This is a genomic window from Phreatobacter sp. (assembly GCF_052440005.1).
GTDB lineage: Bacteria > Pseudomonadota > Alphaproteobacteria > Rhizobiales > Phreatobacteraceae > Phreatobacter.
Map to the genome: position 1 here is coordinate 1 of NZ_JBQVQL010000014.1, position 55,143 is coordinate 55,143.

General features: G+C 69.6%; 53 protein-coding genes and 1 tRNA gene (1 of these 54 only partly in view). 17 read left to right on the plus strand and 37 right to left on the minus strand.

The genetic code is table 11. The features are described from left to right. The 6 genes from ACT6XY_RS05485 to ACT6XY_RS05510 all read right to left on the minus strand — a co-directional run. Positions 1-318 (minus strand): ATP-binding cassette domain-containing protein (locus tag ACT6XY_RS05485; protein WP_444747324.1); only part of this gene is annotated, 318 nt, incomplete at its 3' end. Positions 319-322: 4 nt separating this feature from the next. Then, positions 323-1,273: a branched-chain amino acid ABC transporter permease gene (locus tag ACT6XY_RS05490; protein WP_444747325.1), complete on the minus strand. Its 951-nt coding sequence runs from the start codon at positions 1,271-1,273 to the stop codon at positions 323-325. Then, positions 1,270-2,145: a branched-chain amino acid ABC transporter permease gene (locus ACT6XY_RS05495; RefSeq protein WP_444747326.1), complete on the minus strand. Its 876-nt coding sequence runs from the start codon at positions 2,143-2,145 to the stop codon at positions 1,270-1,272. Before ACT6XY_RS05495 ends, ACT6XY_RS05490 begins: the two co-directional genes overlap by 4 nt. A 203-nt stretch (positions 2,146-2,348) precedes the next feature. After that, positions 2,349-3,563, minus strand: a complete 1,215-nt coding sequence (locus ACT6XY_RS05500) for an amino acid ABC transporter substrate-binding protein (RefSeq protein WP_444747327.1) — start codon at positions 3,561-3,563, stop codon at positions 2,349-2,351. A 99-nt stretch (positions 3,564-3,662) separates the two neighbouring features. After that, positions 3,663-4,661, minus strand: coding sequence for a Bug family tripartite tricarboxylate transporter substrate binding protein (locus ACT6XY_RS05505; protein WP_444747328.1), 999 nt, complete (start codon positions 4,659-4,661; stop codon positions 3,663-3,665). Positions 4,662-4,728: 67 nt separating this feature from the next. Beyond that, a complete protein-coding gene (locus tag ACT6XY_RS05510) occupies positions 4,729-6,462 on the minus strand; it encodes a thiamine pyrophosphate-requiring protein (RefSeq protein WP_444747329.1) in 1,734 nt (577 codons plus the stop codon). 130 nt (positions 6,463-6,592) lie between these two features. Here ACT6XY_RS05510 and ACT6XY_RS05515 point away from each other — a divergent pair, with 130 nt between their 5' ends. From ACT6XY_RS05515 to ACT6XY_RS05525, 3 genes are all read left to right on the plus strand, one after another. Further along, positions 6,593-7,087 carry a MarR family winged helix-turn-helix transcriptional regulator gene (locus tag ACT6XY_RS05515; protein ID WP_444747330.1) on the plus strand — a complete coding sequence of 165 codons (495 nt, stop codon included), beginning with the start codon at positions 6,593-6,595 and terminating at the stop codon, positions 7,085-7,087. A 150-nt stretch (positions 7,088-7,237) separates the two neighbouring features. After that, on the plus strand, positions 7,238-9,004 hold the full coding sequence (locus tag ACT6XY_RS05520; RefSeq protein ID WP_444747331.1) for a DEAD/DEAH box helicase: 1,767 nt from the start codon (positions 7,238-7,240) through the stop codon (positions 9,002-9,004). A 3-nt stretch (positions 9,005-9,007) separates the two neighbouring features. Then, complete coding sequence (locus ACT6XY_RS05525; protein WP_444747332.1) at positions 9,008-9,481, plus strand: YaiI/YqxD family protein; 474 nt, start codon at positions 9,008-9,010, stop codon at positions 9,479-9,481. A gap of 197 nt (positions 9,482-9,678) precedes the next feature. Here the strand turns inward: ACT6XY_RS05525 and ACT6XY_RS05530 are convergent, their stop codons facing one another. After that, positions 9,679-10,443, minus strand: coding sequence for a DUF3750 domain-containing protein (locus tag ACT6XY_RS05530; RefSeq protein WP_444747333.1), 765 nt, complete (start codon positions 10,441-10,443; stop codon positions 9,679-9,681). Beyond that, positions 10,430-11,086 carry a glutathione S-transferase family protein gene (locus tag ACT6XY_RS05535; protein ID WP_444747334.1) on the minus strand — a complete coding sequence of 219 codons (657 nt, stop codon included), beginning with the start codon at positions 11,084-11,086 and terminating at the stop codon, positions 10,430-10,432. Before ACT6XY_RS05535 ends, ACT6XY_RS05530 begins: the two co-directional genes overlap by 14 nt. Positions 11,087-11,218: 132 nt before the next feature. On the opposite strand from ACT6XY_RS05535, the gene ACT6XY_RS05540 reads away from it, so the two are divergent. The 3 genes from ACT6XY_RS05540 (at position 11,219) to ACT6XY_RS05550 (ending at position 13,840) form a co-directional block, all read left to right on the plus strand. Continuing rightward, positions 11,219-12,433 carry a polyhydroxyalkanoate depolymerase gene (locus ACT6XY_RS05540; protein ID WP_444747335.1) on the plus strand — a complete coding sequence of 405 codons (1,215 nt, stop codon included), beginning with the start codon at positions 11,219-11,221 and terminating at the stop codon, positions 12,431-12,433. Positions 12,434-12,563: 130 nt separating this feature from the next. Beyond that, complete coding sequence (locus ACT6XY_RS05545) at positions 12,564-13,139, plus strand: hypothetical protein (RefSeq protein ID WP_444747336.1); 576 nt, start codon at positions 12,564-12,566, stop codon at positions 13,137-13,139. 11 nt (positions 13,140-13,150) lie between these two features. Next, a complete protein-coding gene (locus ACT6XY_RS05550) occupies positions 13,151-13,840 on the plus strand; it encodes an RraA family protein (protein ID WP_444747337.1) in 690 nt (229 codons plus the stop codon). Here the strand turns inward: ACT6XY_RS05550 and ACT6XY_RS05555 are convergent. The 4 genes from ACT6XY_RS05555 to ACT6XY_RS05570 are packed head-to-tail and all read right to left on the minus strand — an operon-like array spanning position 13,834 to position 17,759. Then, entirely contained in the window at positions 13,834-15,120 is a 1,287-nt protein-coding gene (locus tag ACT6XY_RS05555; protein ID WP_444747338.1) for a type III PLP-dependent enzyme, read from the minus strand. The two genes, ACT6XY_RS05550 and ACT6XY_RS05555, sit on opposite strands and share 7 nt — an antisense overlap. After that, positions 15,110-16,636 (minus strand): AMP-binding protein, encoded by a 1,527-nt coding sequence (locus tag ACT6XY_RS05560; RefSeq protein ID WP_444747339.1) that lies wholly within the window; start codon positions 16,634-16,636, stop codon positions 15,110-15,112. Before ACT6XY_RS05560 ends, ACT6XY_RS05555 begins: the two co-directional genes overlap by 11 nt. Continuing rightward, a complete protein-coding gene (locus tag ACT6XY_RS05565; RefSeq protein WP_444747340.1) occupies positions 16,633-16,890 on the minus strand; it encodes an acyl carrier protein in 258 nt (85 codons plus the stop codon). Before ACT6XY_RS05565 ends, ACT6XY_RS05560 begins: the two co-directional genes overlap by 4 nt. A 29-nt stretch (positions 16,891-16,919) precedes the next feature. Further along, positions 16,920-17,759 carry a hypothetical protein gene (locus ACT6XY_RS05570; RefSeq protein ID WP_444747341.1) on the minus strand — a complete coding sequence of 280 codons (840 nt, stop codon included), beginning with the start codon at positions 17,757-17,759 and terminating at the stop codon, positions 16,920-16,922. A 450-nt stretch (positions 17,760-18,209) separates the two neighbouring features. Between ACT6XY_RS05570 and ACT6XY_RS05575 the strand changes: the two genes are divergently transcribed. The 4 genes from ACT6XY_RS05575 (at position 18,210) to ACT6XY_RS05590 (ending at position 22,037) form a co-directional block, all read left to right on the plus strand. Beyond that, entirely contained in the window at positions 18,210-19,238 is a 1,029-nt protein-coding gene (locus ACT6XY_RS05575; RefSeq protein WP_444747342.1) for a TRAP transporter substrate-binding protein, read from the plus strand. 102 nt (positions 19,239-19,340) lie between these two features. Then, positions 19,341-19,916, plus strand: a complete 576-nt coding sequence (locus ACT6XY_RS05580) for a TRAP transporter small permease (protein ID WP_444747343.1) — start codon at positions 19,341-19,343, stop codon at positions 19,914-19,916. Beyond that, complete coding sequence (locus ACT6XY_RS05585) at positions 19,913-21,232, plus strand: TRAP transporter large permease (protein WP_444747344.1); 1,320 nt, start codon at positions 19,913-19,915, stop codon at positions 21,230-21,232. The genes ACT6XY_RS05580 and ACT6XY_RS05585 overlap by 4 nt, the downstream gene beginning before the upstream one ends. Positions 21,233-21,281: 49 nt before the next feature. Next, a complete protein-coding gene (locus ACT6XY_RS05590; protein ID WP_444747345.1) occupies positions 21,282-22,037 on the plus strand; it encodes an SDR family NAD(P)-dependent oxidoreductase in 756 nt (251 codons plus the stop codon). A 325-nt stretch (positions 22,038-22,362) separates the two neighbouring features. Here the strand turns inward: ACT6XY_RS05590 and ACT6XY_RS05595 are convergent, their stop codons facing one another. The 5 genes from ACT6XY_RS05595 to ACT6XY_RS05615 all read right to left on the minus strand — a co-directional run bounded on the left by ACT6XY_RS05595 (position 22,363) and on the right by ACT6XY_RS05615 (position 26,548). Further along, positions 22,363-23,127, minus strand: coding sequence for an SDR family NAD(P)-dependent oxidoreductase (locus ACT6XY_RS05595; RefSeq protein ID WP_444747346.1), 765 nt, complete (start codon positions 23,125-23,127; stop codon positions 22,363-22,365). Positions 23,128-23,366: 239 nt separating this feature from the next. Beyond that, on the minus strand, positions 23,367-24,602 hold the full coding sequence (locus tag ACT6XY_RS05600) for an acyl-CoA dehydrogenase family protein (RefSeq protein WP_444747347.1): 1,236 nt from the start codon (positions 24,600-24,602) through the stop codon (positions 23,367-23,369). Positions 24,603-24,631: 29 nt separating this feature from the next. Beyond that, on the minus strand, positions 24,632-25,303 hold the full coding sequence (locus tag ACT6XY_RS05605) for a TetR/AcrR family transcriptional regulator (RefSeq protein WP_444747348.1): 672 nt from the start codon (positions 25,301-25,303) through the stop codon (positions 24,632-24,634). Positions 25,304-25,409: 106 nt separating this feature from the next. After that, the gene (locus ACT6XY_RS05610) at positions 25,410-26,138 is read right to left on the minus strand and encodes an aspartate/glutamate racemase family protein (RefSeq protein WP_444747349.1); all 729 of its coding nucleotides are present in this window, start codon (positions 26,136-26,138) and stop codon (positions 25,410-25,412) included. Then, entirely contained in the window at positions 26,135-26,548 is a 414-nt protein-coding gene (locus ACT6XY_RS05615) for a DUF3830 family protein (RefSeq protein ID WP_444747350.1), read from the minus strand. The genes ACT6XY_RS05610 and ACT6XY_RS05615 overlap by 4 nt, the downstream gene beginning before the upstream one ends. Positions 26,549-26,699: 151 nt before the next feature. On the opposite strand from ACT6XY_RS05615, the gene ACT6XY_RS05620 reads away from it, so the two are divergent. After that, positions 26,700-27,716, plus strand: coding sequence for a Gfo/Idh/MocA family protein (locus ACT6XY_RS05620; RefSeq protein WP_444747351.1), 1,017 nt, complete (start codon positions 26,700-26,702; stop codon positions 27,714-27,716). Positions 27,717-27,980: 264 nt separating this feature from the next. On the opposite strand, the gene ACT6XY_RS05625 is transcribed toward ACT6XY_RS05620, so the two are convergent. The 8 genes from ACT6XY_RS05625 to ACT6XY_RS05660 form a co-directional block, all read right to left on the minus strand. Continuing rightward, a complete protein-coding gene (locus ACT6XY_RS05625) occupies positions 27,981-30,044 on the minus strand; it encodes a 3-hydroxyacyl-CoA dehydrogenase NAD-binding domain-containing protein (protein WP_444747380.1) in 2,064 nt (687 codons plus the stop codon). Positions 30,045-30,089: 45 nt separating this feature from the next. Continuing rightward, on the minus strand, positions 30,090-30,881 hold the full coding sequence (locus tag ACT6XY_RS05630) for an SDR family NAD(P)-dependent oxidoreductase (protein ID WP_444747352.1): 792 nt from the start codon (positions 30,879-30,881) through the stop codon (positions 30,090-30,092). Between the two features lie 28 nt (positions 30,882-30,909). Continuing rightward, complete coding sequence (locus tag ACT6XY_RS05635) at positions 30,910-31,872, minus strand: alpha/beta fold hydrolase (RefSeq protein ID WP_444747353.1); 963 nt, start codon at positions 31,870-31,872, stop codon at positions 30,910-30,912. A gap of 105 nt (positions 31,873-31,977) precedes the next feature. After that, a complete protein-coding gene (locus ACT6XY_RS05640; RefSeq protein WP_444747354.1) occupies positions 31,978-32,664 on the minus strand; it encodes a glutathione S-transferase family protein in 687 nt (228 codons plus the stop codon). A 30-nt stretch (positions 32,665-32,694) separates the two neighbouring features. Further along, positions 32,695-34,113: a M20 family metallopeptidase gene (locus tag ACT6XY_RS05645; protein ID WP_444747355.1), complete on the minus strand. Its 1,419-nt coding sequence runs from the start codon at positions 34,111-34,113 to the stop codon at positions 32,695-32,697. A gap of 347 nt (positions 34,114-34,460) precedes the next feature. Further along, on the minus strand, positions 34,461-35,258 hold the full coding sequence (locus ACT6XY_RS05650; protein ID WP_444747381.1) for a crotonase/enoyl-CoA hydratase family protein: 798 nt from the start codon (positions 35,256-35,258) through the stop codon (positions 34,461-34,463). Between the two features lie 83 nt (positions 35,259-35,341). Further along, positions 35,342-36,994 (minus strand): peroxidase family protein, encoded by a 1,653-nt coding sequence (locus ACT6XY_RS05655; protein ID WP_444747356.1) that lies wholly within the window; start codon positions 36,992-36,994, stop codon positions 35,342-35,344. Positions 36,995-37,078: 84 nt separating this feature from the next. Next, positions 37,079-38,326 (minus strand): winged helix-turn-helix domain-containing protein, encoded by a 1,248-nt coding sequence (locus tag ACT6XY_RS05660; protein WP_444747357.1) that lies wholly within the window; start codon positions 38,324-38,326, stop codon positions 37,079-37,081. Positions 38,327-38,541: 215 nt separating this feature from the next. On the opposite strand from ACT6XY_RS05660, the gene ACT6XY_RS05665 reads away from it, so the two are divergent. From ACT6XY_RS05665 to ACT6XY_RS05680, 4 genes are all read left to right on the plus strand, one after another. Continuing rightward, the gene (locus ACT6XY_RS05665) at positions 38,542-39,513 is read left to right on the plus strand and encodes an aldo/keto reductase (protein WP_444747358.1); all 972 of its coding nucleotides are present in this window, start codon (positions 38,542-38,544) and stop codon (positions 39,511-39,513) included. A gap of 247 nt (positions 39,514-39,760) precedes the next feature. Next, on the plus strand, positions 39,761-40,222 hold the full coding sequence (locus tag ACT6XY_RS05670) for a hypothetical protein (RefSeq protein WP_444747359.1): 462 nt from the start codon (positions 39,761-39,763) through the stop codon (positions 40,220-40,222). 130 nt (positions 40,223-40,352) lie between these two features. Beyond that, entirely contained in the window at positions 40,353-41,825 is a 1,473-nt protein-coding gene (locus ACT6XY_RS05675; RefSeq protein ID WP_444747360.1) for a VWA domain-containing protein, read from the plus strand. Between the two features lie 83 nt (positions 41,826-41,908). Beyond that, on the plus strand, positions 41,909-42,967 hold the full coding sequence (locus ACT6XY_RS05680; protein WP_444747361.1) for a sensor histidine kinase: 1,059 nt from the start codon (positions 41,909-41,911) through the stop codon (positions 42,965-42,967). A gap of 16 nt (positions 42,968-42,983) precedes the next feature. Here the strand turns inward: ACT6XY_RS05680 and ACT6XY_RS05685 are convergent, their stop codons facing one another. From ACT6XY_RS05685 to ACT6XY_RS05730, 10 genes are all read right to left on the minus strand, one after another. After that, on the minus strand, positions 42,984-44,582 hold the full coding sequence (locus tag ACT6XY_RS05685; RefSeq protein WP_444747362.1) for a glycosyltransferase family 39 protein: 1,599 nt from the start codon (positions 44,580-44,582) through the stop codon (positions 42,984-42,986). A 177-nt stretch (positions 44,583-44,759) separates the two neighbouring features. Further along, on the minus strand, positions 44,760-44,960 hold the full coding sequence (locus ACT6XY_RS05690) for a hypothetical protein (protein ID WP_444747363.1): 201 nt from the start codon (positions 44,958-44,960) through the stop codon (positions 44,760-44,762). 288 nt (positions 44,961-45,248) lie between these two features. Then, complete coding sequence (locus ACT6XY_RS05695) at positions 45,249-45,443, minus strand: hypothetical protein (RefSeq protein WP_444747364.1); 195 nt, start codon at positions 45,441-45,443, stop codon at positions 45,249-45,251. Between the two features lie 131 nt (positions 45,444-45,574). Further along, positions 45,575-45,650, minus strand: a tRNA-Phe gene (locus tag ACT6XY_RS05700). A 223-nt stretch (positions 45,651-45,873) separates the two neighbouring features. Continuing rightward, complete coding sequence (locus ACT6XY_RS05705) at positions 45,874-46,464, minus strand: L,D-transpeptidase (protein ID WP_444747365.1); 591 nt, start codon at positions 46,462-46,464, stop codon at positions 45,874-45,876. A gap of 26 nt (positions 46,465-46,490) precedes the next feature. Continuing rightward, a complete protein-coding gene (locus ACT6XY_RS05710) occupies positions 46,491-46,844 on the minus strand; it encodes a hypothetical protein (RefSeq protein ID WP_444747366.1) in 354 nt (117 codons plus the stop codon). Positions 46,845-47,330: 486 nt separating this feature from the next. Continuing rightward, positions 47,331-47,999 carry a winged helix-turn-helix domain-containing protein gene (locus ACT6XY_RS05715; protein WP_444747382.1) on the minus strand — a complete coding sequence of 223 codons (669 nt, stop codon included), beginning with the start codon at positions 47,997-47,999 and terminating at the stop codon, positions 47,331-47,333. A gap of 50 nt (positions 48,000-48,049) precedes the next feature. After that, positions 48,050-49,822, minus strand: coding sequence for an ATP-binding response regulator (locus ACT6XY_RS05720; protein WP_444747367.1), 1,773 nt, complete (start codon positions 49,820-49,822; stop codon positions 48,050-48,052). Then, positions 49,819-51,858, minus strand: coding sequence for a sensor histidine kinase (locus ACT6XY_RS05725; protein ID WP_444747368.1), 2,040 nt, complete (start codon positions 51,856-51,858; stop codon positions 49,819-49,821). The genes ACT6XY_RS05720 and ACT6XY_RS05725 overlap by 4 nt, the downstream gene beginning before the upstream one ends. Continuing rightward, positions 51,858-52,859: a TRAP transporter substrate-binding protein gene (locus tag ACT6XY_RS05730; protein ID WP_444747369.1), complete on the minus strand. Its 1,002-nt coding sequence runs from the start codon at positions 52,857-52,859 to the stop codon at positions 51,858-51,860. Before ACT6XY_RS05730 ends, ACT6XY_RS05725 begins: the two co-directional genes overlap by 1 nt. A gap of 288 nt (positions 52,860-53,147) precedes the next feature. Here ACT6XY_RS05730 and ACT6XY_RS05735 point away from each other — a divergent pair, with 288 nt between their 5' ends. Next, positions 53,148-53,462, plus strand: coding sequence for a hypothetical protein (locus tag ACT6XY_RS05735; protein ID WP_444747370.1), 315 nt, complete (start codon positions 53,148-53,150; stop codon positions 53,460-53,462). Positions 53,463-53,469: 7 nt separating this feature from the next. On the opposite strand, the gene ACT6XY_RS05740 is transcribed toward ACT6XY_RS05735, so the two are convergent. Further along, complete coding sequence (locus ACT6XY_RS05740; protein ID WP_444747371.1) at positions 53,470-54,075, minus strand: hypothetical protein; 606 nt, start codon at positions 54,073-54,075, stop codon at positions 53,470-53,472. A gap of 168 nt (positions 54,076-54,243) precedes the next feature. On the opposite strand from ACT6XY_RS05740, the gene ACT6XY_RS05745 reads away from it, so the two are divergent. Next, the gene (locus ACT6XY_RS05745) at positions 54,244-54,501 is read left to right on the plus strand and encodes a GNAT family N-acetyltransferase (protein WP_444747372.1); all 258 of its coding nucleotides are present in this window, start codon (positions 54,244-54,246) and stop codon (positions 54,499-54,501) included. 20 nt (positions 54,502-54,521) lie between these two features. Here the strand turns inward: ACT6XY_RS05745 and ACT6XY_RS05750 are convergent, their stop codons facing one another. Further along, a protein-coding gene (locus tag ACT6XY_RS05750; protein ID WP_444747373.1) for an FAD-binding oxidoreductase crosses the window boundary here: on the minus strand, positions 54,522-55,143 show its end. It continues 779 nt past the right edge of the window; the window shows 622 of its 1,401 coding nt (coding positions 780-1,401); the start codon falls outside the window, past its right edge; its stop codon occupies positions 54,522-54,524.

The following is a 55,143-nucleotide window of genomic DNA, read 5'->3' on the forward strand; positions in this document are numbered from 1 at the left end:
GAACATGGCGCCGACCGCGACGTTCTCGGCCAGCGTCATGGTCGGCATGACCCGCACCAGCTGGAAGGTGCGGGCGATGCCGGCGCGGGTGATGCGGTGGGCGCCGTCGCGCTCGATGCAGCGGCCCTCGAAGACGATGGCCCCGGAATCGGCTGTGAGATTGCCGGTGATGAGGTTGAGGGCGGTGGTCTTGCCGGAGCCGTTGGGGCCGACGAGGCCGACCACCTCGCCGCGGCGGATGGTGGCGGTGAGGCCGTCGACGGCGCGCAGGCCGCCGAAGCTCTTGGAGACGCCGTGGAGTTCGATCAGCGGACGCATGGGCTCACTCCGCCGGATGGGGGCGACGGCGGGTCGCCCGGTTGAAGGCGCCGCGGCCCTGGTCGATGAGGCCGACGATGCCGTTCGGGACGAAGTAGACGATCACCAGGAAAGCGAGGCCGAGCAGGATGGAGAAGGAATTGGGGAAGTTCGCCTGCAGGATTTCGAAGAGGATGGCGAGCGGCACGACGCCGAGGATCGGCCCGTAGAGCCGCGAGGCGCCGCCGAGCAGCGCCATGATCAGCACCTGGAAGGAGATGATCGGGTTGAAGGCGATGGATGGGTCGATATAGGTCCAGCGCGGCGCCATGATCGCCCCCACCACGGTCATGAAGGTGGCGGAGACGACGAAGACCGCGACCTTCGACACGGTGGTGTCGATGCCGGCGTGGCGGGCCACCGTCTCGTCCTCGCCGATGGCGCGCAGCGCCCAGCCGAGGCGCGAGCGCTGGATGGCGAACCCCGCGAGGAGGATCAGCACGAGCAGCCCGAGCAGCATCCAGTAGATGCCCTGCTGGGTGACGTCGATGAAGACGAAGCGGCCGACCGTGCCGCCGTACTTCGCCTCGCCCCAGGTGACGAGCTGGCGCACGAGTTCGGCGAGGCCGAAGGTGAAGATGACGAAGTAGACGCCGGAGAGCCGCAGGGTCGAGAGGCCGACGACGGTGGCGACGACGGCGCCGATCAGCGCGGCGACGCCATAGACCAGTGGCAGGGGCAGCTTCTCGCCGAGGAAGGCCATGGTGTAGGCGCCGAGCCCGAAGAAGGCGGCGGTGGCCAGCGAGACGTAGTGCGTCGGGCCGGAGAACAGAGCCCAGGCGGTGGCGAGCGTCGCATACATCAGGATGTTGACGAGGAGCGCCATCCAGTAGGAGCCGGCGACGACGGGGAGCGGCGCCAGCACCGCGGCAGCGGCCAGCACGATCAGGGGAAGCGTCCAGTCCTTCAGCGTCATCTGGCGGCCTTTCCGAACAGGCCGGTGGGCTTGACCAGCAGGATGGCGAGGAAGAGGGCGAAGTTGACGGCGAGCGTCAGGCCGCCGTCGAGGAAGGCGGCGGTGAGCGATTCCGCGAGGCCCAGGATGAGGCCGGCGACGAGGGCGCCGAAGATGTTGCCCACGCCCCCCATGATGACGACGATCAGCGCCTTCATGGTGAAGACGACGCCCATGGAGGCGTTGAAGGTGAAGAACATCGAGACCAGCACGCCGGAGGCGGCGACGAGGGCACCGCCGAGGCCGAAGGCGAAGGCGGCATAGGCGGTCGTGTCGATGCCGACGAGGGGGGCCGCGGCGGGGTTCACGGCCACGGCGCGGATGGCGGTGCCGATGCGGGTGCGCATGAGGAAGGCGGTGAGAGCCAGGGCGATGGCGACCGCGAGGCCGGCGGCGAGGAGGCGGTTGAGCGCCACCGTCGAGCCGATGATCTGCACGGGGACGGCGAGGTAGGAATAGCTGACATAGGAGCCGCCGAAGGCGACCAGCATGATGCCCTGGACGACGAAGAGCAGGCCGAAGGTGGCGAGGATGGAATCGACTTCCAGCGCGCCGGGCGATTTCGCCCGCCGCACCAGCGGCGTCATCAGCACGCGGTAGATGCCCCAGTTGAGGACGAAGGACAGCGGCATGGCCACCGCCAGAGCCAGGATCGGGCTGATGCCCGCGGCGGTGAACAAAAGGTAGGCCATGAAGGAGGCGGCGATGGTGAACTCGCCATAGGCGAGATTCATGATCCGCGCCACGCCGTACTGGAGCGACAGCCCCATGGCGATCAGCGCGTACATGCCGCCGAGGATCAGGCCCGACAGGATGACGTCGACGAGGAACATTCAGCGTCTCCGGACATGCAACACCGCATGCGTCACTCCCCTCCCCCCGCTTGCGGCGGTGAGGGGTCGGGGGTGGGGGGACAGTGTCGCCCCCCACCCGGTCCTCCGCTGCGCCCGGACCACCCTTTCCGCCGCAAGCGGGGGGAGGGGAATTCGTCGCGCAGCCTTCCTGCGAAGCACATGAGCGTGCTCCGCCCTGTCCGTCACGCCGTCGGCCAGGCGGGCTTGGGGAACACCGGCGCCTTGGTGCCGCCGACCTTGGTCGGGGCGAGGGCCACGAACTCGCCCTGCTGCCACTGGCCGACCCACCACTGGTCGACGCGCTGGTTGTCGACGAACTTGATGGTGCCGAGGATGGTCTCGAAGGACTGGGAGCCCACGTCCTTGACGATGGCCGCCTTGTCGATGCCGACGCGCTCGATCGCCTGGGTGAGCACCTGCAGGGTCGAGTAGGTCGTGGTCGAGGCCCAGCGGTCCGGCTCGCGGCCGACGATGCGGTTGTGGCGCTCGATGTAGTCCTTGATCTTCGCGTTGGTCACGTCGACGCCGCCGATGCCCATGACGCCCTCGGCATTGGCGCCGAAGCGCTGCTTGTAGAGCGGGAAGGCGGTGCCGACGGCGGTGTAGAAGACCTTCGGGTTGAGACCGCCGATGCGCGCCTGCTCGGTCAGCGCCAGGGTGTCCGGCGGATAGGAGAAGGCGAGGAACATGTCGGGCTTCAGGCGCGCCGCCTCGGAAACGATCGGCGCCAGGTCCTGGGTGCCCGGGGGATACTGGCGGTCCATGACGATCTGGAAGCCCGCCCTGGCGATGCCGGCGCGGGCGGCACTGACCAGCTCGAGGCCGAACTGATCCTGCACGGAGGCGAGCGCCACCGTATTGCCGAGACCCTTGTCCTTCAGCGTCGCCAGGAGGTCGGTCAGCGCCGTGATCGCCGTCGAGGGACGGTCGAGGAAGAGGAACATGTTGGTCCAGCGCTTCACCAGCTCGGGCTGGCGCTCGACGAAGAAGGTGGAGGCGAGGTGCGGGAAGCTGCCGCGGTTGAAGGAGGGCGCCACCGCGAGGTTCATCGCCGTGCCCCATGGCGGCAGCAGCAGGTCGACCTTGTCCTGGTTGACCAGGCGCTCGATGTTGCGCACCGCCTCCTCGGACTGGGAGCGGTCGTCATACTCGACGAACTCGATCATCCGGCGCTGGCCGCCGGGCAGCTTCAGGCCGCCCGCGTCGTTCGTCTCCTTGAGCCAGAGCTGGTAGTTCGGCAGCGTGGTGACGTTGGCGCCGCCGGCATTGGGCCCGGTCTTCGAAATGGAGAAGCCGATCTTGACCGGGCCGGCCTGGGCGCGGACCTGCGGCGCGGCCAGCGACGCGGCGGCGATGCCGCCGACGACGGCGCGGCGTGTGGGCTTGAATGTGCTCATCGTGGACCTCCTCTGGTGTCCCCGTCCGGGGGTTGGCATTCCCATCGTCCCTTCACCCGGCGGGCTCTTGGCGGCCCGCCCGGATGTCGTCTCCCGCCGTCAGCCGCTGATGCGGATGTTGGCGGCCTTGATCACCGGCTCCCAGAGCCTGACCTCCGCCTCCATGGCGGCGGCGAGCTGCTCGGGCGTCGAGCCGACCGGCGTCGTGCCGATCTCGGCGAGGCGCTTGACCACGCCGGGGTCGTGCAGCGCCTTGTTCAGACCGGTCGACAGACGCGCCACGATCTCCGGCGGCGTGCGGGCGGCGGTGAAGAAGGCGAACCAGGACTGCATCTCGTAGCCCGGCACGACGGAGGAGATGACCGGCACGCCCGGCAGTTCCGGCAGCGGCTCCTTCGTCGACACGCCGAGGGGGCGGATGAGGCCGCCCTTGATCTGCGCGGCGGAGACGGTGAGCGTGTCGAACATCACGTCGAGGCGGCCGCCGATCAGGTCGTTCATGGCTGGGCCGGCACCGCGGTAGGGCGCGTGGACCATGTCGACCTTGGCGAGATACTTGAACAGCTCGCCGGCCATGTGGATGGACGAGCCGATGCCGGCGGAGCCGTAGGTGAGCTTGCCGGGATTGGCGCGGGCGCGCTCCAGGAGCTCGGCCGCGGTCTTGTCGGCGGAGGCCGCCGGCACGACCATGACGTTCGGAACCGTGATGCCCATGCCGACGGGGGCGAGGTCCTTGAACGTGTCGAGCGGCATGCGCGCATAGAGCAGGTGGTTGATGGCCACGGCGCTCGAGGTGATGAGCAGCGAATGGCCGTCCGGGTCGGAGCGCGCCACCTCGGCCGAGGCGACGTTGCCGCCGGCGCCGCCGCGGTTCTCGACGATGACCGCCTGCCCCCATTCCTGCGTCAGGCGCTCGACGAGGTGCCGCGTCACGATGTCGGCGGCGCCTCCCGGCGGGAAGGCGACGACGATGCGGATGTTGCGGCTCGGCCAGGCCTGCGCCCTGAGAAGGCCGGGCGCCGCCACCAGCGCGCCAAGGCCCATGCCGGCGGCCACGACCTGCCGGCGGTCGGGGCGCGTCGAAATCCCTGTGGTCATCCTCTGTTCCTCCCTGTCGTTCCGTCCGCGGTCGTTCAGCGCCGCCGGATCGGTCCGGATCGTTTCCTCAGCCTTCCATGAGATGGGGCAGCCACACGTCGAGGACAGCCGCCCGCTTCTCCGTCTTCACGATATGCATCGCCTCCGCGATCGCGCTCTCGACCTCGTCGGGGTGCCTGACCTTGCGGGCATGGGCACCGCCGGCGGCGGCCGCGATCTCAGAGTAGTCCGGCGGCGGATCGAAGGCGACGCCGATATCCTCCGCGCGGCTGGCATGGCCGGCGGGATGGACCGCCAGGGTCGAATAGCGGGGCGCGCGCCATCCCCGGTTGTTGAATACCACCTGCAGGAAGGGCGTTCCATACTGGCGCGCCATCCAGTGGACGGTGGAGGGCTGGGAGAACATGTAGGACCCGTCGCCGGTCAGGGCGATCACCGTCTTGCCCGGCGCGGCGAGCTTGGCGCCGATGGCGGCACCGCCGGTCCAGCCGAGATTGCCGCCACCGGAATTGAGCATCTGCCCGGCCCTTGTCGGCGCGATGTGGTTCACCACGACGGGATAGTTGGTGATGCCCTCGTTGAGCACGATCGTGTCGGCGTCAACATGGGCGCGCACGCACGCGGTGACGTATTCGGCCGTGATCCGGTCGCCGGAGGGCTTGGCCTCGGCGCGGGCGAGAGCCACCTTCCGCTCCTCGTGCAGGCTGGCGTAGTGGGCGCGCCGCTCGCCGATGCGGGCGACGTCGAGGGTGATGCGGTCGAGGCCGGCGTTGAGCTGGGCGAGCGCCGTCTCGGCATGGACGCGGAAGACGCGGCGGGCCGGGATCGACCAGAGCGGCATGTCCTGCTTCAGCGGATCGACGTCGAGGTGCCAGATCCTGGCATCGCCCCGCGGCTTCGACACGGTCGGGATCCACGGCACGTCCGAATCGACGACGACCACGACATCCGCCTCGGCGAGGAGGGGATTCTGCCGCGGCTCGTTCCACTGGCAGCCCTGATACATCGGGTCGTCGTGGGACAGGTTCACCGCGTTCGGCACGCTCTCCAGCACGGCGATGCCGAGCGGCCCGACGAGGCGCTGCAGCTCCGCCACGGCGCGGGGATTGCGGCCGAGATAGGACGTCACGACCAGCGGACGGCGGGCGGCCGCGAGATCGGTGAGGAGGGCGTGGACCGCCTCCTGCGGCAGGGCGGCCGGGGCGATGGGGGCGAAGTCCTCGACGGCGAGGCCGGCCTGCGCCGCGGGGTCGAGCGCTTCCTCCATCACCTCGCGGGCGCCCATCAGATAGACCGGCCCCTTGGGGTCGGAATGGGCAAACTGCATGGCCCGCCAGGTCATCTGCTTGATGTTGCGGCCGGTGCGCAGTTCGGCGTCGTAGCGCATGTAGCCGCGCACGATGCCGCGCTGGTCGTGGACGTCCTGGATCCACTGGATGAACTCGTTGCGGCTGCCCTTCATCTCGCCGAACTGGGTGAAGGGCGAGGCCCCCGCGAAGATCAGCACGGGCACGCGGCCCTTGGAGACATTGTGGACGGCGCCGGCCAGCGACTGGGTGCCGCATTCGACGTGGACGATGACGGCCTGGGCGCGGCCGGAGACCTGGGCGTGCCCCTGCGCGGCAGTGAGCGCCACCATCTCGTTCGGGCAGGTGACGACCTTCGGCATGGCGATGCCGGCGGCGCGGGCTTCCGCCAGCGCCTCGATGAGTGCGGGGTGGTCGCTGCCGAAATTGGAGAACAGGTACTCCACGCCGGCTTCGGCGAGCGCTTCCAGAAAGGCGGTGGACGCGGTGTACATCGGCAGCCCTGCTTGCGGGAGGGAATTAGTTGGACATCCAACTGTTCGAGTCAACACCGTCTTGTGAGGTCCGGACCGGCCGTGCGATGGTCATGGTGAACACGGGCGCCGCGAGGCCCGGCAGGGACCGATGGCCCGCACTGAGACCGACCCGACCGAACCACATGCGACGACCGGCAGCCGCCGGGAGGAACCGGCGCGCCTCGGCCCGCTCGGCGACTTCATCGGCTTCCACCTGCGCATCGCCCAGGAGGCCTCGTTCCGCGCCTTCGCGCAGCGCGTTGGCGATGCCGATCTCAAGCCGCGGCGCTTCGCCGTGCTGACGCTCATCGCGGAAAATCCGGGCATGACCCAGACGGCGCTTGGCAAGGCGGCGGGGCGCGACAAGTCGACCCTCACCTCGACGCTGGACGACCTCGTGAAGCGCGGCCTGGTGCTGCGCGAGCGTACGCCGCACGACCGGCGCAGCTACACGCTGACCCTGACGCCGGCCGGTTGCGCCCTGCGCGAGCGGCTGATGCGCGCGGCGCTGGAACACGACCGCGAGCTCGACCGCATCGTCGGCCGCGAGAAGAAGGCGGAGTTCCTCGCCCTCCTGCGCAAGATCGCCGCCGAGCTCGGCTGAGCCCCCAAGTTTACCGCAGCTGCGAAATACGTGGCTTTTTTCCGCGGATGGGCCTAGGGAGACGGCCAACATCCGACGCCGCCATGTCCGCCGATCCCTGACCGGCTCTTCCTCCAGCCGGCGCGGACCCATTCCAGGACATTCCGCACCGTGACCGAAGCCCTCATTCCGCCCCAACTGGCCGCGGCCCTCGCCGCCAGGGACTATGTCGATCTCACCCCCGTGCAGAGCGCCGTGCTGGCGCCGGCGGCGGCAGAGCGCGACCTCCTCGTTTCCGCCCAGACCGGCTCCGGCAAGACGGTGGCCTACGGTCTCGCGCTCGTCGACACGCTGATGGGCGATGCCGAGCGCCTGCACCGCACCGCCGCGCCGCTGGCGCTGATCGTGGCGCCGACCCGCGAACTCGCCCTGCAGGTCCAGCGGGAGCTGACCTGGCTCTATGCCGACACCGGCGCGCGCATCATCGCCTGCGTCGGCGGCATGGATGCCCGCCGCGAGCGGCGCCTGCTCGAGGACGGCGCCCATATCGTCGTCGGCACGCCGGGCCGCCTGCGCGACCATATCGAGCGCGGCGCGCTCGAACCCTTCGAGGCCAAGGCCGTGGTGCTGGACGAGGCCGACGAGATGCTCGACCTCGGCTTCCGCGAGGACCTCGAGTTCATCCTCAACGCGACGCCCGAGGACCGGCGCACCCTGCTGTTCTCGGCGACGATCCCGGCCGCCATCGCCACGCTGGCCAAGCGCTACCAGCGCAACGCCCTGCGCATCGAGTCCGGCGCCGGCGAGCGCGGACACCAGGACATCGACTACCGCGTCATCCGCGTCTTCCCGAACGAGGTGGAGCACGCCGTCGTCAACGTGCTGCGCCAGCTCGAGCCGAAGACAGCGATCATCTTCGCCAACACCCGCAACGCGGTGCGCCACCTGCAGGCGACTCTGGTGGAGCGCGGCTTCTCCGCCGTGTTCCTGTCTGGCGAGCTCGGCCAGCACGAGCGCAACCTCGCGCTCCAGTCGCTGCGTGACGGACGGGCGCGCATCTGCGTGGCCACCGACGTGGCGGCGCGCGGCATCGACCTGCCGAACCTCGCCCTCGTCATCCATGCCGAACTGCCGCACGACGCCGAGGTGATGCAGCATCGCTCCGGCCGCACGGGGCGCGCCGGCAACAAGGGCGTCAGCGTCCTCCTGGTGCCGACCACCCGGCGCCGCCGCGCCGAGAGCCTGCTGGCGGAAGCCGGTATCCGCGCCGAATGGGCGGGCCCGCCGACGGCGGACGACATCCGCGCCCTCGACCGCGAGCGCATCTTCGCCGATCCGCTGCTGACGGAAGAGCCGAGCGAGGAGGACAGCCAGGTCGCCGCCGTGCTGATGGAGCGCAAGTCGCCAGAGGACATCGCCGTCGCGCTCGCCCGCGTGCTGCGCTCGCGCCTGCCCGAGCCGGAGGAGGTCTCCGATCCGGGCTTTGCCCGCAGCGCCACGGCCGGCCCGCGCGGCCGTCCCGAGCGCGACCTGAAGATGACCGGCGACATGGCCTGGTTCCGCGCCGATGTCGGCCGGCAGAACCGTGCCGATCCGAAATGGCTGCTGCCGATGATCTGCCGGCGCGGCAAGGTGACCCGCGACGACATCGGCGCCATCCGCATCCACGACACGACGACCGAGTTCCAGGTGTCGGCGGCGCTCGCCGAAACCTTCATCGTCAATGCCCGCAAGGCCAATGCGGACGACGTGTTCATCACGCCGATCCAGGAGGGCGAGGGCGGCGCGCCGCCGCCGCGCTTCCGCCAGCGGCCCGACGAGGCCCGCGAGCCCCGCGACGCCAAGCCCTATGCGAAGAAGCGACCGCCGCCGGGCGCCTCCAAGGGCAAGGCCGAGCGCGGCGGCTTCAAGCACCGCAAGAACCGCGAGCGCCGCTGAGCCATGGCGGCGGGCGGCCCGATCGTCGTCTATGTCGACGCCGACGCCTGTCCGGTGAAGGACGAGGTCTATCGCGTCGCGCAGCGCTACGGCCTTGACGTGAAGGTGGTGGCGAACAGCCCCATCGCCGTGCCCCGCGAGCCGTGGATCGAGCGCGTGGTGGTGAGCGAGGGACCGGACGTCGCCGACGACTGGATCGCCGAGCGCGCCGGGGCTGGCGCCATCGTCATCACCGCCGACATTCCGCTCGCGGCCCGCACCGTCAAGGCGGGCGCGGCGACCCTGGCGCCGAACGGGCGCATCTTCGACGCCGGCTCCATCGGCATGGCGCTCGCCACCCGCAACCTGATGGACGACATCCGCTCGGCGGGCGGGCAGACGCGCGGCCCGCCGGCCTTCTCGCCCCGCGACCGCTCCGCCTTCCTCTCGGCGATGGACCTGACGGTCAACCGGCTGAAGCGGGCGGGATACGGGTAGAGGTCGAGCGGTTCCGCTGAATAGCCCCGCCCGCACCCTCCCCTCGCTGACGCGAGGAGAGGGGGACTGTGACCTCACGCCCTCCTCGCATCCGTCGTGCCTGGCTCGACCAGGCCGAGAAGCGTAGCCGTCGAAGACCCCTCCCCGCGGTAGCGAGGAGGAGAACGGGTGGGGCCTTCTTCAGAAAGCAGACGCGACTAAACGAAGCTCTCGCCCATGCCGATCCGCCCGATCGCCGGCAGCTTGATGGCCGGGCGGCGGATGTCGAGGCCGAGCACCGCACCGAAGACGCTGACCTCGATGCCCTCGTACCAGCCGAGCGTCAGACCGAGATAGCCGCCGAGGGTGGCGCGGAAGCCGAGGCCGGCGGTCGCCGGGCCGATCCAGCGCCCGTCGTGGGGAAAGTCCTTGCCGATGGCGGTGGGCGGCAGGCTGGCGCCGAGGTCGGCTGCGGCCATGACGGCAGCGACGAAAGTGTTGGAGTTGGGCCCCGGCCAGGCGCGGTAGTCGCCGCGGTTGGCGTGGACATAGCCGGCGATGGCGGCGCGGATCTTCGGGATGGCGGCGGCCGCCGTCTCGCCGTCGGCGGCAAAGACGAGTTCGGGATCGCGCCCGAACCATCGGCCGTCGGCGACGAAGCCGTTGGTGCGGATCGGTTCTCCCCATGCCGTGTAGTCGAAGCGGTCGTAGCGGGCGGCGCCCGCCTCCTTGACGACGATCCAGGTATGGGTGGCGAAGATGCCACGCCAGCGCACGGTGCGGGCGGCATAGACGCGGATAAGCGCCTGCGGCGTCTCGGCGGCCGGCTTCAGCAGGCCGGCGCTGGCGCGTCCCTCCGTCGACCAGTCCGGGCCCGGATAACCGACGGCATAGTGGCCGGCGGACCAGCCGATGGGCAGGGCGAAGAGCAGCAGCAGGAGGACAGACAGGCGGCGGCCGCGACCGGTCCTAGAATTCGACATCCAGTTCCTCGATCTCCTCGGGCTCGGCCTTGGCGGATGCGATCCATTGCTTCAGCGGCGCCCAATCCATGATGGTCCGGCAGTAGGCTGCGGCTGTGGCATCAATGGGGACGTCGTAGGTGTAGAAGCGCATGCAGACCGGTGCGTACATGGCGTCGGCGACGGTCGGGGTCGACCCGAAGAGATAGGGGCCGCCATAGGTCGTCAGGCACTCGCCCCAGATGGCGAGGATGCGGTCGATGTCGGGCTGGGCGCCGGCCCAGACCTTGAAGCCGGGATGGTGGGCCTTGAGGTTCATCGGCAGGGCCGAGCGGAGGTTCTGGAAGCCGCCGTGCATCTCTCCGGAGATCGACCGGCAATGGGCGCGGGCCACCCGGTCGGCCGGGAACAGGCCGGCCTTGGGGAAGGCCTCGTGCAGATATTCTGCGATGGACCAGGTGCCCCAGATCTTGGCGCCGTCGTCGGTCAGGGCCGGCACGAGGAACGAGGGCGAGAGCAGGAGAAGCTCGGCGCGCTGGCCGGGATCGTCGAGGGAGACCGGCACCTCGTCGAAGGGGATGCCGGCCATCTTGCACAAGAGCCAGCCGCGCAGCGACCAGGACGAGTAGTTCTTGCTCGAGATCGTGAGCTTGGCCTTGGCCATCCGAACCTCCCCTGGGCGGGCGCTACGACGCGGAAACCGCACTGAAAGAATACTCTCGCAGTGCAGCAGAAAGTGCACTAGCTTTTTTTGGATCGATGCCAAGGTGGCATCTCGACCCACCCGGGGCGGCCCATGCTCTATCACGCGTTCGAATTCCAGAGCCGGATGTTCGAGCCCGTGCGCGACGCTGCCCGGATGGCCGGCGCCGCCTTCGGGTCGGCGCTCACGGCCCAGGGCGGTCGCGTCGGCCGGGAGATGATGGCGACCTGGGAGATGATCGGCCGCACGGGGTTCACCCATACACGCCCGGACTACGGCATCACCAGCGTCCGCGTCGGCAACCGCGAGGTGGCGGTGACGGAGGTCGCCACGCACGTCACGCCCTTCGGCACGCTCCTCAACTTCCGCAAGGACACCGAGGTCACCCAGCCGAAGGTGCTGCTGGTTGCGCCCCTGTCCGGCCATTTCGCCACGCTGCTCCGCAACACGGCGAAGACCCTGCTTCAGGACCACGACGTCTTCATCACCGACTGGCACAGCGCCCGCGACGTGCCCTGGACGGCGGGGCGCTTCGGCTTCGACGAATATGTCGAGCACCTCATCGACTTCCTGCATGTGCTGGGGCCGGGCAGCCACGTGGTGGCTGTCTGCCAGCCCTGCGTTCAGGCGCTGGCTGCCGCCTCGGTCATGGCCCAGGCCGGCGATCCCGACCAGCCGAGCAGCCTGACGCTGATGGCCGGCCCCGTGGACGTGCGGATCAACCCGACCAAGGTCAACGAGCTCGCCTTCAACCACCCCTACGAATGGTTCGAGAAGAACCTGATCTCCACGGTGCCGCTGCCCTGCGCCGGCGCCGGGCGGCGGGTCTATCCGGGCTTCCTCCAGCTCATTGCTTTCCTGTCGATGAACCGGGAGCGGCACATCAAGGCGCATCTCGACCTGCACGGCCACCTTGTGCGCGGCGAGACCGAGAAGGCCGAGGCGATCAAGACCTTCTACGACGAGTATTTCGCGGTGCTGGACCTCACCGCCGAATTCTACCTCGAGACCATCGACAAGGTGTTCCAGCGGGCGCTGCTGCCGAAGGGCGAGCTGACCTACAAGGGCCGGCCGGTCGACCCGTCGGCCATCCGCCGCACCGCGCTGCTGACGGTGGAGGGCGAGCGCGACGACATCTGCTCGCTCGGCCAGACGGTGGCGGCGCACGACCTCGCCTCGAAGCTGAAGCCCTTCCGCAAGCGCCATCACATGCAGGCCGGCGTCGGCCATTACGGCGTGTTCAGCGGCCGGAAATGGGAGGGGCAGGTCTATCCAATCGTGCGCAACATGATCCTCGCGAGCGAATAGGCCGCAGGTCCGGCGGAGCCGCCACCCGTCCGGGGGGCGTGCCATCGCTCCGGTGAACCGCTATAGGCGGAGCCGGGACGACAGACGATTCCGGTCGGAGCGCCGGATCATGCCGATGAGGATAACCGCCATGACGCTGACCCGCCTGCTGCGCGCAGCCGCCATCGCCGCGACGATCGCCGTCGCCTCCCCCGCCCTCGCCGACGACATCCGGGACGCGATCGAGGAGGCCCGCCGCGCCTACCAGGCGAACGACCTCGTGGCCGCCAAGGCTGCGCTCGACGTCGCTTCCCAACTCCTCGCCCAGCGCAGCGCCACCGGCCTGTCGCGCTTCCTGCCCGCCCCGCCGCGCGGCTGGACGGCGGACGAGGCCGAGACCGACGCCAGCGCCGCGGCCATGTTCGGTGGCGGCCTCATCGCCAAGCGCCGCTACAGCATCGGCGAGCGCCACGTGACCGTGCAGGTGCTGGCCAACTCCCCCCTCATCGCGCAGATGGCGCCGCTCTTCTCCAACGCCCAGCTCCTCGGCGCCGTCGGCCGCGTCTTCCGCTTCAAGGGCAAGACGGCGGTGCATTCGCGCGACGGCAACATCCAGGTGCTGCTCGGCCGGACGCTCATCATCCTCGAAGGCTCGGGAACCGAGGCCGAGAAGCGTGCCCTCCTCGACCTGCTCGACATCCCCGCCATCGAATCCTTCAACGGCTGACAGGTCCCGCCATGTCCCTCGGTTTCCAGATTCTGCCGAAGCCCCACGCCAATGATCCCGCGCTCGCGGCGCTGCTCGCCGGCATCCCGACGCCGCTCCTCAGCGACAACATGGCCCGCCTCTTCGCCGCCGGGCCGGCGCTCAGGCCGATGCACGACGGCACGCCGCTGCTCGGCTTCGCGCTGACGGTGAGGACCCGTCCGGGCGACAATCTCCTCGTCCACAAGGCCATCGACATGGCCGGCCCGGGCGACGTGGTGGTGGTGGAGGCGGGCGGCGACCTGACCAACGCCATCATCGGCGAGATCATGGCGACACTCGCGCTGAAGAACGGCGTGGCGGGCTTCGTCATCGACGGCGCGATCCGCGATTCCGACGCCCTCGCGACCATGAGCCTGCCGGTCTACGCCGCCGGCGTCACCCATCGCGGCCCGTACAAAGACGGGCCCGGCGAGATCAACACCGGGGCGATCATCGGCGGCCAGCACGTGGCGCCGGGCGACCTGATCGTGGGCGATGCCGACGGGGTGCTCGCCGTTCCGCGGGCGGAGGTGGCGACCATCGCCGCCCTCGCCCGCAAGCAGCTCGCCGCCGAGGACGCGACGATGAAGGCCATCGCCGAGGGCACGCTCGATCGCAGCTGGGTCGACGCCACCCTCGCAGCCAAGGGCGCGGCGCTGGCCAAGGCCTCGGTCTACTGAGCCTGCGAGATCAGCCGCGCCTCGCCGCCGTCCACCAGGACCTCGGCAGCAGCGGGGTGGCTGAGGAAGCCGGCGGGGCTCGCGGTCGGGCCGTATGCGCCCGACTGCAGCACGGCGACGAGATCGCCCTCGGTCATCACGGGCATGTCGACCTTGCGCGCCAGCGTGTCGAGCGGCGTGCAGAGCGGCCCGACGACGCTGGCGGGGCCGGCGACGGGCTCGCCCATGCGCGAGGCCGGCACGACCGGATAGTCCCGCTTGATGACCTGGCCGAGATTGCCGGAGGCCGCGAGGTGGTGGTGCATGCCGCCGTCGACGACGAGGAAGCGCTGGCCGCGCGAGACCTTGGCGGCGAGAACGGATGCGAGATAGACGCCGCTGCTGCCGACGAGATAGCGGCCGGGCTCGACCAGCACATGGGCGTCGCGGATGAGGGGATCGGCGGCCTTCTGCGCGACGAGGTCGGGCACGCCCGCCTTCACCGCCGCGAGGTCGAGGGTGCCGTCACCGGTGAAATAGGGGATGCCGAGGCCGCCGCCGAGATCGATGGTGCGGAGCGGACGTCCGAGACGGGCGGCGGCGCGGGAGGCCACAGCAAGGCCGTGGCGCCATTGACCCAGCAGCACAGCTGCATCGAGGATCTGCGTTCCGGCGAAGAGATGGACCCCGGTCAGGTCGAGGTGGGGCGAGGCCGCGACCCGGTCGACGACCGCCTCGAGATCCTCCTCGTCGAAGCCGAAGGGCGCCGCCTTGCCCCCCATGCGCATGGCACCGCCCTGGGCCTCGGCCACGGGATTGACGCGGATGGCGACGGCGACGCGGCGCCCGAGCGCAGCGCCGATGGCCTCGGCATGGGCCATCTCCTCGGTGCTCTCCAGATGGATCTCGCCGATGCCGGCTGATATCACCGCCTCAAGCTCCGAGCGGCGCTTGCCGGGGCCGGCGAAGAGGATGTGCCCGGGGTCGACGCCGGCCGCGAGCGCGGCGCGAAACTCGCCGAGGGAGGCGATCTCGATGCCGGCCCCCTCCGCGTGAAGCACGCGCACCACGGCGGGATTCGGGTTGGCCTTGATCGAATAATGGATGCCGGCGAATCCCTCGAGCGCGGCCGCCAGCGCGCGGTAGGAGGCACGAATGAGCGCCGCGTCATAGGCGAAGAGCGGCGTGCCGAAGCGCTCGGCGAGAGCGCGGGCCGGGATGCCGCCGATCAGGAGGTCGGGGCCGTCCGCGCCGAACTGGCCGGCGACGAGACGGTCGGTGAGGCTCGCCTCAGGCGCCATGGCTGCGCTCGCGCACCAGGCCGACATAGTCGACCTTGCCGTTGGGGGTGACGGGCAGGCGTTCCACGAGTTCCAGCTCGCGCGGCACCATGTAGGGCGGGAGCTCGGCCGCTGCCGCCTGCAGAACCGCCGCGCCGTCCACCGCGCCGAGGGCCACAGCCACGGCATGGACCTTCTGGCCCGCGAAGGGGTCGGGCAGGCCGATCACCGCCACCTGCTGGAAATGGCCCATGGCCATCAGGCATTCCTCGACCTCGGTCGGACTGATGCGGTGGCCGGAGGATTTGATCATCGCGTCATTGCGGGCGACGAAATAGAGGAAGCCCTCGGCGTCCTCCGTCACGAGATCACCGGAGAAGCAGACGGTCTCGCCGCCCTCGGTCGCCGGGCGGAACGGATGGGGGCGCAGCACCTCGGCGGTGGCGTCCGGCCGGTTCCAGTAGCCGAGCGACACGGTGGGGCCGCGATGGACGAGGATTCCGGGTTCGCCGGGCGCGGCGCGGCGGCCGTCGGCGGTGACCACCAGCATCTCGCATTCGGGGATCGCCTTGCCGATGGAGGTCGGGCGGCGCTCAACCTCCTCAGGGGGCAGATAGGTGGAGCGGAAGGCCTCGGTCAGGCCATACATCAGGAAGATGCGCGTGCCGGGCAGCTTTTCGCGCAGGCGCGCCACCGTCTCGGAGGGCACCGCGCCGCCGGAATTGGTGATGTAGCGGAGCGTCGGGAGCGGCGTCTTCGCCAGCATCGGCGTGGCGCGGGTGAGGATCGCCCAGATGGTCGGCACGCCGGCGAGGCCGGTGATGCCGTGCTCGACGATGGCCTTCACGATGTCGGCGCCGAACTGGAAGGTCAGCAGCACGATGCGGGCGCGCTGCTCCACCGCGGTGAGCAGCTGGTTGAGCCCATAGTCGAAGCTGAAGGGCAGCACGGAGAGGATGCGCTCGTCCTCGGTGATGCCGAGATAGGTGCGCACGATGCGCGTGCCGGCGAGCAGGTTGCGGTGGCTGAGCATGACGCCCTTGGGCCGCCCGGTGGAGCCGGAGGTGTAGAGGATGGCCGCGAGGTCCTCGCCGATGCCACCCGCCGGCGGCAGGTCGGCCGGTGCTTCAGGCGGCAACGCGTCGACGGCGATGACCTCGACGTCGAGACCCGCGAAGGCCTCCTCCAGCGACGGGACGGTTTCGCCGAGGGTCAGCACGATGCGGGCGCCGCAATCGGCGACGATGTGGCGGACCTGGGCCGGCTTCAGGAGGGCGTTGACCGGCACGAAGACGCCGCCGGCCATGGCGATGCCGAAGATCGCCCAGCATTCCTCGAAGCTCTTCGGCAGGACGATGGCGACGCGGTCACCGCGCGCGATACCGCGGTCGCGGCAGAGCCGGGCACAGCGGCGCGCCGCGGCGAGAAGCCCGGCATAGGTCGCCCGCCGCTCGCCATCGACGACGGCGATGCGGTCCGCCCCGGAGGCGGCGGCCTGTTCGAGGAGGTGATGGAGGAGATACGGGGGTGTCGTCACGCGCGCTGGCGCTCCACGAAGGCGACGAGCTGACCGAGCGTCTCGAAGTTGGCCGGGTCGAAGTCGTCGTCCATCATCTGGACGCCGAAGCGCTCGTCGAGAAAGGTGACGAGTTCGAGGATGCCGAGGGAGTCGATGGCGCCGCTGGCGAGGAGCGGGGTGCCGGCGTCGAGCCGGCGTCCGGCAAGCGCCGGGAAGCGGCCCTGCAGGAAGGATGCGATCTCCTCGGAAACGTCCATCGTCTCGGTCGTCACGGCTTTCTCCCTGGGGTTCGAGGGCAGTGTCAGATGCGCAGGAAAACAAATTCCGAATAGGCGTGGTCGACCGCCGCCGTGGCGTCGAGGCCGCGGACGAAGGTCGGGCGGGACCGACCGGAAAACCATGTGCCGGGGGTGACATCGCTGCGGTTCGTCGGCATTTCGAGGCAGATGACACCCCTGGCGAGCAGAAAACGGGCGATTTCGCCGAGGTTGCGACGAACTGAGGCGAGGTCGTCGGCATAGACCAGACGGGCGGCCGGCAGGCCCTTGCGGCGTCCCGCAGCAAAGACGACCGGCCTCGCCGTATCCCCCTCGACCAGCGCACAGGCGAGACAGCCGAGGCCGAGGTGATCCTCCACCATGCGTCCGGTTCCGGCGTCGACAGAGGCGGTCTCGACGGGCGCGACGTGGCCCGGGCCCATCCGCAGCGCCAGCATCGGCAAGGCGAGGATGGCGCCGCCGTCGAAGCGGCGTTCGAAACCGAAACGGCCGATCATGTCGGTGACCGGCGGGCTGGGGGTGAGATCGGTGAAGGTGTCCACGGGTTCGGCGAGGACCTGCTGCAGCATGCGCGGCGCAAGAAGGCGGAAGCGCTCGTCCACGTACCAGCTCGACAGGTTGACGACCGAACGAGACGCTGCCCCCTCCTGGCCGTCGCGGCGGCTGCGCATGGTCAGGATGACGCCGACCGCCTCCCCCTTCATGCGCATGATCTGGCCGACGGGACCGAGGGACGCGGCCTCGTGGAAGGCAGCGAGGCGTTCGAGCCCCGATGCCCAGAACGCCGGGGCACGCATGGGAAAGCCGCGCGCCAGCAGGGCACGCGCCTCCTCCATCGAGTGTTTTTCGATCGGCTCGAGCATTACCCTGACACTAGCAGCGATCGTGTGCGCCGAACGGACATTGTGAATGCGTCCTTAATCATCATGGTGAACACGCTTCACCCCTGTGGAACTCGCGCGCGGCGTGGCAAAGACGGACCTGATCTGTGGATCGCGGCCCTTCCTTGCGCGAAATACTTAGGAAACGAACAGCTACAGAAAGGTTAGCTGCGCGGGCCGGTGCCTGCGACGGATTGCCTCCCGCAGCGTGGCGTCAAGCTGTCGCATAACCCGTGACCTGAGCCATCGGCGACGTTGCTGCAATGCAGCGGCACCAGATCCCGCACTGCACTATAAATCCATTTAAATTCGCGCCGCAGCATGGGCTTTTGCAATTGTCCGCCGCCGGATCGTTCTGACATACTCCCCGCCTGACCCAGAACAACATGGGCGCACCGCAAGAGTGCACGACAACCCTCGGGAGGAGTTGCAATGAACATGCGCAAGGACATCCACATGCGCGGCGGGCTGGATCGCCGGCAGGTCATCCTCGGCCTCGGCGCGACCGCGGCCGTGATCGCGAGCCCCGGCATCCTCAGGGCGCAGGCCCCCGTGACGCTGAACGGCGCCGTCCAGTTCAACGACGACCATGCCTTCACCAAGGCGCTGGTCCGCTTCGAGGAGCGGGTGAAGGCGCTCTACGGCAAGCCGGTCAACTTCAACCTGCACAAGAACTCCTCGCTCGGCCTGGAGAAGCAGTATTTCGAGTACATGGCCCAGGGCCGCGCGGTCGACTACGCCATCGTCTCGCCGGCGCACATGTCGACCTTCGCCCGGGCCGCGCCCTTCATCGACGCGCCCTTCGTCTTCCGCGACGTCGACCACATGGGCAAGGTGGTGAAGGCGAACGTGCTGAAGCCCATCGAGGACGAGGTGGAGAAGCGCGCCGGCGTGCGGCTGATCGGCCATGCCGGCGGCGGCACCCGCAACATCTTCGCCAACAAGCCGTTCAAGAACATGGCCGAGATGCGCGGCCTGAAGATCCGCGTGCAGGGCGCGCCGATCTGGTCGCGCACCTTCGCCGCGGCCGGCATGTCGCCCACCGTCATCGCCTACAACGAGGTCTACAACGCCATCCAGAACGGCGTCATCCAGGCCGGCGAGAACGAGGCGGCCGGCGTCGAGGCGATGAAGTTCTACGAGGTGGCGCCGAACCTGGTGCTGACCCAGCACGCCGTGTCGATCCGGCCGATCTGCTTCTCGATGAAGATGCTGGCGACGCTGCCGAAGGACCTGCAGGACGCCATCATCGCCGCCGGCTCCGAGGCGGGCGAATACGGCCGTCAGGTGGAATCGGGCGAGGACAGCGCCAAGCTGGAGACGCTGGAGAAGGCCGGCCGCCTGAAGCGCGTCACCTTCGAGGAGCGCGACGCGATGAAGAAGGCGACGGATCCGGTCATGGCCGCCTATGCCAAGGAGATCGGCGCCGAGGCGATCTTCAGCAGCGTCAGCGGCGTCTGACGCCACCGTGCCGGCCGGCCCCCGCACCGCGGCGGGCCGGCCCCGCGCGGTGCCAGGCACCGGCCCTTCGCCTTCTCTGCTCTCGCCTTCTGAAAGCGCATCATGACCCCGTCCGACAGTCCAGCCGTGGGGGAGGCACCGAGCCTCTGGCGGCGGTTTACGGCGGCCTATGCCAGCCTCCTGTCCCACCTCGTGGTGGCATCGGTCGCCATCCTGATCATTCCGGTCAGCCTGCAGATCTTCTCGCGGCACACCGCGCTGATCCCCAGCTACATCTGGACCGAGGAGATGGCGCGGTTCCTCTTCATCTGGACCATTTCCATCGGGGCCATGATCGGCGTTCGCGAGTCGACCCATTTCGAGGTCGACGTGATGCCTGAACTGCCGCCGCGGGCCGAGGCGGTCGCCCGACTCGTCGGGCGCTGCGGCACCCTTCTCCTCGCCTGTGTCTTCGTCTTCGCCGGCACGAAGTTCGTCGAGTTCGCCTGGTTTCGAACCTCCGAACTCGCCGACCTGCCGCTCTGGCTCATCCACCTGCCCTGGCCGCTGATGGGTGTGACCTGGATCGTCTTCCTCGGCGAGCAGATGTGGGACGACGTGCTCATCGCCGCCGGTCGCAAGGCGCCGCCGGTCAAGCCGGCCGTGCACGACATCGAAGCAGGGACGCTGAACCTATGAGCGGCGCCGTCCTCACAGCCGGCCAGGCGGCCTTCGTGCTGTTCGGGGCCTTCTTCGGGCTCCTCGCGCTGCGCGTCCCCGTGGCCTTCGCCCTCGGCCTCGCATGCCTGCCGATCCTGATGATCGAGCCCAGGCTCGACACCGTCACGCTGATGTCGGAGAGCTTCAACGCCTTCAATTCCTTCATCCTGCTGGCGGTGCCCTTCTTCCTGCTCACCGCCAACCTGATGAACATCGGCGGCATCACCGACCGCCTCCTGAAGCTGTCGCGCAGCATGGTCGGCCACTGGCCTGGCGGGCTCGCGCAGATCAACGTGCTCCTGTCGCTGTTCTTCGCCGGCATTTCCGGCTCGTCCACGGCAGATGCCGCCAGCCAGTCGAAGATCTTCATCGAGGCCCAGCGCCGCGCCGGCTACGACGACTCCTTCTCCGTCGCCATCACCGCCGTTTCCGCGGTGCTCGCCGTCATCGTTCCCCCGTCGATCCTGATGATCGTCTGGGGCGGAATTCTCACGACGTCGATCGGCGCCCTTTTCCTCGCCGGCATCATCCCCGGCATCCTCATCGCCGGGGCGCAGATGGCGACCGTCCACGTCTATGCGGTCAAACGCGGCTACCCGACCTATCCGCGCGAGACCTGGCGGGCCTTCATCTGCGCCTGCGCCCATTCGTTCCTGGCGCTTCTGACGCCCGGCATCATCATCGGCGGCAAGATCTTCGGCTGGTTCACGGCGACGGAATCGGCGGCCATCGCCGTGCTCTATGCCGGCGTGCTTTCCTTCGTCGTCTATCGCGAGATGAACCTGAAGGGGCTCTATGGCGCGCTGCTCGACACCGGCCGGCTCACCGGCGTAATCCTGTTCTGCGTCGGCACGGCGAGCTGCTTCGGCTGGCTGCTGGCCTATTACAAGATCCCCGAGGCTATCCTCACCGGCGTCTCCGCCTGGAACATGGGCTTCATCGCCACCGGCTTCTTCGTCGCCGCCGTCTTCCTCATCGTCGGCTGTTTCCTCGACGCGATCCCCGCCATCATCATCTGCGGGCCGATCCTGCAGCCACTGGCCAAGGCGGTGGACATGGACCCGGTCCATTTCGCCATGATCGGCATCGTCTCGCTGGCCTTCGGCCTCGTCACGCCACCCTACGGGCTCTGTCTCATGATCGCCTGCGCGGTCGCGGGCATGCGCATGCGCGATGCGATCAAGGACACGGCGATCATGCTGATCCCATTGTTCATGGTGCTGGCGCTGGTCATCGTCTGGCCGAAGGTGACGCTCTTCCTGCCGAGCCTGGTCTCGCCGGAATTCCTGAACTGACAGCGGCCGCGCACTGCGCGGCCCCATCGCCACCGCGAGGGAGTGCATCATGGATTTCACAGGCAAGGTCGCGCTGGTCACCGGCGGCGCATCAGGTATCGGCGAGGCGGCGACCCGCGCCTTCGCGAAGGCCGGCGCGAAGGTCGCCTTCACCTACATCTCCAGCGGCACGGAAGCGAACGCGCTGGAGAAGGAGATCGCCGGCGCCGGCGGACAGGCCCTCGCCATCAAGGCGGACCTGACCAAGCAGGACGAGACGGACGCCGCCTTCGCCGCGGTGGTGCGCGCCTTCGGAACGGTGGACGTGGTCTTCACCAATGCCGGCGGCATCCTGCAGCGGATCGGCACGATCGACTCCTCGCTCGACCTCTGGCAGCGGGCCTTCGACCTCAACGTCATGTCGACCTACCTCACCTGCCAGGCGGCGGTGAAGATCATGGCGGAGAAGAAGTCGGGCGCCATCGTCACCATGTCGTCGCTGGCGGCGATGGACGGCGGCGGGCCGGGCGCCCTGCACTACGCCTCGTCGAAGGGCGCCATCGTCACCTATACGCGGGCGCTGGCGAAGGAGCTCGGGCCGCTCGGCATCCGGGTGAACGGCGTCGCGCCGGGGCTGATCGACACGCGGTTCCACGTGCAGTTCAACACGCCGGAGGGCCGGAAGTCGGCGGTCGAGGGAACCCCGCTCCGGCGCGAGGGGACGGCGGAGGACGTCGCCAACCTCGTGCTCTTCCTCGCCTCCGACAAGGCGGCCTTCATCACCGGCGAGACGGTGCAGATCAACGGCGGGCGCGGGCTGTATTGAGGCGGTCGGACCCTCGGCCCCTCACTCTTGTGTTTGCCGATGCCCCTCACCCTACCCTCAGGAAGTGCGTCCTTCGAGGCTCGCTTCCGGACGATGCTGGCGCATCGCCGGGGGCTCGCACCTCAGGATGAGGAAGGTTGAGCCTCGCCCCCGGGAAAAAGATGCTTAAACGTTCGGCTTGGTCAGGCGCCGTGCAAGGCACCACCCACCCTCATCCTGAGGTGCGAGCCGCCGGCAAAACGCGAAGCGTCTTGCCGGGCGAGCCTCGAAGGACGCACTTCTGCCGAGCAGGGCGACCGGTCTCACCTCCCGAAGGCAATGAACCTTAGATCGTGACGCCGCCGTCCACCACCAGGCACTGGCCGGTCATGTAGGTCGAGGCCTTCGAGCCGAGATAGACGGCGGCGCCGGCGATCTCGTCGGGGTCGCCGATGCGGCGCAGCGGCGTCTCGCGCTCGCGCGCCTCGCGGGCTTCCTTGTCCTCCCACAGCGCCTTGGCAAAATCCGTCTTGATGAGGCCGGGGGCGATGCAGTTGACGCGGATGTTGTGGCGGCCGTGCTCGTGGGCGAGGTTGCGGGCGAGCTGCATGTCGGCGGCCTTGGAGATGCAGTAGGCGCCGATCACCTCCGAGCCGCGCAGGCCGCCGATGGAGGAGACGATGATGATGGAGCCCTCCTTCCGCGCGATCATCTCCGGCACCACCATGGAGATCAGCCAGTTGTTGGCGACGATGTTGTTGGTGAGGATCTTGCCGAAGGCATCGTCGGTGATCCCTGCCATCGGCCCGTAATAGGGGTTCGAGGCGGCGTTGCAGACCAGCACGTCGATGCGGCCGAGTTGGGCCCGCGTCTCGTCGACGAGGCGCTGGAGATCCTCCTTGGACGAGATGTTGGCGGGCACGACGATGGCGGTTCCCGCGCCGTGCTTCGCGTTGATGGCGCCCGCCACCTCCTCGCAGGGACCGGCCTTGCGGGACGAGATGACGACCTTGGCGCCGTGCTCGGCCATGCGCTCGGCAATGGCGCGGCCGATGCCGCGCGAGGACCCGGTGATGACGGCGACCTTGCCGCTCATGTCGAAGAGATTCATGGCGTTTCCTCCTTGGCGTTCCCTGCGGATGAAAAGGCCCCACCCTTATCCTCCCCCTGTTCGCTCCGCTTCAGGGAGAGGCGGACTACCGCGTTGCGACTGAAGAGCGCGCGTCGGGCCAGGCCCAACCCATCGGGGCCGCTGCGACGTCGAAGTCCCCCTCTCCTCGCGTCAGCGAGGGGAGGGTGCGGGTGGGGCATGGATCGAACGGGCCGCCGGTGGACCGGCGGCCCCTCACCTCAATGGTTGGCGTATTTGCCCATCTCCATCCGCGCGATGGAGCGGTTGTGCACCTCGTCCGGGCCGTCGGCCAGGCGCAGGGTGCGGATGTGGGCATAGGCCTTGGCGAGACCGAAGTCGGTGGTCACGCCGCCGCCGCCGTGGGCCTGGATGGCGTCGTCGATGACCTTCAGGGCGATGCGCGGCGCCGCCACCTTGATCATGGCGATCTCGAGCTTGGCGACCTTGTTGCCGACCTTGTCCATCATGTCCGCCGCCTTGAGGCAGAGGAGGCGCGTCATCTCGATGTCGATGCGGGCCTCGGCGATGCGCTGCTCCCACACGGACTGCTCGGAGACGCGCTTGCCGAAGGCGACGCGCGACTGGATGCGCTTGATCATCTTCTCCAGCGCCATCTCGGCGACGCCGATCGTGCGCATGCAGTGATGGATGCGGCCAGGCCCGAGACGGCCCTGGGCGATCTCGAAGCCGCGGCCCTCGCCGAGCAGCAGGTTGCCGGCGGGAACGCGCACGTTCTCCAGCAGCACCTCGGAATGGCCATGCGGCGCGTCGTCGAAGCCGAAGACCGGCAGGTGGCGCAGGATCTTCACGCCGGGCGTATCGAGCGGCACGAGGATCTGCGACTGCTGCATGTGCTTGGCCGCGCCGGTGTCGGTCTTGCCCATGACGATGGCGATCTTGCAGCGGGGGTCGCCGACGCCCGAGGACCACCACTTGCGGCCGTTGACGACGTAATGGTCGCCGTCGCGGCGGATGGAGGTCTCGATGTTGGTGGCGTCAGAGGAGGCCACCGCCGGCTCGGTCATCAGGAAGGCGGAGCGGATCTGGCCGGCCATCAGGGGACGCAGCCACTGTTCCTTCTGATCCTGCGTGCCGTAGCGATGGAGCACCTCCATGTTGCCGGTGTCGGGGGCCGAGCAGTTGAACACTTCCGAGCCGAAGCCGACGCGGCCCATCTGCTCGGAGCACATGGCGTATTCGAGGTTGGTCAGGCCGGCGCCGTGGAACTCGTCGTCGTCATGCTCGGCGGAGGGCGGGAGGAAGAGGTTCCAGAGCCCTTCGGCCTTCGCCTTGGCCTTGAGCTCCTCGAGCACCGGCACGACCTGCCAGCGATTGGAGCCGAAGCCCTCCATCTGGGCGTCGTAGGTGGGGATCGCCGGATAGACGTGGGCGTTCATGAAGGCGATCACGCGGTCGCGCCAGTAGCGCTGGCGTTCGGACATCGAGAAATCCATGGACTTCCTCCTTTGTGGATCGTTAGCGGTCAGGATCGGGGTTGGGCGAGGCTGCGCGAGACGAGCCCCATGAATTCGGCGCGGATGCGGGCAAGGTCGACGCCCTCGGGGTCGAGGACCCACTGGGCCATGATGCCGCGCAGGGCGGCCGAGAGGATGAGCGCCTGGGTGCGCGCGTCGATGTCGGGGCGGATCTCACCCGCCTCGATGGCGCTGGCGATGAGGCGGCCGAACTCGGTGGCCGAGTCGCGGTTGAAGGTCGCCACCGCCTCGGCGAGCGCCGGCTTGTGGGCCGCGCCCATCAGCACGGCGATGTAGGCGCGCATCTTCACCATGCCGACGGAGGTCCGTTCGAAGGAGGCGTCGATCGTCGCCATCAGGCGGGCAAGGCCCGCCGTGCCGCGCAGGCGCTCGCGGCGCTGCAGGTTGAATTCGTCGTGGATGGCCTCGGCCATGGCGGCGAGGAGTTCGTCCTTCGAGCGGAAGTAGTGGCCGGCGAGGCCGCGGCTGTAACCGGCGCGCTCGCCCGCCTCGGCGAGGGTGACGCCGTCGATGCCCTTCCCGGCCACCAGTTCGGCGGTGGCGGCGAGGACGCGGGATTCCGCCTCCGCCCGGCGCTCGGCCTGCGTGCGGCGACGCCGGATGGCGACGTCGGGCTCCGCCTCCGCCACCGGTCGCTTCTGCGCTCCCGCCGCACCCATACCGTGCTTCCGCCCCACATTTTATTTGCTTGCTTACAAACAAATAACATGTGGGACGGGCGGTCAAGGCGGAACGTGCCGCCTGGCCGGATGGGGGATGGCGGTGTCAGCCGAAGCGGCGCGGCCTCAGGCCCTGATGGAACCAGGCGATCATGGAATAGACGTCGTAGACGGGCAGCCCCACGGCCTCCGACAGGGCCGCGGCATAGGGCGGCATGTTGGTGCATTCCAGCACGATGGCGCCGACCTGGGGATGGCGGGCGACGAGGTCGCGGCCGGCGGCGACGATGTCGGCCTCGGCCAGGGCGACGTCGAGGTCCGGCCGCGCGCCCCGGACGATGACGGGATAGAATTCGCGACCGTTCTCCGTCCCGGCGAGCGGGGTGTCAGCTGGCGCACCGGCCGCTTCCAGATGGGCCTCCGTCAGCGCCGTCCGGCTGACCGTGACGACGCCGACACGCCGGCCCGGCGGCAGCGTCGCCTGCACGAAGGGCACCTGCATCAGCGAGGACGTGGCGACCGGCACATTCACCGCCTCGGCCAGTTCGCGCTGGAACAGCGAGAGGAAGCCGCAGGTGGTGGTGATGGCCTCGGCGCCGAGGTCGACGAGGTCGCGCGCCGCGGCGATGAAGTCGGGCAGAAGGCCGCGGGCCCCCTGCAGCACGACGCGCTCGGGATCGGCGCCGCGCACCACCCGGTACAATACCGGGAAGGGCCAGGTCGCGGCATTGCCCATGTCGCCGGGAATGCGGGGGAAGCGCGTGTCGAGCATCAGGATGCCGAGTGGCGCGCCGTGAATGGTGCGCCCGCCCGTCGCGATGCCCCTTGCGCTCACAGCGCGTCGAAGCGGATGGGGTGGGCGCCCTTCAGGAGGACGAGCCGGCCCAGCGGGTGGACGTTCTCCAGCCCCTCGACGATGGTCAGGAAGTGGTTGCCGGCGAGCTGGCCCGCCTTGGAGGCGAAGCATACCGGGCCGTAGGCCATGAGGATCTCGGTCTCCGAGACGCCGCCGGGATAGAGGATGATCTGGCCGGGCGCCGGATAGGAGGTGGCGTTCTCGTAGTCGACGCCGAAGTTCAGGTCGCCGAGAGGCATCCAGACGCCCTCGCCGCTCCAGCGCACGTGGATGATCTCCGAGATGAAGGGCAGTGCCTTCTCGAAAGCGGCGCAGGTCTTCGGCGCGGCCTCGGTCTCGAGCTTGGCGACGAAGGTGTAGGGGCCGGCGGTGATCTTGATCTTCTTCATGGGGAGGCTCCGAAAGGCGGGGCGATAAGTGCATGGCCGCCGCGGCATAGGCAAGCGGCAAAGCGGGCGGTTGTGCCGCGGGGCGGGATTGCCGCAGACTTCGCACCCAGCCGCGCGGCAGACGCGGCGCGGAAGCTTCAAGGGGGAAGGCATGGCGCGGATCCGCGTGGGGATCATCGGGCTCGGCAACGCGGTGGAGCCGCATGCGAAGAGCCTCATCGACCTGTCGAACAGGGTGGAGGTCGTGGTCGCGGCCTCACGCAGCGAGGAGCGGCTGAAGGCCTTCGCGCAGCGCTTCGCCTTTCCGATGACGACCGACGTCGAGGGGGTGCTCGCCAGCCGCGACATCGACGCGGTGTGGATCCTGACGCCGCCGAACTCGCATCTCGAGCTGGTCAAGCAGGCGGCGAAGGGGCGCAAGCACGTCCTGCTGGAAAAGCCGCTCGACATCACCCTCGACCGGGCCGAGGCCATCGTCGCGGGCATGAAGGGCTCGGGCCTCACCCTCGGCGTTACGCTGCAGCACCGGTTCCGGCCGGCATCGCTCAGGCTCAAGTCTCTGCTCGACGAGGGCGCGCTCGGCACGATCGGGGCGGCGAGCTGCACGGTCCCATGGTGGCGGCCGCAGGCCTATTACGACCAGCCGGGCCGCTGCACGATGGCCCGCGACGGCGGCGGCGTGCTCATCACCCAGGCGATCCACACGCTCGACCTGTTCCGCTCGCTTGTGGGCGACATGACCGTCAGCGCGGCGGTCGCCGCGACGACGCCCGTCCACCGCATGGAGACCGAGGATTTCGCCGCGGCGCTGGTGCGGCTCGAGGGTGGCGCGCCTGGCGTCATCCAGGCGACCACCGCCGCCTATCCGGGCGGCGAGGAGCGCATCGAGATCATGGGCACGCTCGGCACGGCCTGGCTCGCGGGGGGAACCCTGAAGGTCTCCTTCATCGACGGGCGCGAGGACGTGGTGGTGCGCCAGGAGGGCCCGACCGGCGGCGGCGCCAACGTGATGGACTTCCCCCACGACTGGCACCGGATGCTGATCACCGACTTCCTCGACGCGATCAAGGAGGGCCGGGACCCCGTCGTGTCGGGGGCCGAGGCGCTGAAGAGCCAGGAGCTGATCGCGGCGATTCTGGAGAAGGCCGGCTGGCGGGCGGCGGGGTGAGCGGGCGCGGCACGCCCTTGAGTGGGTCACGGCCCTTCGGATTTCGTGGATGCCCGGGCCAAGCCCGGGCATGACGGAGGTTCCCCCGCCAAGTCGGCAAGGACGCCGCCCTCATCGCGTCATGGCCGGGCTCGTCCCGGCCATCCACGACTTGAACACGACAATCGCCGGCTCAGGCGCGGCGTCCCCTCTCCCCACCGAGGAGAGGTGAAAGCGGCGCCCCTTCAGGAGCGGCGGTCGAGGCCGGAGCGTCAGCCCCTCCCCTCACTTCAGGTCCTTGAACCCCTTGCCCTCCGCCACGAGCTTTTCCAGCAGCGCCGAGGGCTTGAAGTCGGCGCCGTGGCGGCCCTCGAACTCCTTCATCACCTTGAGCACCTCGGCGAGGCCCACCGTGTCGCCGTAGAACATCGGGCCGCCGCGATAGACCGGCCAGCCGTAGCCGTTGATCCAGACGATATCGATGTCGGAGGCGCGGATTGCCTTACCCTCCTCGAGGATCTTCGCGCCCTCGTTGATCATCGGATAGATGCAGCGCTGCAGGATCTCCTCGTCGGAGATCTGCCGCCGGTTGATGCCCTTCTTCGCGGCGAGGTCGAGGATGATCTTCTCGGTCACGGGCGAGGCCTGGGCGACGCGGTTCTCGTCGTAGTCGTAGAAGCCGGCGCCGGTCTTCTGGCCGCGTCGATCCATCTCGCAGAGGATTTCGCGCGGCGTCTCGCCCTTCGAGGTCTCGCGCGACCAGCCGATGTCGAGGCCGGCGAGGTCGCTCATGGCGAAGGGGCCCATGGGCAGGCCGAAGGCGTAGAGCACGCGGTCGACGTCCCATGGCATGGCGCCTTCCAGGATCAGCTTGTTCGCCTCGCGCTGGCGCTGGGCCAGCATGCGGTTGCCGACGAAGCCGTGGCAGACGCCGACGAGCACGCCGACCTTGCCGATGGTCTTGGCGAGGCCCATGGCGGTGGCGATGACGCCCTTCGCCGTCTTCTCGCCGCGCACCACCTCCAGGAGGCGCATGACGTTGGCGGGGGAGAAGAAGTGCATGCCGATGACGTCCTCGGGCCGCTTGGTCATGGCGGCGATCTGGTCGACGTCGAGGTATGACGTGTTGGTGGCGAGGATGGCGCCCGGCTTGGCGATCGCGTCGAGCTTGCCGAAGACCTCCTTCTTGATCTCCATGTTCTCGAAGACCGCCTCGATGATGAGGTCGCAATCGGCCAGCGCCGAGAGGTCGAGGGTCGGCGTGAAGCGGCCCATGCGGGTCTCGACATCGGCCATGGACAGGCGGCCGCGCTTGGCGGTGTTCTCGTAGTTCTTGCGGATGACGGAGAGGCCGCGATCGAGGGCCTCCTGCTTCGTCTCGACGATGGTGACGGGGATGCCGACATTGACGAAGTTCATGGCGATGCCGCCACCCATGGTGCCGGCGCCGATGATGCCGACCTTGGTGATCTTGCGGGTGGGCGTGCCCTCCGGGACGTCGGGGATCTTGGCGGCCTGGCGCTCGGCGAAGAACACGTAGCGCTGGGCCAGCGACTGGGTGCCGACCATCAGGCGCATGATGGTGTCGCGCTCGAATTTCAGGCCCTCGTCGAAGGGCATGGAAACGGCGGCCTCGACGCACTGGATGCAGGCCTCGGGAGCCTCGAAGCCGCGGAAGCGGCGGGCGTTGGCCTTGCGGAAGGCGGCGAAGACGGCGGGGTCGGCGCCGAGCTTGTCGGCGCGGTCACGCACCTTCTTCAGCGGGGCCGCATCGGCAGTGAGTTTCCCGGCGAAGGCGATGGCGTCGGCCCTGAGCGAGCCCTCGCCCACCACGGCGTCGACGAGGCCGTGGCTCGCGGCCTCCTCCGCCTTCATCGGCTCGCCGAAGGCGATGACCTCGAGCGCCCGCTCGACGCCGACGAGGCGCGGCAGGCGCTGGGTGCCGCCGGCGCCGGGCACGAGACCGAGCTTCACCTCGGGCAGGCCGAGCTTCGCGGAGGGCACGGCGACGCGGTAGTGGCAGGAGAGCGCCAGCTCCAGCCCGCCGCCGAGCGCGGTGCCGTGGATGGCCGCGACCACCGGCTTCGGGCAGGCCTCCAGAATGGCGTTGACCTCGTTCAGCGGCACGCCCTTCGGCGGCTTGCCGAATTCGGTGATGTCGGCACCGGCGATGAAAGTGCGCCCCGCGCAGTGGATGACCACCGCCTTCACGGCCGGGTCGGCGCCCGCCTTCTGCACGGCCTCGGCAATGCCGGTGCGCACATTGGCCGAGAGCGCGTTGACGGGGAGCGAATTGACGGTGACGACGGCGACATGGCCCTCGGTGGCAAGGTCGACGACTTCGTTGATGGCGGTCACGGGCGAACTCCTGGCAAGGCGATGATTGGGGGGCGGTCAGCGCGGGCGCTGGCCGGCGAAAGGAAGCGTAGAGGACAGGCCGCCATCGACGGGGAAGGCCTGGCCGTTGACGTAGCTCGCCTCGTCGCTGGCGAGGAAACAGGCCATGGCGGCGATCTCCTCGGGCTGTCCCGGGCGGTTCATGGGGTTGAGCTGGCCGAGCTTGCCCTCGCTGCCACGCTTGCGGGCATGGTCGAAGATCGGGACGGTCATGCCGGTCTCGATGAGGCCGGGGCAGACCGCGTTGACGCGGACACCGGTGCCGTAGAAGGCGTTGGCCGCCGTCTGGACGAGGCTGACGACGCCGGCCTTGGACGCCGAATAGGGCGCGCCGCCGGCATTGGCCTTGAGGCCCGCCACCGAGGCGGTGCAGACGATGGCGCCGTGTCCCTGCGCGATCATCAGCGGGGCGACCTCCCGGATGGCGAGGAAGGGACCGATGAGGTTGACGCGCAGGATCTCCTGCCAGGTCTCGACGGTGAGGTCGAAGAAGGGCGTCAGCCCGCCGGAAATGCCGGCATTGGCATAGATGGCGTCGATGCCGCCGAACTCCGCCACGGCGCGGGCGACATAGGCCTTCACGTCGGCCTCGGATCCCGCGTCGGCGGCCATGGCGATGGCGCGCGCGCCGGTGGCGCGGATCTCCGCGGCCACGCCCTCCACCGCCTCCGCCGAGCGGTCAACGAGGAGCACCGAGGCTCCCTCCCTGGCGAAGAGGCGGGCGCTCGCCCGCCCGATGCCGCTCGCCGCACCCGTGACGATGGTGCGCTTGCCCTGCAGCCTGCCCATTGGGTCCTCCCGAGACCGTCTTCGCCCGTTAGCGGGCCTTGTCCTCAGCCTCCCAGGCCGACAGCACCGCGCGCATGGCGGTGACGAGGGCGAGCGGCTGGTCGATCAGCACGTGATGCTGGGCTTCCGGAATCTCGATGAAGAGCGAGCCCGCAGGCGCCTGCTGCCGGACGTAGGCCTTCACCTCGCCGGGGAAGAGCACGGACTGCGAACCCCAGGTGATGGCGAGGCGGCACTTCGCGGCGGCGAGGTCCTCCGAGGGGTCGCGGCGCGTCATGCGCGACCACATGAAGGGGTCGAAGCGCCACGTCCAGCCGCTCGACCCGTCGGCCTTCTTCACCTCGCGCAGCGAACGGCGGGCGATGGCGTCGACGATGTAGAGGTTGTCGGCGGTCTGTGCCGGCATCAGCCGGAAGCGCGCCAGCGCCTGTTCGAAGGTGTCGTAGACAAGGGTGTCGCGCGGCTCGCGCGAAGGCGGTCGGCCGAAGTCGCGCTTCGCCCGCATCTCCTTCGACAGGAAGGGCGAATCGATGGTCATCAGCCCGCCGATGCGCTCGCCGTGGGTGGCGGCGAAGGCCATGCCGGGAAAGCTGCCGAAGGAATGCGACACGACGACCGGCTTCACCGGCCCCTCGGCGAGGCCCGTCGCGTCAATGGTGGCGAGCATCTCGCCCATCAGGTCGTCCATCGTATAGGCGGGCCGCCAGTCCGACCCGCCCATGCCCGACCAGGACGGGGCGACGACGCGATGGGTTTCGGCGAAGAAGGGCGCGAGGTGGCTCCACCAGTCGGCATGGGCCGAGCCGCCGTGCAGCAGCATGAGGCCCGGTTTGCCGCGCTCGCCCCAGGCGAGCGTCTCGATGGTAACGCCAGCGCCCTGGTGGGTGAAGCGCTCCGGCTCCATCGCCACCGCCCGGTCGAACCAGGCGGGCGCCGGCGGCTTTGCCCCGGCGAAGGCGGCCAGTGGGGCGGGGATCGGCTCACTGGCCATGCGGAAGTCCCGATGAATGAAGGTCGCGGCCAGCATTCACCCCGCACCCGGCCCTCGCAATAGGCCGAACGGCAGGAGCGGGATGCGGCCGCGACCGAATGTTTGTCAGCCGGCCTTCTTGAGGTGACCGAACATGATGGCGCGGGCCTCCTCGTCCATCTGCGCCTTGAAGGTGAAGCGGTCCTTCAGGGCAACGGCACGGGCGGCGGCGGGACGCGCGGAGACGGCGTCGTGCAGCTTCTTGACGTTCGGATAGCGCGCCCAGGCATCGTCGCCGAGGACGAAGGGCACCATGCGGATCCAGCCCCACAGCGCCATGTCGACGATGGAATAGGCGCCGCCCACCATCCACTCGCGGCCGGCGAGATGGGCCTCGACCACCTTCAGGTGGCGGTCGGCCTCGTACTGGTAGCGCTCGTGGGCATAGGGAACCGGCTCGGGGGCGAAGTGCCGGAAATGCACCGCCTGGCCGAAATAGGGGCCGATGCCGGTGGCCACGAACATCAGCCAGGACAGGAGCTCGCCGCGGGCCTTGGCGTCGGAAGCGGCGGGCACGAACTGGCCGCTCTTCTCGGCGAGATAGAGCAGGATGGCGTTGGAATCGAAGACGACGGCGTCGCCGTCGACGATGGCCGGCACCTTGCCGTTGGGATTGATGGCGAGATAGTCCGGCGCGAACTGGGCGCCCGTGCGGGTGTCGACGGCGACGGGCTCATAGGGGAGCCCGCTCTCCTCGAGGAAGAGCGCGACCTTGGTCGGGTTGGGAGAGCCGTTGAAGTAGAAGCGGATCATCGGAAGACCTTTCGGGGGCGTGGTTGCGGCTCAGCCGGCGGACATGGTGAGGGGCGGCCCGATTTCGTCCGGGATCGGGCAGACATAGGGCGTCGCCTTGGTCCGCCGCGCAAGGTCGGCCTTGGCCGCGGCCATCAGATCGGGATTGGTAAGCACGGCCGCACCAGTGGCGGCCATGGCCTTCGCCACCTGCACCATGGCCTTGTGGGCAGCGGGCATCTTGCCCTGGGCTACCACCTGCCAGGTGTGGAAGGGCGTGCCGACGGCGACGGTGGGCGCATGGGCCTGGACAGTGGGGACCACCCAGCTGACGTCGCCGACGTCGGTGGAGCCGATGAGCGGGTTGCGCTTGGCGTCCAGAGGCACGGTGAAGTCGGCGAGCGGCCTGTCCTCCGGCTCGAGGCCGATGGTGCGGTAGACGCTGGCGATGTCCTGGGGCGTGAGGGTCGCCTGGATGCGCTGGGCGAAGGCCTTGTCGTCCTCGTCGAAATGCGGCGGGCCGAGGTCCTCCATGACGCCCTGGAGCGCCTGCTCCAGCGGCGTGTTGCCGACGATGTTGGAGACGGCGGAGATGATCTTCACCTCCATCTTCGTCTCGGTCATCAGGGCGGCGCCCTGGGCGATCTTCTTCACCCGCTCGACGAGTTCGAGCATGCCGGGAAGGTCGCGGGCGCGGATCGAGTAGCGCACGCGCGCATGCGCCTGCACGACGTTCGGCGCGATCCCGCCCGTGTCGAGGAGCGCGTAGTGCACGCGCGCGTCCGAGGGCATGTGCTCGCGCATGTAGTTGACGCCGACGTTCATCAGCTCGACCGCGTCGAGGGCGGAGCGGCCGAGATGGGGCGAGGCGGCGGCGTGCGAGGCCTTGCCCGTGAAGATGAAGTCGGCCCGGGTGTTGGCGAGGGAGAGCGGCGGGGCGACCTCCCACCAGCTCGAGGGATGCCAGGTGATGGCGACGTCCGCGTCGGAGAAGGCGCCGGCGCGCACCATGAAGGCCTTGGCCGCGCCACCCTCCTCGGCCGGGCAGCCATAGTAGCGCACACGGCCGGGGATGCCGTTCTCGGCCAGCCAGTTCTTCATGGCGGTGGCAGCCAGCAGCGCCGCCGACCCCAGGAGGTTGTGGCCGCAGCCGTGGCCGTGGCCGCCGGCCTCGACCGGGCGATGCTCGGCGACGCCCGCCTCCTGGCTGAGGCCGGGCAGCGCATCATACTCGCCGAGGAAGCAGATGACGGGGCCGCCCTCGCCCGCCTCGCCCATGACGGCGGTCGGGATGCCGGCGACGGCCTCGGTGACGCGGAAGCCCTCCGCCTTCAGCTGGGCGGTGTGCTCGGCGCAGGAGCGCGCCTCGGTGTAGCAGACCTCGGGCATGCCCCAGACCCGGTCGGAGAGTTCGATGAGGCGGCCTGATGCCGCGTCCACCTGCCGCCACAGGTCGCTTCGGTTGTCCATGATGCCCTCGAGGGTCGAATGAGAAGCGCGCATAACACTGCCGCACCGCGGCGAAGTCCAGCGCGCCTGTGCATGGCGGGTGCGTGGCGGGCGCGAACGGAGCGGGCGGTTGTTGCGTTTGATGTCAGGGCCGACGGAACTTGTTCGCGTCATGCCCGGCCTCGTGCCGGGCATCCACGAATTCCCTTCAGACGGCGATGGTCAAGTCGTGGATGCCCGGGACGAGCCCGGGCATGACGGAAAGGCGGCGGCAGGCCCCCGGACCCCCTTCCCTCGCGCTGCGGGCTCGCCGGGGGTGACGTGGAGAGCTTTCGGTCAGCCGTGCGGAGGCGGCGCGACGGTGAGGCTCAGTCCGCGAAACGCGGCGGCCGCTTCTCCATGTTGGCGGCGATGGCCTCCACCTGGTTGGGCGAACCGAGGATCGCCTGCTGCTCCACCGATTCCATCATCAGGCCCTCGGCCGGACCCACCACCGTCGCGGCGTTGAGCAGGCGCTTGGCGGCGCGGATGGCGGCGGGATTCTTCGCCGCGATGTCACGTGCCGCAGCCAGCGCCGCGCCCCGCGGGTCGGCCTCGATGCGGGTCACGAGGCCGAGGGCGAGCCCCTCCTCGCCGGTCACCAAACGGCCGGTATAGGTGAGGTCGCGCACCACGTCGTCGCGGCACAGGTGGCGCAGGAGCTGCGTGCCGGCGACGTCCGGCACCAGGCCCCACTTGATCTCCATGACCGAGAGCTTCGCATCCGCCGTCGCGAAGCGCAGGTCGGCTCCCAGCGCCACCTGCAGGCCGCCGCCATAGGCGACGCCGTGGACGGCGCAGATGACGGGAACGGGGAGCTCCCGCCAGCACCAGGCGGCATATTGCGGCCGGTTGGCGATGCCGTGGGTGCGGGAGACGAGGTCGGAGAGGCTGCCGTCGCCGCCCGCCTGCATGGCGGCGAAGGAGCCGAAGTCGAGGCCGGCGCAGAAGGCGCGACCCTCGCCGGAGAGCACCGCGGCCCGCACCCCCTTGGTGTCGCGGACCAGGGCCGCCACCTCGATCAGTGCGTCGAACATGGCACGGTCGAGCGCGTTCATCTTGTCGGGGCGGTCGAGACGGATATCGGCGACGCCACCCTCGATGGTGACGGCGATGCGGTCGCGGATGCGGCTGGTGGTCATGGCGGAGCTCCTCGGTCCCGCATTGTCCGTGCCGGGCCGAGGGTCGCAAAGCCCGCCGTTCGGGCAGGTCAGGCCGCGGGCAGCAGGGCGTCCCCCAGCATGTCCACGTCGCCGACGAAGGCGAGAAGATGCGGGATGCTGACAATGGGCTCGCCGCCCGGCATCGTCACGGCGGATGCCGCGGGGTTGAAGACCTTGAGGTCGTCGGGCTGCGCGGCGCTGGCCGTGAAGATCGAGACCATGGAGGCGCGGATCAGGGCGAGGAAGGTCTCGACCACGATGCGCGATCCCACCGGCCCCAGCCGCTCGCCGCCGGCGTTCTCCGCCTCCTTCAGGATGTAGAACCACAGCGGCGTCTTCTGGTGAAACTCGAAGCGGACGAGGACCTCCTGCGCCTCCGCCGGCAGGCCCTTCAGCATGTCGGCGGGAGACATCGGTGCCGCCGCGGGGTCCCCCGCCCGGACGATCGCCGCGGCGATGTCCTGTCCGGAGGGCAGGCCGAGACGCGACCCCCTGACGAGGTTGCGGGAGGCAAGGTTGCCCCCGTTGAACGGCAGCTGCCCGAGGACCGGCGCGAGATGGGTGTCGAGCCTGCGGGCGAGGTTCAGCGGCACCTGTCCCGCAGCGGTTCCGCGGGTGAACGGGGGAAACCCTGCAACCGTCTCCAGTTCGAACATCTGGCGCCAGTCGGCCAGCCAGTTCGATGGAAAGGTGGGGAGCCCGTCGCTCCGGCCGATCTGGCCCGACAGGTTGGTAAAGCGGAAGAACTGCTCGAACGACGTTCCCGGCTTGAAGAACATGTTCCAGGCATAGGTTTCCCGCACCAGGGAGTGGCCCAGACGGTAGGCAGCGCCCGAGAATTCGAGCGGCATGGGCGGGATCTGGGCGACGGAAATCCGGAAGACCAGCGGGTTGACCCTCACGGTGTCGGCGCCCGAGAGATCGCCGGTACCCATCACGGCCGCGAAGGTCTGGGGGTCGACAATCCGGCGGACGAAATCGTTCAGCACCAGCCACTGGTAGTGCAGCGTCGTCAGTGTCCTCGCCTTGTCGAAGAGGTCGCCGGCGGCGAGGCCCTGGTCTGCCGCTTCGAGGGCATCGACCACCTTGTTGTGGAACTTCAGCATGGCGAGATGGAACTGCTGGACGATCAGGTTCTCGTCGTTGCGGGGGTCGCCGATCAGCGCCCTGCCCCGGTCGGCGGGCAGGTTGCTGCGGGGCACGTCGCCGCGATCGAAGACCCGGTCGGACGGCGGCCCCGTGAAGGGCGAGTCACCCGGCGTCGCCGTGGTCGGCCCGAAGCGGAAGCGGATGCCGTCCTCCTGCATCAGGATGGGGTCGGCGCCCTTCGGCCTGCCGTAGAGACTGTCGAGGTCGAGGCTCGGAGACCGGGCCTGTTTCATGTTGTCGGGGACCTCGCCGACCTCCGGCGCGACGTCGGGGTCCGCCGCCGTGTCGTCCTTGGTCATGTCGTGGTCGATGAACTGGCCGAAATAGGTGTAGCCCGCCGGCAGAGCCGAGATGTTGCCGCCCGGGGGCGTGAAGGGCCTGGTCATCTCCGCGCCGAGGGCCTTGAGGGAGGTGTCGGTCGGGCGGAACGGCGGAAGGCCGTGGAAGATCCGACCGAAGCGGAAGCCCGGGTCGGATGACGAGCGTGCGGTATCGTCGACGACCTCGCGTTCGCCCACGACTTCGATCGTGCCCTTCTGTCCGTGATGCATGTGCGCGCTCCTCCTGCTGGCAATGCAACCAGGAGTAGTCGCTAACTGTTCTATCTAAAATCTAGGGTTGTTACTGATACACGGCTACAACCTGAGAGATATGGACGCGAGAGCGGCCGCCAGTGGGGCCGCGAGGTCGCCCCGTGGCGCGACGGCGACGCCTTCGAGGCCCAGCCAGCGCGCCATGAGCCTCAGCTCGGCGAGGAGCGGTTCGACGACCAGGGCGGCGTTGGCCCCCTCTTCGAGATGCGCGGCGAGGACCAGGAGGTGGCTGCGGGCGCGGTCGGCCTTGAGGTCGACGCGGGCGGCGAGCGTGTCGCCGAGCAGAAAGGGCAGGACGTAGTAGCCGTGGGAGCGCTTGTCGGCCGGCGTGTAGATCTCGAGGCGGATCCGGGCGCCGAAAAGCGCCTCGGTGCGCTCGCGCTGCCAGACCAGGGGATCGAAGGGCGCGAGCAGGGCGCGGGCCTCGACCCGGCGCGGAAAGCGCGCGTCTTTCGCAAGGTATGCGGTGTTGCGGAAGCCCGCCACCGTGACAGGGATCAAATCACCGCTCTCGACGAGCTCGGCCACCGCCTGCCGGGCGCCGGCGACACCGAGGCGGTAATAGTCGCGCAGGCAGCGCTCGGTGGCGATGCCGAGGGCGAGGGATGAGAGGCGGACGAGTTCGCGCAGCGCCTCCGGCTCGGGCGGGGTGGGCGTCTCGACCACGGGGCGCGGCAGGACGCGCTCCGTCAGGTCGTAGACCCGCTCGAAGGCGCCGCGGCGGGTGGCTGTGGTGACGATGCCGGCCCAGAACAGCCATTCGACCGCCCGCTTGCCCTCGGACCAGCCCCACCAGCCGCCCTCGCCCCGGTGGTCGTGGGAGAGCTCGCCGGCGGCCTTCGGACCGTCGGTCTCGATCTCGCGGCGCACGGCCTCGATCAGGTCGGCGCGCTCGCGGCCGAACTGGGCGAGGCCCGTATAGATGCCCTCGCCGCGGCGGGCCCGCTCCATCCGCCAGCGGAAGAGAGGCTGCAGCGCCACCGGCAGGTAGGATGCCTCGTGGCCCCAATATTCGAAGAGGGCGCGGCGGCGGCCGCCGTAGGCGAGCGCGTCGAGGTCGGCGGTGTCGTAGGGCCCGAGGCGGGAGAAGCCCGGCAGGGTGTGGGCGCGGGCGACGACATTGACGGAATCGATCTGGATGACACCGAGGCTCTCGGCCATGCGTTTCAGCCGGCGGCGCTCGCCGGCATGGCTCTCGCGGCGCGACAGGCCGTCGAGGTCGAAGCCTTGGGCGGCCACCGCGATGCGGCGGGCCTGCCGGAGGGAGAGCTTTTCAGGGCGAGGAGGCATGGATCACCGTGGGGCCGGCCCGGCATAGACCGGGGATAGGATGCGGGCCACCCGAAAGCTGGCAGCATGGCGGGCTTCCCGCAAAGCCCGATGATCCCTCGCCCGGCGCCTCGCGGGTCTGCCATGCTGACAGAATGGGGCGTGCCGCCTGTCCCCGACCGGCGGGCCGGGTTTACTCTCGCCGCCCGTCATCGAACGCCGCCGAGGAAACCGCCATGACCCAGAGCCCGCCGCGCACCCGCCGCCCCCTCGGCCGCACCGGCCTCGCCATCGCCCCGCTGGTGTTCGGCGGCAACGTCTTCGGCTGGACGGCGGATGAGAAGACGTCCTTCGCCCTGCTGGACCGCTTCGTCGACGCCGGCTTCGACGCCGTCGACACCGCCGACGTCTATTCCGCCTGGGCGCCCGGCCACGTCGGCGGCGAGAGCGAGACGATCATCGGCAAGTGGATGAAGGCGCACGGCACGCGGGACCGGATCACCCTCATCACCAAGGTCGGCTCGCCCATGGGCGAGGGCAAGAAGGGCCTTTCGGCGCGCTACATCCCAGAGGCGGTGGAAGCATCGCTCAGGCGTCTGCAGACCGACGTCATCGACCTCTACCTGTCGCACTGGCCGGACCCGGAGACGCCCTACGAGGAGACGCTGGATGCCTATGCGAAGCTGGTGAAGGCGGGGAAGGTCCGCGCCATCGGCTGCTCGAACCTCGACGCCGACCAGCTGAAGGCCTCCCTCGCGGCGGCGAAGGACCACGGCCTGGCGCGCTACGAGGTGCTGCAGCCCGAGTACAACCTGCACGACCGGGCGAAGTTCGAGGGCCCGCTGGCGGATCTGTGCACGGCGGAGGGGATCGGCGTCATCACCTACTTCTCGCTGGCCAAGGGCTTCCTGTCCGGCAAGTACCGGTCGGAGGCGGACCTCGGCAAGAGCCCGCGGGGCGAGCGCGGCGTGAAGCCCTACCTCACGGAGCGCGGGTTCCTCATCCTGAAGGCGCTCGACGAGGTGGCCGAGGCCCATGGCGCGAAACAGGCGGAAGTCGCCCTCGCCTGGCTCATGCACAAGCCCGCGGTCACTGCGCCGATCGCCAGCGCCACGACGGCCGAGCAGATGGAGAGCCTCATCGCCTCGGCGTCCCTCTCCCTCGGCGCCGAAGACATGGCGAAGCTCGACGCGGCAGGAGCGGAGTGACTTCGCGGCGGGCGTGATGGAGGTATTGGCAGCCGCATGTGAGTGACGGGAGGCCGACGCGCCGTCGCCACCTGTCCTGTCTCTTGTCTTCCCGCGTTTCCCAGTGCAGAAACGTCGTGCAACACTTCGTCGCACCCTCCCCGGGCGGCGAAGTGTCTCGATCGACTGGTGGTGCCCTCTCTCTTCCACGTCTCCATTGCCGGCAGATCGATGCGGTCCGCCGTAACATCCATTTCACGATTGTGATATGCCGCAGCGTCGCCTCCCCATCGGACTGGTCGTCCTGGTCGCCGCCCTGGCGGCGGGGCCGTCGCGGGCGGAGTGGCGGGTGCGCGAGCTGCAGGAGACGAGCGGGTCGGGGCCTTCGATCGAGATGTCCTACCGCAGCTCCGGCGAGCGGCTGACGCTGCTCTGCAGCGCCGGCGCTGCCTTCGTCTCCTTCTCGCCGGGCTACCGGCTGCCGGAGGTCCCCGACGGCCAGTTCGAGGGCTCCTACAGCGTCGACAACGGGCCGCCGAAGCCGATCCGCTGGCGCGTCACGCGCAATTCCGCCTTCGTCACGGCGCGGTTCGCGACGCTGTTCCTCGCCGACATCGCAGGGGCGGCACAGGTGTTCATCAAGTTCCCGGCGGTGGAACAGACCTATGACGTGACCCCGATCTCCCGCCACGCCCGGCGGCTGAAGTCGATCTGCCTGCTCGACGAGTAGACGGGGCGCCGCGGCGCCGAGGATTCGTTTACCAACGCCGGAGATCGGCCTGTTTCACTGTATCCTTTAGGGGAATTTTCAAGCGCGGCCTGTAGCGATGGGGGACGTTCCCCTACTGTCGTGAGGCCTCATGACCGCCCAGAGACTGATCCAGAGCCTCGCCGCCCTTTTCGGCCGCGCCGGCCGGGACACCTCGGGCGTCGTCGCCGTGCTCTTCGCCATCTGCGCCGTTCCGGTTTTCCTCGTCATTGGCGCCGGGATCGACTTCTCGCGGCTTTCGGCGGCGCGCACTGCGGCGCAGGCGGCAGCCGATGCGGCGGCGCTCGCCGCGGCCTCCTCGCGGCTGGAGACGGAGGCCAGCATGCGGCAGGTGGCCAACAGCAACGCCACCGCCAACCTGCGCGGGACGAACGCGGACGGCTCGCGTATCACCGAATTCGCCTACCGGGCCGACCAGCGCGAGGTGACGCTAAAGGTCAGCGGCACCATCGACACGACCTTCATGGCGCTGGCGGGCATCTCGCGCCTCGACTACCAGGCCGAGGCGAAGGCCATCCGCGGCCTCAACGGCACGACGGAGCTCGTGCTCGTGCTCGACAACACCTGGTCGATGTCCGGCGACAAGCTGGTGGCCCTGAAGCAGTCGGCGGAAGAGCTCGTCACGACGCTGAAGTCGGACCCCAACGCCGACGTGAAGATCGGCGTCGTGCCCTATGCCGACTACGTCAACGTCGGCACCGCCAACCGCAATGCCAGCTGGCTGAACGTGCCGGCGGACTACGACACGACGAGCCAGCGCACCTGCACCACCCGGACGACGCGCTCGGTCTGCACGAGGGGTGCGGCGAGGACCTGTACCCGCGTCGTCGACGGCCGCTCCGAGAGCTACGACTGCACGCCCTCGACCTGCCGGGACGAGACGGTGCCCCCTTACGAATCCTGCTCGGGCGGCGGCACGACCCGCTACCGCTGGTACGGCTGCGTCGGCTCGCGGACGACCGGAACGCTGCGCCTCAACGACACCCAGCCGACGGTCCGCTATCCCGGCTATCTCGCGACCAGCCAGAACTGCCTCAACCCCATCGTTCCGCTGACCTCCAACCAGTCGACGGTGACCACGGCGATCCGCGGCATGGTGGTGAACGTCGGCAACTACCGGCCCTCCACCTACATCCCCTCCGGCCTGATCTGGGGGCTCAACGTGCTGTCGCCCGGCGCTCCCTTCACCGAAGCCGCCGCCTACGACGCGGCCAACCGCCGCCCGCGCAAGGTCATGGTGCTGATGACGGACGGCGCCAACACGCTGCGCTTCAACGCCGCCGACGGGCGCCATCTCGCTCCCAACGGCAACGCCGCCAACCAGGCCGCCCAGATCGCCCAGACCTACACGGACATGAACGCGATCTGCACCTACGCCAAGCAGCAGAACATCGAGATCTTCACGGTGGCCTTCGACATCGGCAACGATGCGACCGCGTCGGCGGCGATGCGCAATTGCGCGACCTCCCCGGCCCATGCCTTCGACGCCCGCGACCGGCAGTCGCTTTCCGACGTGTTCAAGAACATCGCCCTGTCGCTGCAGAACGTCCGCATCACCCGCTGAGCCACCCCGCCTTTTCTCCACCCCCCGGGGAACCCGGCGCACTCTCGCGCGTTGGAGTGCTGCTGCGAGGCGGGGGAGCCCTATTGAGTCGATTGCAATTCCTCGACGGCGGCGGCGCGATGGGTGCCGCCATCCGCGATTTCGATTGGTCCACGACGCCCCTCGGCGCCATCGAGGGGTGGCCGGCCGCGCTGCGAATCGCGGTGGGCATGATGGTGAGCTCCCGTTTCCCGAAGTGCATCATCTGGGGCCCGGACCAGATCACCCTGCACAACGACGCCTTCGGCGAAATCCTCGGCGACAAGCCCGCTCCGCTCGGCCGTCCCCTCAAGGACGTGTGGAGCGAGGTCTGGCATGAGATCGAACCGCTGGTGGAGCTCGCCTATTCCGGCGAACCGGTCTTCATCGAGGATTTCGGACTGTCCATCGACCGCAGCGGGAGACGGGAGGACGCCTGGTTCACCTTCTGTTACAGCCCCATCCGCGACGAGCAGGGCCAGGTCTGCGGCATCATGGACACGGTGATCGAGACGACCGGGAAGGTGCTGGCGGTGCGGAACGGCCAGCTCATCAACGCGGAGCTGTCCCACCGCATCAAGAACACCCTGGCGATGATCTCGGCGGTGGCCAACCAGACCTTCCGCAACGCCGACACGCTCGACTCCGCCCGCGAGCGCTTCACCGATCGGATTGCGGCGCTCGGCGAGGCCCATTCGATCCTGATCCAGCAGGAATGGACGGCAGCGCCCATCCGCACGGTCATCGAGGGAGCGCTGGCGCCGCACCGGCCGGGGACGGGTCGCTTCGCCCTGTCGGGCCCGCCGGTGCTGCTCTCCTCGCGCCAGGCACTCTCCCTGGCCCTGGCCGTCAACGAACTCGCCACCAACGCGGTGAAGCACGGCGCGCTTCGCAACGAGGCCGGCACCGTCTCGCTGACCTGGGAAGCTCAGGACGAGGACTTCCGGCTCGTCTGGCGCGAGAACGGCGGCGGCACCTGCCCCGGGCCGCGGCACAAGGGCTTCGGCTCGCAGCTCATGGAGCGGATCCTGCCGGCGGATTTTTCCGGCCGGGCGGAGATGACCTTCGCGCCGGAGGGCCTGCGCTACGAACTGACCGGGCGGCTGGCGAAGCCCGAGGTGTGAGCGGCAGGGCCGCCGGTCAGGGCCGGTCGGCCAACGCTGCGGCGTTCGCGGCCCCGAGGTCCTGCGGGGCGATGATGCGATAGGCCAGCACCACGGGAGCACCCGACCGCAGCACCGTATCGGCCTGGACGAGGCCGTCGGGTTTCAGGCCGGGAGAAAGACGCCTCAGCCGCGCGAGAGCGACCGCATCGTCCGGCTGCCAGACCAGCAGCGCGCCTTCGCGCGCCAGACGTTCCCGCGTGACCCACGGCGACAGGCGGACGTCGCCGTCGAACAGGATCTGCGGCCGTGCGGGAGCGTAGAAGGCGACGTTGCCGGCGTGCCAGCGGTCGCCGGCGACGATGCGCAGGGGAAGCGGCGTGCGCTCGCGCCACAGCGCCTCGAGCTGGGAAGCGAGGGACTGGGCCGGATAGAGCGTCGGCACATGGGCGGCGCCCATGGCGAGCCGCACGTAGTGATGGCCGGCATTGAGCACGGGCAGGACCAGGACGATGGCGACGGCGACGGCGCTTGCGAGGCGCAGGCGGCCGATGACCAGACGCGGCCCGATCAGCGCCACGGCCGCAATGCCGGAAAAGGCGAAGAGCGCGGTGCCACGGCCCTGGCGGAACTCGCCACCGACCGCGAAATTCGTGACGAGGGCCACGAGGATCGGCGCGAAGGCCATGACGAGGAGCAGGGCCCTGTCCCGCTCGCCGGGGTCGCGCCCCTCGATGACCAGTTCTGGCCGGGGCCGGGATGCGCCCACGCCCACGCCGATCGCCAGGAGGGCAAGGAGCCCGGCATGGACGAGAACCTGGGCGCCGAAGAAGCAGAGGACGTACCACAGGCGCATGACGACGGTTTCGGCCGTGGCGTCGGTGGACAGGACGTGGACGAGCGAGGAGCCGCCGGTCTCGACGACCCATGCGACATGGGGCGCGACGAGCGCAAGGCCGAGCGCCATGGCGAACCAGAAGGCCGGGCGGCGCAGCTGCGCCCGTCCCTCGGGCAGGGCGAGGGTGAGGACGACCAGCACAGCCACCAGCAGCAGGCCGACATATTTGGCATATACGGAGAGCGCGACGACGACGGCGAGCGCGAACCAGAAGGCCGAACGGCCCTGGATCACGGCCCGCCACCAGAAGAGGCCCGTGAGAGCCCAGAGCGGCGCCGACAGCGTGTCGGGCGTGAAGGTCGCCATGGGCGGCCCGTAATAGTGGATGCCTGCGAGGGTGAGGAAGGCGGCGACCACGCCCTGGGCCGGGCCGAGGATGGTGACGGCGAGAGCCCAGACCGCCCAGAGCGTCACCAGCACGCACACCTGGGCATGAAGATAGGCGAGCCAGGGCGCGCCGGGCGCGACGTGCTCACTCAGTCCCAGCACCCAGGCCTGGAGCGGCGGATGCTTGAAATAGCCCCAGGCGATGCTGCGGCCCCAGAGGAAACCCTCCACGGTATCGCGCGGCAAGGTGAGGAAGCCGATCGCTGGCGCCAGCACGGCGACGAAGGCACCGAGCCCGGCGAGCGCCCAGAACAGGGTCACTCCGCGGCGCGCCAGCAGGGCTCCGATGGTCTCGCCGGAGATGGGCACCGGGCCGACGAGATCGGCGCGCCAGAGAACGGGGCTGTGCATGGAGGAAGTGGTTCGGGGGGTATGGAGGTAAGGTGGGACCCCCTCGCCTAAACCATCCTGTTACAAGGCGCAACACAATGCAGCCATATTCCGACAACCCGTCCGCGATCGCCGGGACGTTCCGACGGAACGGCTGTCAGGCCGGCCACACTTCCGGTTCCCGCCGGATTCCTTCGGTCAGAAGGACTGATCCGGCTCGTCCGGGTCGCCGCCGACGGGAGGGGGCAGCTTCGGTTCGCCCTCATCGGGCGTCGACCGGGGACCGTCCTCATGCACGGCGGGCGGGGTCTCGACGTCGGCAGGAAGGTTCGCCGCCGCCGGGATGACTTCTCCGCTCGCGGTCACCGCGAAATCCGCCGTCGTCGCTGCACGCGCCATCTTCGCCTCTCCTGTCCCGCTCACACCGGTCCAGATTTCATCGACCCGTCCGAGAGGGGCGCAGGGTCCGGCGCAGGTTCGTCGGGATCCCCCGAGGGAGCGGCATCGCGCCTGACCCGATCAAGTGGGATCTGCCGTTCATCGAAGCTGCCGGCCGGCACAGGCGCGTCGGAGGTCGGCGTGTCGTCCACCTGTTCGCGCTCGGCGCCCGGCTGACCGGGACGGCGCGCCGGATCCGGCGGCACGTCGCCGGGGACTTCGTCTTCGGGGTGTCCCATTCTCGCCTCCTCACATGGACAGGTCGCCCTCGGGGGGCGGGGGCAGCTTGTCCTTGGTCGCCGCCTTGCCGGCGTCCTTGTCCCTGGGCCCGCCGGGCGGAGCGATTTCCGCCCCTTCCGGGCGGGTCAGGCCGTCGCCGGCCATGGGGCGCTCCTCGGTTGCGGGGTTGACGCCGTCCATCGGGTTCGGACCGGGCTTGGCCATCTGAGCCTCCATCGCTTCGGGAGGAGAACGATGGAAGGCGATACCAGTTCCTCAGGGAGGACCTATGCCGCGACGGCCTGAGTTGCGGCTCAGGCTGGATCCGGATCGATCTGTCGGCGGAGAGGCAGAAATGGTGCCCGGGGACGGAGTCGAACCGCCGACACTGCGATTTTCAGTCGCATGCTCTACCAGCTGAGCTACCCGGGCGACCGCGGCATGTGACCGTCTCGCGACGATCAGCAGCAGTGCGGGGCGGCTTATAGAGGCTCGCGCGGGGGCTGTCCACCCTCTCCGTTCCGGGTGATCCACAGGCCGACGGCGGGCTGTCGGATGGCTGCCGGCGGAGGCCCCGTCCGGCGAGAAAAAGCCCCGATGGCGGGGCCATCGGGGCGAGGTGGAGGTCATGCGGGATGCACGGCAGGAGAAGGGTTCAGCGCAGGACGACGACCCGGGTGCCGACGCGGACGCGGTCGTAGAGGTCGACGACGTCGTCGTTGAGCATGCGGATGCAGCCGGAGGAGACGGCCTGGCCGATGGTGTGCGGCTCGTTGGAGCCGTGGATGCGGTAGAGCGAGGAGCCGAGATAGAGGGCGCGGGCGCCGAGCGGGTTGTCGGGGCCGCCGGCCATGAAGCGCGGCAGGTCGGGGCGGCGCTGCAGCATCTGCACGGGCGGGCGCCAGTCCGGCCATTCCTGCTTGCGGGTGATGGTGGGGCTGCCGGCCCATTCGAAGCCGGGGCGGCCGACGCCGATGCCGTAGCGGATGGCACGGCCGTCCGCGAGGACCAGGTAGAGGCGGCGCTCGGTGGTGTTGACCACGACCGTGCCGGGGGCATGGCCGCCGTTGTAGGCGACGATCTCGCGCGGGATGGCGGGAGCGCGGGCGGCGGCCTGGGCATGGGGCCGGGCGACCAGCGGCTCACGGGTGTCCGGGTCGAACATGATCGTCTGGACGAAGGGATTGGCGGAGGCGGCCGAGGCGGTGAGCGACAGGGCGGCGGCGAGGAAGAGGCGGCGGTTCATGGCGGGCTCCGGGCGGGTTCGGTGGATCAGCGGCCGGTCTGGTCGAGGGCGACCATGCGGACGGGGCGCAGGTGCTCGCCCTTCGGCGAGGTCTGGCAGGCGGCGGGAATGTGGGGCCAGGCGAAGCGGGCGCAGTCGGCGCGCTCGCCGGTGATGGCGGCGGTGCGGCCCGCCGTCTCGGACCGCCGCGGGGCGGCGTCGAGGCGGTTGCGGAAGCCGTCGAAGGCGCCGTGGGCGTGGTCGACGTCGGCGGCCGAGAAGGTCACCGCGAGGGAGGGCACGGAGCCGGCGGCACGGCCATCCGGCGCCATGGCCAGAGCCAGGACGAGGCCGAAGCCCGCCACGCCGCCGAGAGCCAGAAACTTCGATATCCGGTTCATGTGCGATCCCCCAGTTCGGCCCTCCGTGGGCCGGTCTCCCCTCTGTCGCCGTGGCCGCCGAAAAGGTTCATCGGAGCGGCGCGCCCGGCGTCATCGGGTTGAAGAGAACGTAAGGGGGAGCGTTTTCGTGGTGGTGTCTCGCGGCGGGGGCCCGCGTTTCAATGGCGCAGGGCCGTGTTTCAAGCCTTGCCGGCGCGTGTCGGCCCCTGACGGCGAACGTTGCTGGAAGGGCCGGCATGTTTCAGGACGGGGAAACAAGGGCCATACACGCACGATCCCGTCGCTGGCGCGAGGAGAAGCCGCGCATGTGTAAGGGCCCCACCCTCACCCTCCCCCCGCTGACGCGAGGAGAGGGGGACTACGGCCGCTCGCCTCGGTTTCCACCGCAGAGCCAGGCGCGGCCGGTTCGCTGTAGCGAGTTCGTCGAAGTCCCCTCCCCGCGCAGCGGGGAGGGTGCGGGTGGGGCATGTCCACCCGCTCCGGGGATCAGCCCTTCTCGCCGTCCGGCATGAACATGTAGCCGGCGCCGCGTACGGTGCGGATATAGGCGGGGGCGTCGGCGTCGGGCTCGATCTTGCGGCGGATGCGGGTGATGCGCACGTCGATGGCCCGGTCGTAGGCCTCGGGGTCGCGGGCGCCGGCGAGATCGAGCAGGCGGTCGCGGGAGAGAACGCGGCGCGGATTGTCGGCGAAGGCCTTGAGCAGGTTGAACTCGGAACCGGTCAGGGGATGCTCGGCGCCCGCCTCGTCGCGCAGCACGTGGGCGCCGAGGTCGAGGATCTTGGTGCCGAAGCGCACGAGCTCGCGGGCACCGCCGGCCCCGGCCGGACGCTGCGGCGCCACGGCGCGGCGCAGCAGGGCGCGGATGCGGGCGAGCAGCTCGCGCAGCTCGCAGGGCTTGGCGAGATAGTCGTCGGCGCCGAGATCGAGCCCGTTGACCCGGTCGTCGGGGCTCGCCGTCGCGGTGAGCATGATGACCGGCAGCGGCAGGCGCTGCTTCAGGTCGCGGACGATGGAGAGGCCGTCCTCGCCGGGCATGTTGAGATCGAGCACCACGAGGGCGGGCCGCTCCTCCTCCAGCGCCCGACGCAGCGCCGCCCCGCCGTCGCAGAGCGACACGCGGAAGCCGTGGAGCTTGAGGTAGTCACCGACCATGTCGCGGGCGGCCGCCTCGTCGTCGACGACGATGATGAGCTGGCCGGCGTTCACGAGGGGCCCCGCTGCACCAGCGGAGGCAGGGTGAAGGCGAAGGTCGCGCCCTTGCCGGGGCCGTTGCTGGCGGCGCTGATGCGGCCGCCGTGGAGCTCGACGATGCGCCGGCAGATGAAGAGGCCGAGGCCGGTGGAGCTCTCGCCGCCGGTGGGCTTGGCGGAGAGGCGCTGGAAGCGACCGAACAGGCGCTGCTCGTCCTCGGGCGTGAGGCCCGGCCCGCTGTCGGTGACGGCGATGCGGTGGCCGCCCTCGCTGGAGGTGAGCGAGACGGTGATGCGGCCGCCCGGCGGGGAATATTTCACCGCGTTGGAGACGAGGTTGTCGATCGCCTCGCGCAGGCGGTCGGGGTCGGCGCGGCCGGGCAGCGCATCCGGCCCGCGATAGACCAGCATCTGGCCCTTGCGGTCGGCGAGCGGGGCGTTGGCGTCGATGACGGCACCGACCACGGCCGCGGCGTCGATGTCGGCGAGGCGCAGCACGATGTCCTCGGCGTCCAGCATGGCGTCGTTGATCAGCTCGTCGACCATCGAGGTCATGCGGGCGACGGAGGAGCGGATCTGCTCGATCTGGCTGCGGGCGCGATCGATGTTCGGCGGGTCGAGGCAGAGGAGCTCGTTCATCATCTCGGAGCGGCCGAGGATGACGCCGAGCGGGTTCTTCAGGTCATGGGCCACGGTGCCGAGCACCTCCGCCTTGTGGTCGTTGGTGCGCTTCAGCCGCTGCCACTGGGCTGTGAGCCGCTCGTTGGCGAGGGTGAGCTGGCGGGTACGCTCGGCGACGCGCCGCTCGAGGGTGGCGTTGGCAGCCTGCAGCTGCTCGTAGAGGATGACGTTGTCGAAGGCAGTGGAGAGCCGGCCGCAGAAGACCGCGACGAGGGTCTGATCGGTGTCGGAGAGCGGCCGGTCGGAGGTCAGCGCCACGACGATCTCCCGGCCGGTCGGCGTCCGGATGTAGAGGGCCGTCTCGGTGGCGTCGAAGGCGTGGCGGCGACGCTCGAAAGCCGAATCGACGAGGCGGGCCATGGCGGCGTCGAGGGCGCCGTCTGCCGCGGCGGCGACGGGGGCATAGACGCCGGAGCCGGCGAGGACGGCGATGCGCTGCGGATCCTCGCGCAGGACCAGGATTCCCTCGCAGGAGACCTGGACGAGCCCGGCGATCTGGGTCAGCACGCCCGCCGCGAGCTTCTTCATGGACTTCAGGTCGAAGAGCTCGGACGCCGCTTCCACGATGAGCTCGAGGCCGCGGCGGGTCTCCACCAGACGCATGAGCTGCTGGTACGAGCGGATGGCGGCGGTGAGCGAGGTGAAGAGCTTGTCGCCGGTGAGCTCGGTCTTGGCCTTGTAGTCGTTGATGTCGTAGTCGACGATCACCTGGCGCTCGGGCGCCTGGCCGGGCTGTCCGGTGCGCAGGATGATGCGCACCGTGTCGTTCTTCAGCTCGTTGCGGATGTAGTCGACGAGGTCGAGGCCGGCACCGTCGCTCTCCATCACCACGTCGAGCAGCACCACCGCCATGTCGGGATGGCGCGCCAGCAGGGTGCGGCCCTCGGCGGCGGAAAAGGCGGAATAGAGGTCGAGCCGGTGGCCGGCGAGCTGGTAGTCCGAAAGGGCGTATTTGGTGCCGGAATGGATCGCCGCGTCGTCGTCGATGATGGCGACCTTCCAGCGGCCGGCCTCGGCCTCCGGAGCGGCCGGGCCGTCGTCGAGGATGGCGACGAGTTCGTCGTCCTCGGGATGGGGAGCGTCCTCGCGCGGGTCGGACATCATGCGGGTTCCTGCCGGTCGGCGGGCTCCTGCGGCGCGTTGAGCGGCAGGACGATGCGGAAGGTGGTGCCGACGCCCGGCGTCGACGACAGCGAGATACGCCCGCCGAGCCGCCGTGTCACGATGTTGAAGACGATATTCAATCCGAGGCCGGTCCCGCCCTCGCCGCGGCGGGTGGTGAAGAAGGGGTCGTAGGCCTGGCGCTGGACCTCGGCGTTCATGCCGACCCCGTCGTCGCGGAAGGTCATGACGACCTGGTCGCCCTCGGCCGCAGCGGCGATGGCGAAGGTGCCGGAGCGGCCGTCCGGGAAGGCATGGGTCAGGGCGTTGATGAAGAGGTTGGTGACGACCTGGCCGTAGGGCCCGGGATAGCTGTCGAGGACGATTCCGGGGGGCACCTCGACCTGCAGCTTCACCGGGGCGCGGCGCAGCGTCGGGCGGAGGCTGGCAACGATCTGGTCGGTGGCCTCGGCGAGGTTGAAGCGGCGGCGGTCGGCGTGGCTGCGGTCGACGGCCACCTGCTTGAAGGCCTGCACCATCTCGCCGGCGCGCTGCAGGTTGAGCGAGAGCTGGCTCGCCGCCTCGCGGCTGCCCTGGACGAAGTCTGCGAGGCGGGAGCGGCGCAGCTCGCCGCGCTCGACGTCGGCGGCGAACTCGTCGATGCGCCGCGACAGGGTGGAGGCGACGGTGAGCGAGATGCCGATGGGGTTGTTGACCTCGTGGGCGACGCCGGCGACGAGTCCGCCGAGGGCGGCGAGCTTCTCCGCCTCCACCAGGCTCTGCTGGGTGTCCCGCAGGTGGTGCAGCGCGGTTTCGGCGCGGTCCTTGGCGGCGACGAGGTCCTGCTCGGCGCGCTGCTTCTCGATGGCGTTCTGGCGGAACACCTCCACGGCACGGGCCATGCGGCCGATGTCGTCCGTGGCGGTGAGGCCCGAGGGCGGGCGTTCGAGGTCACCGGCGACGATGGCGTTCATGCTGCCGGCGAGATCGTCGAGCGGCACGCGGATGGACCGCGCGATGAGGGTCCAGATGACGGCGGCGATGATGAGGAAGATGCCGGCGATGCCAGCCGCCTGGACGAAGACGATCCGGAGCGTCTGGTCGAGGCGCTGCTGGGCGGCGTCCTCCTTGGCGCGCACCCGCTCGGCCACCTCCTGGATGACGGTGGCCATCACCGCCTGGTTGCCGTCGATCTCCACCTGGAGAAGGCGGTTCTGCATGCCGAGGACCTGGATCATGCGGCCGAACCCGGCCCTCAGCGCATTGGTGCGTTCGGCGAGCGTCGTCAGCGCGGCGCGCTGGAACTCGGTCTCGGCGAGGTCGACCATGACGGGGGCGGTCTGCTGGATCACCTCGATGGAGCGGGAGGCCTCGCGCTGCGCCTGCACCGACTGGGTCAGGTAGTAGTCGTTGATGGCGACGAGGAAGACGGAGAAGGCCTCGCGCGACTTGCCGAGCGAGGGGCCGACGAGGGCGGCGCGGTCGGCCATCGCGGTCTCGACCACCGCATAGAGCTGGGACAGTTCGCTCGCCGGCTTGCGGATCTCGTTCTCGTAGATGGACGAGATGGTCTCGCGCACGCTGCGCAGCTCGTCGAAGCCGAGCATGAAGCGCTCGGTGACGCTGGTGACGGAGCGCGCCGGGTTCTGCAGCGCGAGGTCGATCTCCTGCTCGATGGCGAGCTTGGCGAGGAGGGCCTTCCGGCGCTGCTCGATCTCGTTCAGCACCATCTCGTTGGGCAGGGCGAAATAGCGGTGGATGAGGGTCTGCAGCCGCCCCGCATCGTTCTCGATGGAGGCCAGCAGCCGGTCGATGCGGCGGGCCTCCTGCAGGTCGCCCCAGGCGGAACGGATGGCCCGTGCGCCCGATGCGATCAGAAGCATCAGGAGGGTGATGAAGGCGAGGTTCAGGATGACGACGGTGACGATGCGCCAGCGCACGGGAATGCGCCGGAACAGCTCGGAGACCCCGTCGAGCCTGCCGCGGATGGTGCGCAGCGCCGGCCGGACCATCACCCTGCGTGCCGTCGTCGCATCCATCAGCGGGCCTGGCGGATGCGCGCCACCAGCGCGGCGAGCGGCGGGTCGGCCGCGAAGCGCTCGACGATGGGCCGCACCGCTTCCTCGAAGCCGCTGCGGTCCTCGAGGGTGACGACCGTGACACCCGCGGCCTCGGCCTGGCGGCGCGAGGTCTGTTCCAGCTTCAGCCACTGCTCGCGCATGGCGCGGGCGGATTCGCGGGCGGCAGCGCGGAAGATGTCGCGGTCGGCAGCGGAAAGCTCGTCCCAGGCCTTCCGCGAGACCACCAGGACCTCCGGGCTCATCGTGTGCTCGGTGAGGGTGATGTGGCGCGCCGCCTGGTAATGGTCGGTGGTGACGTAGGACGGCCAGTTGTTCTCCGCGCCGTGGATGAGGCCGGTCACGAGGCTGACGTTGACCTGGCCATAGGGCAGCGCCACCGGCTCGGCGCCCAGCGCGCGCATCATCTCGACCATCATGTCCGACTGCTGGACGCGGATGCGCAGGCCCTTCAGGTCCTCGACGCGGCGGATGGGACGGACGGAATTGTAGATGGAGCGGGCGCCGGAATCGTAGAAGGCGAGGCCGACGAGGCCGTAGCGCTCGAAGCTCGCGAGGATGTCGTCGCCGACCGGACCGTCAAGGACGGCGTGGAGGTGGTCGACCGAGCGGAACAGGAACGGCAGGGCCAGGATGTTGGCCTCGGGAATGAAGCTCGCCAGCGGCGCGACATTGGTGCGGTTGATGTCGATGGCGCCGATGCGCGTCTGCTCGATCGTCTCCTTCTCCTCTCCGAGCTGGCGGGAGTGGAAGATGCGCAGGCGATGGCGTCCGCCGGTGCGCTCGGCGATGAGCGTGCCCATCAGTTCCAGCGCCTTGACGGTGGGATAGTCGGCGGGCTGGGTGTCGGCGACGCGGAACTCGCGCGCATCCAGGCCCGGCGCGAGGCCCACGAGCGCCAGAAGGGCTCCCAGCGCGAGCGCCGGCGCCCTGCCCGTCACCATGCCCAACAAGCCGCCCATCGACCGCCCCTGCCCTTCGGACACCGTCACCGGCGCCCCCCTGGAAAATCATGCCACGAACCGGCCGGCGTCGCCATGGCCGCGGTGGGCGCCCCCGGCCCCGTGCGGCCCTCTGAAGAGCCCCGCATTGTTTCACTTCCGTGTCGCCCCCGCCCGATGCCTTCGCCGCAACGGCGGACGCCGCGACATCGCACGGAAACCGCCCGCCCGGATGTTCGCCGCAATGAGGGGTGCGATCGGGGACGGTCAGCGCCCGCGCCGCCGTCGGCGGCTGCTGGAGGCATGCGCATGAATTTCATCCGGACTTTCGCTGCGGCGGCGGCCCTTGTCGCCGGGCTTCACGTCGCCGTCGCCCCGGCCCTCGCGCAGGAAGAGATCGGCATTCCGGAATGCGACCGGTTCATCACCAGCTACGAGGTCTGCGTGACCACCAAGGTGCCGGCGACCCACCGCGTCACCTTCTCGCAGCAGGTGGCGCAGTTGCGCACCACCTGGCGCTCGCTGGCCCAGGACCCGCAGACGCGGCTGCAACTGGAAGCGATCTGCCGCACCCAGGGCGAGCAGATGCGCCGGGGCCTCGAACCCTTCGGCTGCGCCTTCTAGCCGCGCCTCAGCGCGAGCAGGACGCGAGCATGCGGCGGCGTATCTCGTCGATGCCGTCGAGGCGGTAGGTGCCCTCGAAGCGCCAGCGGCGCGAGCCCTCGAGGCGGATGGCGAGGGTGCCGGTGGACGGCAGGCGCGTCAGGAACTCGCGCACGTCGCCGGGGAAGATCGCCCGGTGCAGGTTGCGCGATCCCTGCCAGATGTCGCCGGGGGCGAGGCGATCGTTGATGCGCACGTTGGCGAAGACGCTGGCCGCCCCCATGACCGGGCTGTCGCGGCCGACGGCGAGGGCGAGCCGGTCGTCGCGGCAGGAAATCTCCAGGGAGATGCTTTCCTCGCCCCAGGGCTCGACGGGGCGCTGGTCGGCGACGATGACCCGGCCGGAGGGCCCGGTGCTGGCCGTCAGCTGCCAGCGACCGACGGTCACCGTGCCGTCGTCTCCCGGCGCGGCAACGGACGACGCCAGGCGGTCGAAGCATACCAGCCGTTCCGCTTCCACCGCGATGGTGGCGCATCGCCTGAGCGCTTCAGGCAGCGCAGCCTCGACCGCCGCGCCCGAACGCGGAAGAGCAAGGCCGGCGAGAAGCGCCAGAGCGACCACAATGGGTTTCATGGACCAGAACGTAGTGTCGCGGGGGTGGGAGACAACCCGCCAGGTGGTCGCAGGCGCGCCGCCGCCTGCCCGGCCGGTTCCCGCAGGGCAGGACTGCTTCACGGCTCTGGGCCGCCGGTGCGGACGCCCCCATATGGCGGGAAGGCGCATGACAGGGAGATGCCAGCGATGACAGACACGTTCCGCGACAACGGCACCGCCGGCCGGTTCGAACTCGACGTCGGCGGCCGCCAGGCCTTCGCGATCTACCGCCGCGACGGCGACCGCCTCGTCATCGACCATGTGGAGGCGGAGCCCGCCCTGCGCGGCACCGGGGCTGCCGGACGGCTGATGGAGCAGGTGGTGGCGGCAGCGCGGGCGGAGAACCGCACCATCGTCCCGCGCTGCGGCTATGCAGCGAGCTGGCTCCGACGTCACCAGGGCTGACCGGCGGGACGGGCGCAGCCTCAGCCCGCCATCTTGCCGGGGTTCATCAGGCCACGCGGGTCGACGGCCTGCTTGAGGGAGGCCATCAGGGCCATGGCAGCGTCGCCGTGCTCGGCGGCGAGATATTTCATCTTGCCCTGCCCGACCCCGTGCTCGCCGGTGCAAGTGCCCTCCATGGCGAGGGCGCGCTCGACGATGCGGCCCATGAAGGCCTTGCAGGCGGCGACGCTGGCGGGATCGTTCTCGTCCATCAGCGGCAGGACGTGAAAATTGCCGTCGCCGACATGGCCGACGATGGGGGCGATGAGCCCGCTCGCCTCGATGTCCTTCTTGGTGGCGTCGATGCACTCGGCGAGGCGCGAGATCGGCACGCAGACATCGGACGACTGGCCCTTCCAGCCGGGCCTCAGCGCCAGGGCGGCCCAATAGGCGTCGTGGCGGGCCTGCCACAGCCGCGTGCGGTCCTCGGCCTTGGCCGCCCACTGGAAGTCGCCGGCGCCGTATTCGTCGGCAATGGCGCGGAAGCGCTCGACCTGTTCGGCGACACCGGCCTCCGTTCCATGGAACTCCAGCAGTAGCAGCGGCTTCTCGGGCAGCGAGAGCTTCGAATAGGCGTTGACCGCGCCGACCTGCACCTCGTCG

Coding starts and splice junctions, on each gene's coding strand:
- ACT6XY_RS05645 (WP_444747355.1), bottom strand. CDS start 34,113: ATGGACAACCGAAGCGACCTGTGGCGGCAGGTGGACGCGGCATCAGGC.
- ACT6XY_RS05530 (WP_444747333.1), bottom strand. CDS start 10,443: ATGTCGAATTCTAGGACCGGTCGCGGCCGCCGCCTGTCTGTCCTCCTG.
- ACT6XY_RS05570 (WP_444747341.1), bottom strand. CDS start 17,759: ATGCTCGAGCCGATCGAAAAACACTCGATGGAGGAGGCGCGTGCCCTG.
- ACT6XY_RS05515 (WP_444747330.1), top strand. CDS start 6,593: ATGGCCCGCACTGAGACCGACCCGACCGAACCACATGCGACGACCGGC.
- ACT6XY_RS05640 (WP_444747354.1), bottom strand. CDS start 32,664: ATGATCCGCTTCTACTTCAACGGCTCTCCCAACCCGACCAAGGTCGCG.
- ACT6XY_RS05715 (WP_444747382.1), bottom strand. CDS start 47,999: ATGGTCGGTGACTACCTCAAGCTCCACGGCTTCCGCGTGTCGCTCTGC.
- ACT6XY_RS05495 (WP_444747326.1), bottom strand. CDS start 2,145: ATGTTCCTCGTCGACGTCATCCTGTCGGGCCTGATCCTCGGCGGCATG.
- ACT6XY_RS05670 (WP_444747359.1), top strand. CDS start 39,761: ATGCCGCAGCGTCGCCTCCCCATCGGACTGGTCGTCCTGGTCGCCGCC.
- ACT6XY_RS05630 (WP_444747352.1), bottom strand. CDS start 30,881: ATGGGCAGGCTGCAGGGCAAGCGCACCATCGTCACGGGTGCGGCGAGC.
- ACT6XY_RS05705 (WP_444747365.1), bottom strand. CDS start 46,464: ATGAACCGCCGCCTCTTCCTCGCCGCCGCCCTGTCGCTCACCGCCTCG.
- ACT6XY_RS05725 (WP_444747368.1), bottom strand. CDS start 51,858: ATGGATGCGACGACGGCACGCAGGGTGATGGTCCGGCCGGCGCTGCGC.
- ACT6XY_RS05605 (WP_444747348.1), bottom strand. CDS start 25,303: ATGGGTGCGGCGGGAGCGCAGAAGCGACCGGTGGCGGAGGCGGAGCCC.
- ACT6XY_RS05690 (WP_444747363.1), bottom strand. CDS start 44,960: ATGGCGCGTGCAGCGACGACGGCGGATTTCGCGGTGACCGCGAGCGGA.
- ACT6XY_RS05710 (WP_444747366.1), bottom strand. CDS start 46,844: ATGAACCGGATATCGAAGTTTCTGGCTCTCGGCGGCGTGGCGGGCTTC.
- ACT6XY_RS05540 (WP_444747335.1), top strand. CDS start 11,219: ATGCTCTATCACGCGTTCGAATTCCAGAGCCGGATGTTCGAGCCCGTG.
- ACT6XY_RS05730 (WP_444747369.1), bottom strand. CDS start 52,859: ATGGGCGGCTTGTTGGGCATGGTGACGGGCAGGGCGCCGGCGCTCGCG.
- ACT6XY_RS05600 (WP_444747347.1), bottom strand. CDS start 24,602: ATGGATTTCTCGATGTCCGAACGCCAGCGCTACTGGCGCGACCGCGTG.
- ACT6XY_RS05685 (WP_444747362.1), bottom strand. CDS start 44,582: ATGCACAGCCCCGTTCTCTGGCGCGCCGATCTCGTCGGCCCGGTGCCC.
- ACT6XY_RS05620 (WP_444747351.1), top strand. CDS start 26,700: ATGGCGCGGATCCGCGTGGGGATCATCGGGCTCGGCAACGCGGTGGAG.
- ACT6XY_RS05505 (WP_444747328.1), bottom strand. CDS start 4,661: ATGACCACAGGGATTTCGACGCGCCCCGACCGCCGGCAGGTCGTGGCC.
- ACT6XY_RS05740 (WP_444747371.1), bottom strand. CDS start 54,075: ATGAAACCCATTGTGGTCGCTCTGGCGCTTCTCGCCGGCCTTGCTCTT.
- ACT6XY_RS05535 (WP_444747334.1), bottom strand. CDS start 11,086: ATGGCCAAGGCCAAGCTCACGATCTCGAGCAAGAACTACTCGTCCTGG.
- ACT6XY_RS05720 (WP_444747367.1), bottom strand. CDS start 49,822: ATGATGTCCGACCCGCGCGAGGACGCTCCCCATCCCGAGGACGACGAA.
- ACT6XY_RS05585 (WP_444747344.1), top strand. CDS start 19,913: ATGAGCGGCGCCGTCCTCACAGCCGGCCAGGCGGCCTTCGTGCTGTTC.
- ACT6XY_RS05555 (WP_444747338.1), bottom strand. CDS start 15,120: ATGGCGCCTGAGGCGAGCCTCACCGACCGTCTCGTCGCCGGCCAGTTC.
- ACT6XY_RS05525 (WP_444747332.1), top strand. CDS start 9,008: ATGGCGGCGGGCGGCCCGATCGTCGTCTATGTCGACGCCGACGCCTGT.
- ACT6XY_RS05490 (WP_444747325.1), bottom strand. CDS start 1,273: ATGACGCTGAAGGACTGGACGCTTCCCCTGATCGTGCTGGCCGCTGCC.
- ACT6XY_RS05580 (WP_444747343.1), top strand. CDS start 19,341: ATGACCCCGTCCGACAGTCCAGCCGTGGGGGAGGCACCGAGCCTCTGG.
- ACT6XY_RS05635 (WP_444747353.1), bottom strand. CDS start 31,872: ATGGCCAGTGAGCCGATCCCCGCCCCACTGGCCGCCTTCGCCGGGGCA.
- ACT6XY_RS05595 (WP_444747346.1), bottom strand. CDS start 23,127: ATGAATCTCTTCGACATGAGCGGCAAGGTCGCCGTCATCACCGGGTCC.
- ACT6XY_RS05735 (WP_444747370.1), top strand. CDS start 53,148: ATGAATTTCATCCGGACTTTCGCTGCGGCGGCGGCCCTTGTCGCCGGG.
- ACT6XY_RS05745 (WP_444747372.1), top strand. CDS start 54,244: ATGACAGACACGTTCCGCGACAACGGCACCGCCGGCCGGTTCGAACTC.
- ACT6XY_RS05550 (WP_444747337.1), top strand. CDS start 13,151: ATGTCCCTCGGTTTCCAGATTCTGCCGAAGCCCCACGCCAATGATCCC.
- ACT6XY_RS05660 (WP_444747357.1), bottom strand. CDS start 38,326: ATGCCTCCTCGCCCTGAAAAGCTCTCCCTCCGGCAGGCCCGCCGCATC.
- ACT6XY_RS05655 (WP_444747356.1), bottom strand. CDS start 36,994: ATGCATCACGGACAGAAGGGCACGATCGAAGTCGTGGGCGAACGCGAG.
- ACT6XY_RS05615 (WP_444747350.1), bottom strand. CDS start 26,548: ATGAAGAAGATCAAGATCACCGCCGGCCCCTACACCTTCGTCGCCAAG.
- ACT6XY_RS05510 (WP_444747329.1), bottom strand. CDS start 6,462: ATGTACACCGCGTCCACCGCCTTTCTGGAAGCGCTCGCCGAAGCCGGC.
- ACT6XY_RS05545 (WP_444747336.1), top strand. CDS start 12,564: ATGACGCTGACCCGCCTGCTGCGCGCAGCCGCCATCGCCGCGACGATC.
- ACT6XY_RS05665 (WP_444747358.1), top strand. CDS start 38,542: ATGACCCAGAGCCCGCCGCGCACCCGCCGCCCCCTCGGCCGCACCGGC.
- ACT6XY_RS05500 (WP_444747327.1), bottom strand. CDS start 3,563: ATGAGCACATTCAAGCCCACACGCCGCGCCGTCGTCGGCGGCATCGCC.
- ACT6XY_RS05575 (WP_444747342.1), top strand. CDS start 18,210: ATGAACATGCGCAAGGACATCCACATGCGCGGCGGGCTGGATCGCCGG.
- ACT6XY_RS05675 (WP_444747360.1), top strand. CDS start 40,353: ATGACCGCCCAGAGACTGATCCAGAGCCTCGCCGCCCTTTTCGGCCGC.
- ACT6XY_RS05695 (WP_444747364.1), bottom strand. CDS start 45,443: ATGGCCAAGCCCGGTCCGAACCCGATGGACGGCGTCAACCCCGCAACC.
- ACT6XY_RS05590 (WP_444747345.1), top strand. CDS start 21,282: ATGGATTTCACAGGCAAGGTCGCGCTGGTCACCGGCGGCGCATCAGGT.